The organism is Natronococcus occultus SP4, assembly GCF_000328685.1.
GTDB lineage: Archaea > Halobacteriota > Halobacteria > Halobacteriales > Natrialbaceae > Natronococcus > Natronococcus occultus.
On record NC_019974.1, the window covers coordinates 3,507,529 to 3,565,199 of the forward strand.

At 65.8% G+C, this 57,671-nt stretch carries 50 protein-coding genes and 1 pseudogene (1 of these 51 running past the window's edge); 34 read left to right on the forward strand and 17 right to left on the reverse strand.

Annotated elements, in window-relative coordinates:
• Positions 1-169 precede the first annotated feature (169 nt).
• The gene (locus NATOC_RS17090) at positions 170-1,354 is read left to right on the forward strand and encodes a sugar phosphate nucleotidyltransferase (protein WP_015322726.1); all 1,185 of its coding nucleotides are present in this window, start codon (positions 170-172) and stop codon (positions 1,352-1,354) included.
• A complete protein-coding gene (glmS, locus tag NATOC_RS17095; RefSeq protein ID WP_015322727.1) occupies positions 1,354-3,147 on the forward strand; it encodes a glutamine--fructose-6-phosphate transaminase (isomerizing) in 1,794 nt (597 codons plus the stop codon). The genes NATOC_RS17090 and glmS overlap by 1 nt, the downstream gene beginning before the upstream one ends.
• A 2-nt stretch (positions 3,148-3,149) precedes the next feature.
• Here the strand turns inward: glmS and NATOC_RS17100 are convergent, their stop codons facing one another.
• From NATOC_RS17100 to NATOC_RS17135, 8 genes are all read right to left on the reverse strand, one after another.
• Positions 3,150-5,105: an outer membrane protein assembly factor BamB family protein gene (locus NATOC_RS17100; RefSeq protein WP_157224650.1), complete on the reverse strand. Its 1,956-nt coding sequence runs from the start codon at positions 5,103-5,105 to the stop codon at positions 3,150-3,152.
• A gap of 266 nt (positions 5,106-5,371) precedes the next feature.
• Positions 5,372-6,127 carry a beta/alpha barrel domain-containing protein gene (locus NATOC_RS17105; RefSeq protein ID WP_015322729.1) on the reverse strand — a complete coding sequence of 252 codons (756 nt, stop codon included), beginning with the start codon at positions 6,125-6,127 and terminating at the stop codon, positions 5,372-5,374.
• Position 6,128: 1 nt separating this feature from the next.
• On the reverse strand, positions 6,129-7,121 hold the full coding sequence (gene cofD / locus NATOC_RS17110; protein WP_015322730.1) for a 2-phospho-L-lactate transferase: 993 nt from the start codon (positions 7,119-7,121) through the stop codon (positions 6,129-6,131).
• A 276-nt stretch (positions 7,122-7,397) separates the two neighbouring features.
• Positions 7,398-8,240 carry an alpha/beta fold hydrolase gene (locus NATOC_RS17115; protein ID WP_015322731.1) on the reverse strand — a complete coding sequence of 281 codons (843 nt, stop codon included), beginning with the start codon at positions 8,238-8,240 and terminating at the stop codon, positions 7,398-7,400.
• Positions 8,241-8,569: 329 nt separating this feature from the next.
• Positions 8,570-9,028, reverse strand: a complete 459-nt coding sequence (locus NATOC_RS17120; RefSeq protein WP_157224651.1) for an ester cyclase — start codon at positions 9,026-9,028, stop codon at positions 8,570-8,572.
• Positions 9,029-9,290: 262 nt separating this feature from the next.
• Entirely contained in the window at positions 9,291-10,091 is an 801-nt protein-coding gene (locus NATOC_RS17125; protein WP_015322733.1) for an aldo/keto reductase, read from the reverse strand.
• A gap of 132 nt (positions 10,092-10,223) precedes the next feature.
• Positions 10,224-10,736 carry a DsrE family protein gene (locus NATOC_RS17130; RefSeq protein WP_015322734.1) on the reverse strand — a complete coding sequence of 171 codons (513 nt, stop codon included), beginning with the start codon at positions 10,734-10,736 and terminating at the stop codon, positions 10,224-10,226.
• A gap of 150 nt (positions 10,737-10,886) precedes the next feature.
• Positions 10,887-12,449 carry a hypothetical protein gene (locus tag NATOC_RS17135; RefSeq protein WP_015322735.1) on the reverse strand — a complete coding sequence of 521 codons (1,563 nt, stop codon included), beginning with the start codon at positions 12,447-12,449 and terminating at the stop codon, positions 10,887-10,889.
• Between the two features lie 104 nt (positions 12,450-12,553).
• On the opposite strand from NATOC_RS17135, the gene ligA reads away from it, so the two are divergent.
• Positions 12,554-14,347: an ATP-dependent DNA ligase LigA gene (gene ligA / locus NATOC_RS17140; RefSeq protein ID WP_015322736.1), complete on the forward strand. Its 1,794-nt coding sequence runs from the start codon at positions 12,554-12,556 to the stop codon at positions 14,345-14,347.
• Between the two features lie 477 nt (positions 14,348-14,824).
• Positions 14,825-15,931 (forward strand): asparaginase, encoded by a 1,107-nt coding sequence (locus NATOC_RS17145; RefSeq protein ID WP_217255550.1) that lies wholly within the window; start codon positions 14,825-14,827, stop codon positions 15,929-15,931.
• Positions 15,932-16,105: 174 nt separating this feature from the next.
• Here the strand turns inward: NATOC_RS17145 and NATOC_RS17150 are convergent, their stop codons facing one another.
• Entirely contained in the window at positions 16,106-16,774 is a 669-nt protein-coding gene (locus NATOC_RS17150; RefSeq protein ID WP_015322738.1) for an FAD-dependent oxidoreductase, read from the reverse strand.
• Between the two features lie 131 nt (positions 16,775-16,905).
• Here NATOC_RS17150 and NATOC_RS17155 point away from each other — a divergent pair, with 131 nt between their 5' ends.
• From NATOC_RS17155 to NATOC_RS17175, 5 genes are all read left to right on the forward strand, one after another.
• A complete protein-coding gene (locus tag NATOC_RS17155) occupies positions 16,906-18,663 on the forward strand; it encodes a 2-oxoacid:acceptor oxidoreductase subunit alpha (RefSeq protein ID WP_015322739.1) in 1,758 nt (585 codons plus the stop codon).
• Positions 18,660-19,526 carry a 2-oxoacid:ferredoxin oxidoreductase subunit beta gene (locus tag NATOC_RS17160; RefSeq protein ID WP_015322740.1) on the forward strand — a complete coding sequence of 289 codons (867 nt, stop codon included), beginning with the start codon at positions 18,660-18,662 and terminating at the stop codon, positions 19,524-19,526. The genes NATOC_RS17155 and NATOC_RS17160 overlap by 4 nt, the downstream gene beginning before the upstream one ends.
• A 119-nt stretch (positions 19,527-19,645) precedes the next feature.
• The gene (locus tag NATOC_RS17165) at positions 19,646-20,476 is read left to right on the forward strand and encodes a universal stress protein (protein ID WP_015322741.1); all 831 of its coding nucleotides are present in this window, start codon (positions 19,646-19,648) and stop codon (positions 20,474-20,476) included.
• Between the two features lie 304 nt (positions 20,477-20,780).
• Positions 20,781-25,250, forward strand: a complete 4,470-nt coding sequence (locus NATOC_RS17170; RefSeq protein WP_015322742.1) for a hypothetical protein — start codon at positions 20,781-20,783, stop codon at positions 25,248-25,250.
• Positions 25,251-25,342: 92 nt separating this feature from the next.
• Positions 25,343-27,025, forward strand: a complete 1,683-nt coding sequence (locus tag NATOC_RS17175) for an acyl-CoA mutase large subunit family protein (protein ID WP_015322743.1) — start codon at positions 25,343-25,345, stop codon at positions 27,023-27,025.
• A 27-nt stretch (positions 27,026-27,052) separates the two neighbouring features.
• On the opposite strand, the gene NATOC_RS17180 is transcribed toward NATOC_RS17175, so the two are convergent.
• The gene (locus NATOC_RS17180; protein ID WP_015322744.1) at positions 27,053-27,496 is read right to left on the reverse strand and encodes an NUDIX hydrolase; all 444 of its coding nucleotides are present in this window, start codon (positions 27,494-27,496) and stop codon (positions 27,053-27,055) included.
• A 218-nt stretch (positions 27,497-27,714) separates the two neighbouring features.
• Here NATOC_RS17180 and NATOC_RS17185 point away from each other — a divergent pair, with 218 nt between their 5' ends.
• Genes NATOC_RS17185 through mce form a run of 3 tightly spaced genes read left to right on the forward strand, consistent with a single transcriptional unit; the run spans position 27,715 to position 31,698 of the window.
• On the forward strand, positions 27,715-28,542 hold the full coding sequence (locus NATOC_RS17185; RefSeq protein WP_015322745.1) for an aldo/keto reductase: 828 nt from the start codon (positions 27,715-27,717) through the stop codon (positions 28,540-28,542).
• Between the two features lie 44 nt (positions 28,543-28,586).
• Positions 28,587-31,280, forward strand: coding sequence for a PAS domain S-box protein (locus tag NATOC_RS17190; protein WP_015322746.1), 2,694 nt, complete (start codon positions 28,587-28,589; stop codon positions 31,278-31,280).
• A 34-nt stretch (positions 31,281-31,314) separates the two neighbouring features.
• Positions 31,315-31,698, forward strand: coding sequence for a methylmalonyl-CoA epimerase (mce, locus tag NATOC_RS17195; RefSeq protein ID WP_015322747.1), 384 nt, complete (start codon positions 31,315-31,317; stop codon positions 31,696-31,698).
• Between the two features lie 2 nt (positions 31,699-31,700).
• Here the strand turns inward: mce and NATOC_RS17200 are convergent, their stop codons facing one another.
• Both NATOC_RS17200 and NATOC_RS17205 read right to left on the reverse strand, forming a co-directional pair.
• Positions 31,701-32,129 (reverse strand): hypothetical protein, encoded by a 429-nt coding sequence (locus NATOC_RS17200; protein WP_015322748.1) that lies wholly within the window; start codon positions 32,127-32,129, stop codon positions 31,701-31,703.
• 55 nt (positions 32,130-32,184) lie between these two features.
• Positions 32,185-32,388 (reverse strand): hypothetical protein, encoded by a 204-nt coding sequence (locus NATOC_RS17205; RefSeq protein WP_015322749.1) that lies wholly within the window; start codon positions 32,386-32,388, stop codon positions 32,185-32,187.
• 179 nt (positions 32,389-32,567) lie between these two features.
• Here NATOC_RS17205 and NATOC_RS17210 point away from each other — a divergent pair.
• Positions 32,568-34,767 (forward strand): annotated as a pseudogene (locus NATOC_RS17210) (glycoside hydrolase family 32 protein).
• A 100-nt stretch (positions 34,768-34,867) separates the two neighbouring features.
• Here the strand turns inward: NATOC_RS17210 and NATOC_RS17215 are convergent.
• Both NATOC_RS17215 and NATOC_RS17220 read right to left on the reverse strand, forming a co-directional pair.
• Positions 34,868-36,232: a glycoside hydrolase family 68 protein gene (locus NATOC_RS17215; RefSeq protein WP_015322751.1), complete on the reverse strand. Its 1,365-nt coding sequence runs from the start codon at positions 36,230-36,232 to the stop codon at positions 34,868-34,870.
• Between the two features lie 60 nt (positions 36,233-36,292).
• Positions 36,293-37,450 (reverse strand): SPFH domain-containing protein, encoded by a 1,158-nt coding sequence (locus NATOC_RS17220; protein ID WP_015322752.1) that lies wholly within the window; start codon positions 37,448-37,450, stop codon positions 36,293-36,295.
• A gap of 233 nt (positions 37,451-37,683) precedes the next feature.
• On the opposite strand from NATOC_RS17220, the gene NATOC_RS17225 reads away from it, so the two are divergent.
• On the forward strand, positions 37,684-38,103 hold the full coding sequence (locus tag NATOC_RS17225) for a universal stress protein (protein WP_015322753.1): 420 nt from the start codon (positions 37,684-37,686) through the stop codon (positions 38,101-38,103).
• Between the two features lie 63 nt (positions 38,104-38,166).
• Here the strand turns inward: NATOC_RS17225 and NATOC_RS17230 are convergent, their stop codons facing one another.
• Positions 38,167-39,504, reverse strand: a complete 1,338-nt coding sequence (locus NATOC_RS17230; RefSeq protein WP_015322754.1) for an MFS transporter — start codon at positions 39,502-39,504, stop codon at positions 38,167-38,169.
• Positions 39,505-39,704: 200 nt separating this feature from the next.
• Here NATOC_RS17230 and hisC point away from each other — a divergent pair, with 200 nt between their 5' ends.
• The 10 genes from hisC (at position 39,705) to NATOC_RS17285 (ending at position 47,104) form a co-directional block, all read left to right on the forward strand.
• Positions 39,705-40,829, forward strand: a complete 1,125-nt coding sequence (gene hisC, locus NATOC_RS17235) for a histidinol-phosphate transaminase (RefSeq protein ID WP_015322755.1) — start codon at positions 39,705-39,707, stop codon at positions 40,827-40,829.
• The gene (locus NATOC_RS17240; protein ID WP_015322756.1) at positions 40,826-41,362 is read left to right on the forward strand and encodes an adenylate kinase family protein; all 537 of its coding nucleotides are present in this window, start codon (positions 40,826-40,828) and stop codon (positions 41,360-41,362) included. Before hisC ends, NATOC_RS17240 begins: the two co-directional genes overlap by 4 nt.
• Positions 41,359-41,970: a CDP-alcohol phosphatidyltransferase family protein gene (locus NATOC_RS17245; protein WP_015322757.1), complete on the forward strand. Its 612-nt coding sequence runs from the start codon at positions 41,359-41,361 to the stop codon at positions 41,968-41,970. The genes NATOC_RS17240 and NATOC_RS17245 overlap by 4 nt, the downstream gene beginning before the upstream one ends.
• Positions 41,971-42,060: 90 nt before the next feature.
• The gene (locus NATOC_RS21320; RefSeq protein ID WP_015322758.1) at positions 42,061-42,603 is read left to right on the forward strand and encodes a multiprotein bridging factor aMBF1; all 543 of its coding nucleotides are present in this window, start codon (positions 42,061-42,063) and stop codon (positions 42,601-42,603) included.
• A 139-nt stretch (positions 42,604-42,742) separates the two neighbouring features.
• The gene (gene tpiA / locus NATOC_RS17260) at positions 42,743-43,387 is read left to right on the forward strand and encodes a triose-phosphate isomerase (RefSeq protein WP_015322759.1); all 645 of its coding nucleotides are present in this window, start codon (positions 42,743-42,745) and stop codon (positions 43,385-43,387) included.
• 40 nt (positions 43,388-43,427) lie between these two features.
• A complete protein-coding gene (locus NATOC_RS17265; protein WP_015322760.1) occupies positions 43,428-43,817 on the forward strand; it encodes a hypothetical protein in 390 nt (129 codons plus the stop codon).
• 63 nt (positions 43,818-43,880) lie between these two features.
• Entirely contained in the window at positions 43,881-44,303 is a 423-nt protein-coding gene (locus NATOC_RS17270) for a DUF3054 domain-containing protein (protein WP_015322761.1), read from the forward strand.
• A 354-nt stretch (positions 44,304-44,657) separates the two neighbouring features.
• Entirely contained in the window at positions 44,658-44,873 is a 216-nt protein-coding gene (locus NATOC_RS17275; RefSeq protein ID WP_015322762.1) for a hypothetical protein, read from the forward strand.
• Between the two features lie 43 nt (positions 44,874-44,916).
• On the forward strand, positions 44,917-45,915 hold the full coding sequence (locus NATOC_RS17280; protein ID WP_015322763.1) for an ornithine cyclodeaminase family protein: 999 nt from the start codon (positions 44,917-44,919) through the stop codon (positions 45,913-45,915).
• 172 nt (positions 45,916-46,087) lie between these two features.
• Positions 46,088-47,104 carry a DHH family phosphoesterase gene (locus NATOC_RS17285; protein ID WP_015322764.1) on the forward strand — a complete coding sequence of 339 codons (1,017 nt, stop codon included), beginning with the start codon at positions 46,088-46,090 and terminating at the stop codon, positions 47,102-47,104.
• A 4-nt stretch (positions 47,105-47,108) separates the two neighbouring features.
• Here the strand turns inward: NATOC_RS17285 and NATOC_RS17290 are convergent, their stop codons facing one another.
• A complete protein-coding gene (locus tag NATOC_RS17290) occupies positions 47,109-47,555 on the reverse strand; it encodes an Hsp20/alpha crystallin family protein (RefSeq protein ID WP_049888959.1) in 447 nt (148 codons plus the stop codon).
• A 138-nt stretch (positions 47,556-47,693) separates the two neighbouring features.
• On the opposite strand from NATOC_RS17290, the gene NATOC_RS17295 reads away from it, so the two are divergent.
• The 8 genes from NATOC_RS17295 (at position 47,694) to NATOC_RS17320 (ending at position 55,132) form a co-directional block, all read left to right on the forward strand.
• Positions 47,694-48,374, forward strand: coding sequence for a type 1 glutamine amidotransferase domain-containing protein (locus NATOC_RS17295; protein ID WP_015322766.1), 681 nt, complete (start codon positions 47,694-47,696; stop codon positions 48,372-48,374).
• A gap of 44 nt (positions 48,375-48,418) precedes the next feature.
• Positions 48,419-48,592, forward strand: coding sequence for a hypothetical protein (locus tag NATOC_RS22490; RefSeq protein ID WP_015322767.1), 174 nt, complete (start codon positions 48,419-48,421; stop codon positions 48,590-48,592).
• A 48-nt stretch (positions 48,593-48,640) separates the two neighbouring features.
• Positions 48,641-48,835 carry a hypothetical protein gene (locus NATOC_RS17300; protein ID WP_015322768.1) on the forward strand — a complete coding sequence of 65 codons (195 nt, stop codon included), beginning with the start codon at positions 48,641-48,643 and terminating at the stop codon, positions 48,833-48,835.
• A gap of 64 nt (positions 48,836-48,899) precedes the next feature.
• Positions 48,900-49,337, forward strand: coding sequence for an RNA-binding protein (locus tag NATOC_RS17305; RefSeq protein ID WP_015322769.1), 438 nt, complete (start codon positions 48,900-48,902; stop codon positions 49,335-49,337).
• 388 nt (positions 49,338-49,725) lie between these two features.
• Positions 49,726-51,066, forward strand: coding sequence for an RNA-guided endonuclease TnpB family protein (locus NATOC_RS21325; protein WP_083866614.1), 1,341 nt, complete (start codon positions 49,726-49,728; stop codon positions 51,064-51,066).
• A gap of 160 nt (positions 51,067-51,226) precedes the next feature.
• The gene (locus tag NATOC_RS21330; RefSeq protein ID WP_015322771.1) at positions 51,227-51,760 is read left to right on the forward strand and encodes a winged helix-turn-helix domain-containing protein; all 534 of its coding nucleotides are present in this window, start codon (positions 51,227-51,229) and stop codon (positions 51,758-51,760) included.
• Complete coding sequence (locus NATOC_RS21335; protein ID WP_015322772.1) at positions 51,757-52,308, forward strand: hypothetical protein; 552 nt, start codon at positions 51,757-51,759, stop codon at positions 52,306-52,308. The genes NATOC_RS21330 and NATOC_RS21335 overlap by 4 nt, the downstream gene beginning before the upstream one ends.
• 1,102 nt (positions 52,309-53,410) lie before the next feature.
• Positions 53,411-55,132, forward strand: a complete 1,722-nt coding sequence (locus NATOC_RS17320; protein ID WP_015322773.1) for a YcaO-like family protein — start codon at positions 53,411-53,413, stop codon at positions 55,130-55,132.
• On the opposite strand, the gene NATOC_RS17325 is transcribed toward NATOC_RS17320, so the two are convergent.
• Entirely contained in the window at positions 55,123-55,590 is a 468-nt protein-coding gene (locus tag NATOC_RS17325) for a hypothetical protein (protein ID WP_015322774.1), read from the reverse strand. The two genes, NATOC_RS17320 and NATOC_RS17325, sit on opposite strands and share 10 nt — an antisense overlap.
• Before the next feature lie 306 nt (positions 55,591-55,896).
• On the opposite strand from NATOC_RS17325, the gene NATOC_RS17330 reads away from it, so the two are divergent.
• Positions 55,897-56,397 carry a hypothetical protein gene (locus NATOC_RS17330; protein ID WP_049888960.1) on the forward strand — a complete coding sequence of 167 codons (501 nt, stop codon included), beginning with the start codon at positions 55,897-55,899 and terminating at the stop codon, positions 56,395-56,397.
• Positions 56,390-57,671, forward strand: the 5' portion of a protein-coding gene (locus tag NATOC_RS17335; RefSeq protein WP_015322776.1) for a sodium/proline symporter. The gene runs 317 nt beyond the window's last position; 1,282 of the gene's 1,599 nt are visible here — the first part of the coding sequence; the start codon lies at positions 56,390-56,392; its stop codon lies off the right edge, out of view. Before NATOC_RS17330 ends, NATOC_RS17335 begins: the two co-directional genes overlap by 8 nt.

Sequence of the window (57,671 nt, forward strand, 5' to 3'; positions counted from 1 at the left end):
GTTTGAACAGGACCCTAGTTTCGATCGTTGACACTCGAGATCTGTTGGTCCGAAAGAAACTATTTACACGGGCGTATCGACGAGGAGTAGAATTCGGCTGGTATATCGTCAATTAGAGTGATAAGACCGTCGACGACTACCAAGAGGCCCGTTCTTGAGGAAACGGACCATGTCCGAATACTCCGCGATCGTCTTGGCTGCCGGAGAGGGGACCCGCCTTCGACCGCTCACTCAGAACCGCCCCAAACCAATGCTCCCTGCGGCGACAAAACCGATCCTCGAACACGTCTTCGACCAACTCATTGATGCCGGAATCTCCAAATTCGTCGTCGTCGTCGGCTACCGTTGCGACCGCGTCCAGTCGTACTTCGGATCCACGTATCGGAACGTCCCAATCACCTACGTCACCCAGAAAAAACAACTTGGGACCGGCCACGCGGTGCTCGCGGCGGAATCAGAAGTGGATGATACCTGTCTGGTGATCAACGGGGACCAGATCGTCGACAGTCGAATCGTCGCCGACACCATAGCGCGGCACGATTCGGCCGCCGCTGCGACGATCGCGTTATTGCAGCGTCCGAACGTCGAACCCTACGGTGGTGTCCGCATCGGTGAGGACGATGTCGCGACGGAGATCGTCGAGAATCCGCGCGACGGGTACGGCTACTACCTCAATGCAGGCGTCTACATGCTTGAGCCTGCCGCATTCGATGCCGTTCGATCCGCGGAACCGTCGTTCGGCGAGCACCACCTCTTCGAAGGGCTGTCAAAGCTTATCGACTCGGGAGAGACCGTACGCGGGACCGTCTCCGAGGGACTATGGGTCGACGCGACGTATCCCTGGGATCTCCTCGACGTCTCGTTCGAACTGTTCGATAGGGGAGTCGTCACTAGTAGTCCCGTAATCAGCGGTCGCGAGACGACTGTTCACGACGAAGCGATAATACGCGATCCCATCATACTAGACCAAGACTGTGCGATCGGCCCGGACGCGGTCGTCGGCCCCTACGTCTGTCTCGGCGAAAACACAACGGTCGGCGCCAACGCCGTCCTCGAGCGAAGCGTCGTCGACGACGATACGACGATCGGTGCCAACGCGACCGTCGTCGACTGCGTCACCGGAACCGGCGTCGAGATCGGCCCGGGATCGACGATTCCGGGCGGTCCGGGCGACGTCCGCGTCGGCGACACCGTCTACGAGGACGAAGCCCTCGGCGCCGTGCTGGCCGACCGCGTCACCGACCGGGGCGGAGTCACGTACGTCCCGGGCGCGCTCGTCGGCCCGGAGACGGAGATCCAGAGCGGAGCGACGATCCGTGGGACGCTGGCGGGCGGCACGGAGGTGCGATCCTGATGTGTGGCATTATCGGCTACGCGGGCGCCCAGGCCGACCGTCCGGTCCTCGAGGTGCTCTCGAACGGGCTCTCGCGGCTCGAGTACCGTGGCTACGACTCGGCCGGAATCGCGGTCGCTCCGGAGATGTCGGTCTACAAGCGCAAGGGTGACCTCGACGTTCTCGAGGAGCAGCTTCCCGACGCGCCCGTCGGTGCTCTGGCCGGGATCGGACACACCCGCTGGAGCACCCACGGGCCGCCCTCCGACGAGAACGCCCACCCCCACACCGACTGCGAGGACGGCGTCGCGGTCGTCCACAACGGGATCATCGAGAACTACCGGGAGCTGCGCGACGACCTCGAAGCCGCGGGCCACGAGTTCGACAGCGAGACCGACACCGAGGTCGTTCCCCACCTGATCGAGGCGGCACTCGAGCAGGGCGCCGACGCCGATTCCGCGTTTCGCCAGGCGATCGGACGACTCGAGGGGAGCTACGCCGTGGCTGCGGTGTTTCGCGGCCGTGAGGAGGTGTACGCGACGCGACGCCAGTCCCCGCTCGTGCTCGGCGTCGACGACGGCTGTGCCCTGCTGGCCAGCGACGTGCCCGCCTTCCTCGAGTACACCGACGAGGTCGTCTACCTCGAGGACGGGCAGTTCGCGACGATCAGACCCAGCGGGATCGAGGTTCGGGACCAGCGGGGCGCGCTCGTCGACGTCTCGGTCGAGACCGTCGACTGGGACCCGGAAGACGCGGGCAAGAGCGGCTACGACCACTACATGCGCAAGGAGATCTACGAGCAGCCCCGCGCGCTCCGGGAGTGTCTCCGCGGCCGTCCCCAGCCGTTCGAGGAGGCGATCTCGATCGAGGAGCTCGAGGAGCTTCCGCGACCAACGGAGGTGCAGTTCGTCGCCTGTGGAACGTCGTACCACGCGTCGCTGTACGCCACCCGGCTGTTCCGTGAGCACGGCGTTCGCGCAACCGCTTTCCTCGCCAGCGAGTACGACATCGAGACCGTGCCGGTCGACGAGGGGACGCTGGTCGTCGGCGTCACCCAGAGCGGGGAGACCGCCGACACCCTGCGCGCGCTTCGGACGGCCAACGGCGTCGGCGCACGAACCCTCGCCGTAACGAACGTCGTCGGGAGTTCGGCCGCGCGGGAAACCGACCACACGATGTACATCCGGGCCGGTCCGGAGATCGGTGTCGCCGCGACCAAGACCTTCGTGAGCCAGCAGGTCGCGCTGGCAATGCTCTCGAGCGCGCTTACCGGCGACTGCTCCCGGGAGTTCGTGGAGTCGCTTCGGGCGTTACCCGATCAGATTCAGTCGATCCTCGACGGTTCCCGAGCGGAGGAGATCGCCGAGGAGTACGTTCACGCGGACGCGTACTTCTTCATCGGTCGCGGGTACGCCACGCCGGTCGCGCTCGAGGGCGCCCTGAAGATGAAAGAGATCACGTACAGACACGCCGAGGGGTTCGCCGCCGGCGAGCTGAAACACGGTCCGCTCGCGCTCGTCACCGAGCGGACGCCGGTGTTCGCGCTGGTCACCGGTGATTCGAACACCGAGCGGATGCTCGGTAACGTCAAAGAGGTCGAAGCCCGCGGGGCGCCGGTGGTCGCCGTCACCGACGATCCAGGTCTCATCGAAGCCCACGCCGAACACGTCCTCCGGGTCCCCGAAACCCACTGGCGGTTCTTCCCGATCCTGGCGAACGTCCAGCTCCAGCTGCTGGCTTACTGGGTCGCACACCGCCTCGGGCGGTCGATCGACAAACCCCGAAACCTCGCGAAAAGTGTCACCGTCGAGTAGTCCTACTCCGTGACGTCCTCGTCGACGCTCGCGCGGCGGCGCAGCCACTCGAGACCCAGCGCGCCGCTGACGACGCCGACGCCCGCCGTGAAGCCGGGCATCTCATCGGCCTCGTCGCTATCGGCCGTCCCGTCGTCCTCGTCGCCGTTCTGGTCCGCCGCGGAACTGTTCTCGTCGACGTCCCGGGCTCCGTCGTTCGAGTCCTCGGCCGTCGATCCGTCGTTGCCGGGATCGTCGGTTTCGTTGTCGCCGTCGTCGGTCGAGTTCGCCTCGCTCCCTGCTTCCTCGCCGGCGTAGCCGTCGTCCTCGCCGTCGGTTCCGGAGCTATCGTCGTCCCGATTCCCCTCGCTCGATCCGCCAGCGTCGGAGTCGTCCGTCGTTCCGTCCGACCCGTCGTTCGGGTCGTCGCCGGGGTCGGTCCCGTCTCCGGACTCGCTTCCCTCCTCGAGACCGTCGTCCTCGGCGTCGTCGCTCGAGCTCCCGTCCTCGGGGTCGCTTCCCGCCTCGTCGGGTTCGGAATCGGCCTCGTCGCTCCCTTCCGGCTCGCTCCCGGAGTCGTCGGTATCGTCCGTTTCGGAATTGCCGTCCGACTCGTCCTCGGAATCGGAGTCGTCGGACTCCTCTTCGGCATCGTCCTCCGGTTCGTTGTCGGCACCCTCGTCCTCGGACTCGCCGTCCTCCGAATCCTCGTCCCCATCGGTCGCCTCGCCGTCGCCCGCCCGGATCGCCACCAGCCGCTCGCCGTCCTCGTCTCCGCTCGCCGAGGCGTAGACCGTGTCCTCGCTCGCGGCGTACCACTCGGACAGGTCGCCGATGTCGAGGTCGGCGTGGGTGAACGTCCACTGCTCGGTCCCGTCCTCGAGGTCGAACCCGTACAGCGCGTCGACCGTTTCGTCGCCCGGGTAGTAGGGGACGATGACCGTCTCGCCGACGATTACGGGACGGCGCCAGGCGTCGGTTCCGCCGCCTTCGCTCCAGCTCTCGGGCTCTCCGGGGACTGCGCTCGAGAACTCGTGTCGGTCCGTCGTCACCCGCGTCTCGTCGGTCATCGCCGGCGGGAACCTGTAGCTGAGTCGTTCGCGCTCCGTCCCGGTTTCGGCGTCCAGCACGGGGTAGGTTTCCCCGTCGCCGATCGAGCCGGTGTACACCCGGTCCTCGGTCGCCATCACGTAGCCGTGGGGGTCCCACCGCCACTGCTCCCAGTAGGTCCAGCTGGTCTCGCCGGTCGCCGCGTCGAACGCGGCGAACCCCGCGGTGCCCTCGTGGCCGGTGCCCTCGCCGACGGCCGCATAGACGGTCCCGTCCGTGACCGCGACGGGCAGCGCCGCGAACCCGACGTCGGCGTCCTCGACGTCCGCGGCCGCGTCGGCGTCCGTCCGCTCGAGGACGACCTCCTCCCGTCGCCAGATCGTCTCCCCGTCGGCTGCGTCGATCGCGAGCAACTCGCCGTCCGCGACGAGGTAGACGGCGTCGTCGACGACGGTGGGAGCCGTCGACTCGCCGTCGAGGGACGTCGTCCACCGCGGGTCGCCGCTGGCGGCCGCGAGCGCCGTGAGCTGCCCGCCGCCGACGTAGACGGTGTCCCCGGCGACGGCCGGAACGCCGGCGGCGTCGATCCCGTCGGCGGTCCACCGCACCGAGCCGTCCGCGTCCTCGAGCGCGTGGAGCTCGCTCCCGGTCCGGAGGTAGACCGCGTCGCCGACGGCCGCGAGATCGCCCGTCCGGTCGTAGCTCCAGGCTATCGTCTCGGGTTCGGGAAACGCGCCGTCCGCGGGAACGAATCCCGTGTTGCCCGCGTTCCCGCGGGAGGACGACCATCCTTGCTCCGCTTCGGCGGTCGTTCCATCGACGGTCGCTGTCCCGGACTCAGCCCCTGCGGTTCCGACGGCGGTCAGCGCGGCCCCCGCCGCGAGCGCTACACCGGTCGAAAGTACGGATCGACGGCGCCAGTGTGCCATACTCACTCTCTCTTCGGCGTCGGGCATTGCTATCCGGTTGCTACCGGAGAATTTGTTCTATACACAACTGTTCTAAACAATTGTATCGTCGAATATTGACTCAATATACTGCCGATCGATACGAAGCCGTGATTCGGAGCTGTCGCGATCGTTCCGTCGTCTCTACGGGTAGTAACGATCCACTAACTTCTCGAAATAATCCCAGTACGGGCGCCCGGCGAGGGGACAGAATTCGTCGTGAGCTACGGCCTTCGAGCGTCCGCTGTCTACGACTCCGCCCTCCGGGGCGGTTCCAGCCGGCGCTCGACCGCCTCGAGGACGCGCCCGAGGACGTCGGGATCGTCGCTGGGACGGCCGACACTGACCGCGTCGGCGCCGTAGTCGGCGTACTCCCGGACGGTTTCGTCGTCGCGGACGCCGTTGTTCGCGATCACGCACAGCTCGGTCGCCGCGGCGACCTCGGCGATCACCGACTCGGTGTCCATCGCGTCGACGTGGACGAACGCCGCGCCCGCGTCCTCGAGTTCGGCCGCGAGAACGGGCAGGTCGACCCCCGGGACCTCCGCGCGGACTTTGACTCCGACGACTGCCCCTGTCTCGGCCGCGCGGGCGACGTACTCGCTGAGCCGTTCGCCGTCCCGCAACAGCGTCTCGCCGCAGCCGACGGCACAGAGCTCGTCCTGGCGACAGTGGGCGTTGACCTCGAGGACGGCGTTCCGGTCCCGACAGACTCGGGCCGCGTCGACGACCGGGCCGGGTGTTGCGCTGCGGACGTTGAACCCCGGACGGATCGGGACGTCCTCGAGTGCGGCCAGCTGCGCGTCGACGAACGCGAGCGGATCCTCGGGGAGGAACTCGGTCCGATCGCGGTCCCGGACCATCTCCCGGGCCGCAGCTCTCGACTCCGGGTCGAGGGCGATCCCGCCGAGGAACGCGGCGCCCGCGTAGTCGGCCCCGGCGCGGGCCCAGTCGGCGTCGGCCTCGCCGCTGAGACTCGCCAGCGCGAGCGGGGGTTCGAACATCTCAGCGCACCCGCCCGAGGGCGTCCGCGACCGCGCCGAGGACGCGCTCGGCGTCGGCCGGCTCGTCGATTCGGATGTCGGTTCGGACCGTCGGCGCCTCGAAGCTCGTCCCGTCGTCCTCGTCGAGCACGAACGCGTCGGCGAAGGGGTAGGCCCCGGGAAGCCCCGGTGTCCCGGGCTCGTAGCCGACCGCGTCCATCAGCTCCGCGGCGGGCCCCGAGAACGCCTCGTCGCCGAGGAAGGGTGAGACGGCGACGACGGTCGTCTCCGCGAGCGCGTCGGCGATCCCCGGTACCGCCAGCATCGGGCCGACGCTGGTGACGGGGTTCGAGGGGCCGACGACGACGGGGTCGGACAGGGCCTCGAGGACGCCGGGGGCGGGGGCGGCGCTCTCGGCGCCGCGGAACTCGACGTCCTCGACGGTCGGCTCGCCGCGCTCGGCGATCCAGTACTCCTGGAAGTGCATCGGGCCCTCGGGGGTGTGGACGATACTCGCGACAGGGTCGTCGCTCATCGGCAGGAGGTCGAACGCCAGATCGAAGGCGTCGGCGAGCGTTTCGGTCGCCTCGCTCAGCGAGTCGCCCCGATCGAGGAGGCTCGTCCTGGTGATGTGGACGGCCCGATCGCGGTCGCCGATCGTCATGAACTCCGCGACCCCCGAGAACCGACGCCAGTTCGCGAGCTCCCGGCCCGCAGTCTGTCGGTCGGCGGCGAGGTACTGCGGGCCCGTCGGCAGCCCCGCGGCGTCGGCGAGCGCGAACAGCTCGGCGTTGGTCTCGTGGGTGTCGTCCTCGATCCCCCACCACGTCTCGCGGTCGAGGACGTCCCCGCCCTGGAAGAGGACGGTGTCGACGTCTGGCGAGACGAACAGTCCCCCGAGCTCGATGTCGTCGCCGGTGTTGGCGACGACCGTCGTCTCCGCCGGCGAGAACGCGGCCTCGAGGCCGTCGAGCAGCTTCGGCGTCCCGGTCCCCCCGGAGAGAAACGTGACCATACACGGGAGTCTCGAGCGAGGACGCCAAATGCGTTGCGACCCCGCCGTGGTCAGAGGCGTGCAGATGCCATCGAACAGCTCACAGGTTCCCCTGCGAGAACGGTAATCACGGGCAGAACAGATAACGGAGTAGCAAGTGACCGCAATGGCAGCTGTCAAAAGTTGTGTGCTGAGCAGAGAGGATAGATTCAGCACAGCGAGGTTACGATCTTTATCGAATCGTCAGCTCGGTTTCGGTCCCCATCGAAGGACTGCCGGAGATGATGCAAGCGAACTTTACCGATCAGTCGATACCTGTTCGTCGGCGAGAAACTCACGGATCTGGTCGGCCAGCGGCTCCGGCGCGATCGTAGGGGCCAGATGGCCGACGTCGGCGATCTCGCGCACCTCGGCGCTGGGCACGTGCTCGGCCACGGAGGTCACACCGGCATGTAGTATGGGCCCTGATCGGGTTCCTTTCAAGAGGAGCACCGGCTCCGTGATCGTGGCGAGGCTCGATGGGTCGGTTGGGCGCTCTTCGGTCTGCTCGACCCCTTTGAGAAGCAGCGGGACGGACGGTGCCAATTTCTCGAACTCGTTCGATTCCGCCATGGCGGCCATTTCCTCGTCGGTTGCAACGCCCTCGAGGAACCCTCGGGCTGCATCGGACAGGTCACCTTCTGCAGCAACCGTGGCCATCCGTTCGAACAGTTCGCCGAACTCTGCGATCTCCTCCTCGTCGAGTGCCTCGTACATGAACGGCTCGTGGACGATTACGGAGTTGACCGCTGTGGCGTGCTGTGCCGCACCAAGGACCAGGATACCGCTGCCTGACTCTCCCACGAGAGTTACGGATTCACCGATGCTCTCGGCGAACGCAACGACGTCCTGTACGTGCCGCTCGGTCGATTGATCGGGGTGATCCTCGCTCGACCCGCGGCCTCGAAGGCTCATCGTGTAGCAGGTAAACTGCTCGTCCAGGAACGGCACGACGGGGTTCCATGTGGCTTCGTCGCCCAGCGGGCTGGGTACGAACACCAGCGCCGGTCCCTGTCCGTACACGTGGCCAACGATCTCGGTGCCGTCGTCGGAGGTAGCTCGGTGGATCTGCTCCTCGTTCGTCGGGGTTTCTGTACTCATTGGACTACCCTCTCTCCAAACTCGATCGCGATTTTCGTTCGTTCTGCGAATGTGCCGATTTCCGTTCTATCCCAGCTGTCTGGTAGTGTTGCTTGGGCCATAGGGTAGTCCACCCCGGTTCAACTATGTGGAAAAGTCACATGGCGGCAACGGGTGACTAATTTGCACAGGCTGAACGCCAAACGATGACCGATACACACTATGTGATCAGCAGAGGATGAACGCTCTACCCGGATGTTGTGAGAAGAAGCCTGCTGCAGACAGAGGGCGTATTCGTTTCTTGTCGTTCCCCAATTTGCTATCCTTGAAATAAGCGAAGACGGACAGCACTAGTCGGTCCGTGGTTCAATGAGGCCGAGCTGTTGCATCACCCCGAGATAGTCAGCCTGCCCGTACTCTTCGGTGATTTTGCCGTCTCGTACGGTGAATACTGTCGTGCCGGCATACTGTGCCTCCACACCGGAAGCCTCCGGGAGACTGCCTAGCGGAAGCTCCCAAGAGCGGCCGGTGTGCGTTCCACCTCCCTCCCAGAGGGCGACCACGCGGTCGTCCTCAGCGATCAGCCCGTCCGTAAGCTCAAACCCCCCTTCCGGGAACCGCTCCTTGTATCCACTAATGCGTTTCTTGACTTCTTCATGTCCTTGCACCTCACCCACCAGCGGGTAGTACCACCGGATGTCGTCTGCGGCGAGTTCGTCGACGATATCGGGGTTCAGCTCGCCCCAGTACTCGGACCACCAGCGTGAGACGATCTCTTTGTTCGTTTCATGTGTCGAGGGTTCTGCCATAGACTGGATCTCCCTCATTCCCTTTGTGATCTGCCAACATAGCGTCATCTGCTGAAAAACCTGCAGGCGGCGAACAGCGAGGACGGAGCGTTCGCCTACGTCATGTTCCTCGGCATTCCTGAGGGAGAGCCGGCGACGGAGTGGGTCGAGCCGGCGAATGCTGACGGCTCAACCTTCCTATTACCATTCTTACACCTGATAGAAGCACCAGCGTTAGGTTCGTGTGTACTAACCGGCTGACTCATCGAAATCGACAGCGTTGCTACCGGTTCCAGGCCGCCTCGTCGGGATCGACCAGCCGCTCGCTGCGATCGAGCGCGGCGATGCGCTCGCGCTCGTCGTCGGTCAGTTCGATCTCGCGGGCCGCGAAGTTCTCCCGGATGTGGTCGCCGGTTCCTTTCGGGATCGGCACGACCCCCTCGCGGTCGTACTGCCAGGCCAGCGCGATCTGTACGGGGGTCGCGTCGTGGGCCTCGGCGATCTCCCGCAGTGTGTCGATCTCCGCGACCTCGGACTTCGCGATGGGACAGTACGCCACCGTCGTCACGTCTCGCTCGCGCGCGAACGAGACGAGGTCGTCCTGCTGGAGCCGCGGGTGGAGCTCGACCTGGTTGGCGAGGACGGGCGCGTCGAGGACGTCGATCGCCGCCGCCAGCAGGTCGGTCGTGAAGTTGCTGACGCCGACGTGGTCGGTCCAGCCCCGATCGCGGACCTCGTCGAAGGCGGGAAGGGTGTCCTCGGGGTCGTAGGCGCCCGTCGGCCAGTGGACGTACAGCAGGTCGACCCGATCGACCCCCAGCCGATCGAGGCTCGCCGCGGTCGTCTCGATCACGTCCTCGTGGGCGAGGTTCTCGGGGTGGACCTTCGTCGCGAGGAAGACGTCCTCGCGGGGAACGTCGCTCTCTTCGAGCGCGCGGCCCACGGCCCGTTCGTTGTCGTACATCTGGGCGGTGTCGACGTGGCGGTAGCCGGCCTCGAGCGCGGCCAGGACGGCTTCGGTACAGGCCTCGCCCTCGTGGCCCGAGGTGCCGAGTCCGGGCTGTGGAATCTCCGTCGGTGCCATGGACTCGCTACGCCGACCCGCCACTCGGGGATGCGGAAAGCGGCAAGGCGAGAGTGGAGGCGCGACGAGGGGTCCCTGAGTCGGTGCCCCACCGAAATCAGTTCGACTGAGGACGGTCGATCGAACCGCGGCTCAGGGTACCTTGATGTAGCCGTACCCCTCCGCCTGGAGCTTCGCGATCTCGCCGACCGAGGCCGGGACGACCGTCACCGCCTCGAGGGGTTCGTCCTCGTCGATCCCGTACCCCTCGAGGGAGTTCGCACACCCCTTGAACGCGACGCCGTCCTCGGCGAGCGTGCGGATTCGATCGGCGTGGTCAGTCTCGTCCTCGACGTAGAGGGTGATTGCGGCGCCGTTAACGACGAACTCGACCGCGTCGGTGTCGGTCGTCTCGTCGGCCAGCAGGTTCTCCAGGTTGTTCAGCGCCCGGTCGTGATCGGCCTCGTCGCCGCTGGTCAGGTGCAGGATCGTTCGGATCGTCGTCGCTTCGTTTTCGGTATCGCCCTCGTCTTCGGTGTCGTCCTCGTCGCTTTCCTCCGCGGTCGGTTCGGCGTCGTCCCCGCTCGTCCGTCCGACCGCGTAGCCACCGGCCGTTCCGGCCGCGACCACCGATCCGGTTCCCGCGAGGTAGCGTCGTCGGTTCATACGCGTGGGTACATGCGCAGTGATAAAAACATTGTAGAAGAGAGTCACCGTGTGCGATACGTCCGCCGACCGCTCGAGAGCGTCCTCGTCGTGAGAACGCTCCCGCTGTGAACCGAACGGGAGCGGCCGGCGGTTAGAAGGGGGCGCCCGTCACTGGTCGACGCTCCAGTCGGCGAAGCTCCCCTCGAGCAGGGTCTCGGACTGGTTTTCGACGTAGGCCTGCTGCATCGCCTCGATCGCCTCGCCGAGACCGGCGCCGCTCTCGAGTTCGTCCCGGACCCGCTCGCGTTTCCAGTCCGCCGGCGTGGTGTTCTGGCGGACCCGTCGCCGGAGCGGATAGAGGTACTTCGCGGCCTCCTCCTCGGTGAGCCCGCGGTTCGTGAGTCCGTCCTCGGCGTGGGCCAGCAGGTCCTCGTAGAGCTCGAGTCGGTCGGTCGTCTCCCGCCCGTCGTTGGTGATCCAGGTCAGTTCGGCGTCGAACCCCTCCCGCATCGCGGCGTAGAAGTTCTCCCGGGCGACCTCCCAGTCGAGTTCGACGATCGGGTGCTCGAGACGGGTCAGGCTCTCGAGCAGGCCGGCAAACGCCGCGAGAAACGAGATCGAGTCCCGGACGGTCGGCTGGGCGGCGACAGGTCGGAACTCGATGCGGGCGTTGGCGGCCGAGCGGGTCGGCCCGCCGAAGACGGGGCGAATCCAGCGCCAGTAGGTGCCGTGCTTGCGCCGAAAGTGCGAGAAGCTGTCGTCGAAGCGCTCGCCGGCCTCGACGGGCATCGGAACGATGGTGTCGTCGGCGGCGATGCGGTCGATCGCCTCGTCGACGCTCTCTAAGTCCTTCGGGAACCGGACCTTCCCCTCGCCCGTCGAGGGGTCGTTCAGCACCGTCTCGAAGACGCTGATTCGGTGTTCCATCCAGCCGTCAGCGAGGACGTCCTCGGCCGTTGTGTCCTCGTCGTACAGATCGGGCGGGAAGAACGGCGAGTTGACTCCCAGCGCGAGCAGCGGGCCGGCGATCCGCAGTGCGTAGTTGAAGTAGATCGGCAGATCGGAGGCGTGGGCGACCTGGTAGTGGGGCTGGATCGAGGTGATCAGGCTCTCGGGCATGACCGTGTCGGCCTGCAGGGAGACGTGTGGCGCCTCGATTCGCATCCCCGCGGTGTCAGCCCCGCTGGTGTTTGCCATCGTGTGATAGCGCGGGGAGGCGCTCATGTTCGTCGCGATCCGGATCGTTCGCTCGGTGCCGTCCTCGGCCGGGACGGTCCGTTCGATGCTGTCGGTGAGGTAGGTCCGGGCGTCCTCGCCCTCTGGCGGAATCGTCCACAGCGAGTCGCTGACGAGGCGCATCCCCTCCGACTGGGTGACCCGAAGCGCCGTCTGCAGCCGCGCCTTGATCTCTGCCTCCTGGGCGACCAGCCCGTACGTGCTCAGCGGCTGTGGGCTGGTCGTCATCTCGGCGTTGTGCAGCCCCAGCTCCTTCTCGAACCCGATCAACTCGAGCAGCCGCCGGGGAACCCGACGGAGCGTGCAGTCGTCGGACTTGACCGCGTAGAACTCGTACTCGAAGCCGACGATCGCCTGCGGGTTGTCGAAGACGCCGTCCTCGACGGCCCCCTTGATCACCTCGGCGTCGTCCTCGGCCCGCTCGCGAAACTCGTCGGCGTCGACGGACAGCACGTCCGCGACCCGCGCCGCGAGCTCCGTCTCTTCTGATGACATACACCCGTGTCCGCGCCCGACTGTCTTGAAAGCACGCCATCGAGTCGGCGCCACACGGTCGGTCTCCGAACCGTTTTACACCCGGCGACGGCTACACACCGCCGATGGAGTTCGCCACGTTCGCCGACCGCGCCGCCGCGATCGAAGCCGAGCCCGCGGACCTCGAGATCGTCGCCCACGTCGCGACCCTGCTCGAGGACGCTGCCGACGGGGACGGCTCGCGGACAGTCGAGATCGTCGCCCGCTACGTTCAGGGACGGATCTTCCCCGCATGGACCTCGAGAACGCTCGACGTCGGCCCCAGCGCCTGCTACGAGGCGATCGCCCGCGCGGCGGGGACGAACGTCTCCCCCGACGACGTCGAGGAGCGACTCGCCGAGCGCGGCGAGATCGGCGACGTGGCCGCGAGCTACGACTTCGGCGGCCAGCGGGGGCTGGGCGCGTTCGGCGGTGGCGGCGACGCGGCCGGTGGCGAGGACCGCACCGTCCTGGCGGTCGACGAGACCTTACGCGAGCTCGCGGCCGCCGAGGGGGCCGGCAGCCAGGATCGCAAGGTCGACCTGCTCTTCGGCCTGTTCAACCGGTGTTCGAGCGACGAGGCCCGGTACCTCGCGCGGCTCGTCCTCGCGGAGATGCGCATCGGCGTCGGCGAGGGGACGGTCAGGGACGCGATCGGCGAGGCGTTCGACGTCCCCGTCGAGGACGTCGAGCGCGCCCTGCAGGTGTCGAACGACTACGGCGAGGTCGCCCGGGTCGCCCGCGAGGACGGCCGCGAGGGGCTCGACGCGATGACTCTCGCGGTCGGCCGCCCGATCCAGGCGATGCTCGCCCAGACCGGCACCGTCACGGGGGCGCTCGAGGACTGGGACGTGGCGGGCGTGGAGCGGAAGTACGACGGGGCTCGCGTCCAGCTGCACCACGATCCGATCGGCGTGGCGGTCGAGGACGCGGACGCGACCGCTGTCGGCGAGTCGACCGCCGAGACTCGGGTCTTCTCGCGAAACATGGAGGACGTTACCGACGCGCTCCCCGAGATCGTCGAGTTCGCCGACGACCGCCTCGAGGAGCCCGTCATCCTCGACGGCGAGGTCGTCGCGATCGCCGACGACGGCGAGCCACTGCCGTTCCAGGAAGTTCTCAAGCGGTTCCGTCGCAAACACGACGTTGCGAAGGCCCGCGAGGACGTCGCGGTGCGGCCCGTCTTCTTCGACTGTCTGCACGCCGACGGCGAGGACCTGCTCGAGGAGCCGTTGGCGACCCGCCACGACCGCCTCGAGCGGGTCCTGCGCGAGGACCCCGAGCAGGAGCCCGCCCAGATCGAGGGGCTGTCCCTGCTGTGGCGCACCGACGACCCCGACGAGATCGAGCGGATCGACGCCGAGGCCCTCGAGGCGGGCCACGAGGGGATCATGCTCAAGGCCCCCGACTCGACGTACTCGCCGGGCCGGCGCGGGAAGCACTGGCGCAAGCGAAAGCCCGACGTCGAGACGCTGGACTGCGTCGTCACGGGCGCGGAGTGGGGCGAGGGACGGCGGGCGACGTTTCTGGGGACGTTCGAGCTGTCGGTGCGAGCGGGCGACAGTGAGAAACGACGTTCCGCTGGCTCTGCGGTGGAACCGCAGAACCTCGAGACGGTCGGCAAGGTCGCGACCGGAATCACGGACGAGAAGCTCGCCGAGCTGACCGAGCTGCTCGAGCCCCACGTCGCCAGCGAGGACGGCAAGCGCGTCGAGCTCGAGCCCGCGGTTGTCTTCGAGGTCGGCTACGAGGAGATCCAGTCCTCGCCGACGTACTCGTCGGGGTATGCCCTCCGATTCCCGCGGTTCGTCGGCGTGCGCTCGGACAAGGATCCCGACGACGCCGACACCGTAGCGCGACTCGAGCGGCTTCGGGAGTAGGGCCGTCGAATGTCGTCTCCGGTTTCGGGTCCACCCAAACGGGTGGACCGACTGGCAGCGAATACGGTATGTTCTCTCCAGTCTCTCGCGAGCACCAGGGATCACCGTCGCCCCTCATCAGATTCGCTCACTCGCGGCTCGTCTCGCCCGGTGTTCAACGAGCGTCAACTTGACGTAGTCAATTCAACAGATGTGGATTTGCTAACACCGGCCCAGATGATAATTGAGTTCGAATTCGTTCATCCAGTATACTAGGAGACTTACATTCATAACAATATCTCCTCTCGTCCCATACGTACGAACATATCTAATCACCTGATAGGGAACAGTTATCAGCTGATGGCAGCCATACAGAATCGCCTCTGAAAGAGGTTGATTGTAATTATGGAAAAGCGATTACGTGGGGAGGATGGTAGTATAATGCCGAATAGGCGCACGTTCTTGCAGTTAACTGGTGCGGCAGCCGGCTCCGGGGTCGTGTTTGCGAGCAATGCGACAGCGAACGACGAGGTAGAGAGTGCAGAGCTTCCTGACTACGATGATCGTCCAGAAGTCAGAGTCGTTGGAACTGGTGGAACGATCGCAAGTACCCAAGCGGCAGCCGGGGATGGCGGTTACTCCCTCGAAGAGCAGGCAGAAGCGATCGTCAACGCTGTCCCCGTACTTGACGAGTTCGCTGAGATTACTTTCGATCAGCCCGTACAAAAACCAAGCCCGTTTCTCAACGCTGAGGACTTCGTCGAGATTACGAAGGCGATCATGGACGCCGCGCGAGAGGGTGTCGACGGTATACTTGTCACTCATGGGACGGACGCAATCGAGGAGAACGCGTTCTTTCAGGACCTCGTTCTCGATCTCGATATCCCGGTTGTGTTCGTTGGAGCGATGCGTCCGGCGGATGCGATAAGCGCTGATGGGCCGGCAAACCTCCTCTCAGCCGTTCGTCTCTGCACTCGTGAAGAGTTCCACTTAACGGACGAACCGAGCGGGGTCTATATGGTCATGAACGACACAATCCACGCAGCTCGTGATGTCCGGAAATCGCACACATCGGTGGTCGATACGTTCGAATCCGGACCTGCTGGCCCGATCGGAATCCTCACAGATAGCGAGATCGTCCTCTATCGCGAGCCGGGGAGCTATACAGCGAACCTCACCTGTGAGAACCTCGACAAGATACCGGATAAAACCGTTCCAATTGCAGACACTGGTGCCGGGTATGAGCCGTTCATCTTCGAGCAGGCAACCGCAGGTGAGTACGATGTGGACGGGATCGTTTTGCACACCACTGGCAATGGAGGGGTACAACCGCCAATCACGGAGGCACGGGACAAAGCACTCGATGCGGGTATCCCGGTCACTGCGAGTACTCGCGTCTACTGGGGCCCGATGAGTTCAGGTCCTACCCCCGACGACGAAGAGGGATCGCTCGTCACGATGGAAGACATACCAGCGTGGAACGCGCGGCTACTGATGATGGTCGCTTTGACGGCCGCCGAAGACGAGCCTGCTATCGAGGCGGTCCGCAAAGCGGTGTACGAGAGCAAGTACGCGAACGAAACCGTCAGCCCGTCGGCTCTGTAATACGCGGTTCGACGCTCGATCCCGGCGGGCTCACCGCAGCGTGCGCCACCGCGAGCAGACGGCGATGACCCCGTCGGTGGCGTTCCGTTCTCGGATCCTCGTTTAGCTGGTCTGGCAGTGCAAGCCCCGAGCTATCAGCACACGTGAGTTGCGCCGAAACCGACGGCGGGGGACCTACCCGAAGTTCTCGATCAGCGCCTCGTCGGAGTCGCCGCCGGCCTCGTCGATCGTCTCGGCGACGAACGTGACGAAGTCGTGGAAGCCGAAGGCGTAGAGCTGGCCGTCCTCGAGATGGTCCTCGACCGCCTCGCGCAGCCGCTCGTCGTCGTCCTCGTCGACGAGGACGACGATCTGGCCTTCCTCCTCGAGGGAGTCGAGGCGATCGACGTGGGCGGGCGCGTCGTCCCGGTAGACGACAACCGCGTCGTGGCCAGCGTCGTGGGCCGCCTCGGCGATCGAGACCGCAGGCCCGACGCCGGGACCGCCCGCGACGGCGACGATATCGCGGTCGCGCTCGTAGGTGATCTCGCCGAACGGCCCCTCGACGTGGACGGTCGCACCCGGCTCGAGGTCGGCGAGCCACGGCGAGAGGTCACCCTCGGGGTCGACGCCGACGGTGAGTTCGAACGTCTCGTCGGCCGACGCCGAGGAGAGCGTGTAGTGGCGCGCGACGACTGCGTCCTCGTCGTGGTCGTCGCGCTGATCGTCGGCGCCCGGAACCGCACGGAGCAACACGAACTGTCCCGGCAACGGATCGAAGTCCTCGGGAGTCTCGAGTTCGATCGCGACGGTCTCGGGGCCGACGTCACGCACGGCCGCAACGGCAACTGGCGTCCCTTTCATATACGTTCCCTTTAGCGGCACGGTGAAAAGCCGTTCCGTTCGGTCTGGCAACGAAGTACTCACGCTCGAGTAAGGCTATATGGGGGCTTTCAGAAGCCTTTTCATTTACTGGGAGCAAGGGTCTTCACAACATGGCAGAGGACCTCAACTGGGCGGTCGGGGGTGAGGCCGGTGACGGCATCGACTCCACGGGCAAGATCTTCGCTCAGGCGCTCTCGCGTGCCGGACGACACGTATTCACCTCGAAAGACTTCGCGTCTCGGATCCGCGGTGGCTACACGGCCTACAAGATTCGGACGTCCGTCGACGAGGTCCAGAGCGTCGTCGACCGCCTCGACATTCTCGTCGCGCTGACCCAGCGCACCATCGACGAGAACCTGGACGAGCTCCACGAGGGAAGCGCCATCATCTACGACGGCGAGCGCTCCTGGGACGCCGACATTCCCGAGGAGATCAAGGGGATCGACGTCCCGCTGAAGTCGCTGGCCGAGGACGCCGGTGGTGCGATCATGCGCAACATCGTCGCGCTCGGAGCGGCCTGCGAGATCACCGGGTTCGACGTCGAGTACTTGGACGAGTCCCTCGAGAAGCGCTTCGGCGGCAAGGGGACCCAGATCGTCGAAAACAACAAGGAGGCCGCCCGGATGGGCCAGGAGTATGTCCAGGAGAACTACGAGGTCGACGACCTCGGCTACGATCTCGAGACCACCGACAACGACTACGTCCTGCTCAACGGTAACGAGGCGATCGGTATGGGTGCGATCGCCGCCGGCTGCCGGTTCTACGCCGGCTACCCGATCACGCCCGCGACCTCGATCATGGAGTATCTGACGGGCCGGATCGAGGACTACGGCGGCCACGTCGTCCAGGCCGAGGACGAGCTCTCCGCGATCAACATGTCGCTGGGTGCCGCCCGCGCTGGCGCGCGGTCGATGACGGCGACCTCGGGTGCAGGGGTCGACCTCATGACCGAGACGTTCGGACTGGTCGCAACCAGCGAGACGCCGCTGGTCATCTGTGACGTCCAGCGTTCGGGTCCCTCGACGGGGATGCCGACCAAACAGGAGCAGGGCGACCTCAACATGGCCCTGTACGGTGGCCACGGCGAGGTACCGCGGTTCGTCGTCGCGCCGACCTCGATCACGGAGTGTTTCTGGAAGACCGTCGAGGCGTTCAACCTCGCCGAGAAGTACCAGACGCCCGTGTTCCTCGTCTCGGATCTGGCGATGTCGGTCACCGAGCAGACGTTCCCGCCCGAGGCGTTCGACATGGACGCCGTCGAGATCGACCGCGGCAAGCTCGTCGACGACGAAGACGTCGAGGAGTGGCTCGACAGCCAGGGTCGCTTCCGCGCCCACGCCGCGACCGAGGACGGCGTCAGCCCGCGTGCGATCCCCGGGACGACCGACGGCGCCCATATGAGTACGGGGCTCGAGCACGACGAGCTCGGCCGCCGTACCGAGGAGACCGACGTTCGCGTTCAGCAGGTCGACAAGCGAAACCGCAAGGTCGAGACCGCGAAAACCGAAGAGGAGTGGGAGTACCGGGAGTTCGGCAACGAGGACGCCGACAACCTCGTCATCACCTGGGGATCCAACGAGGGCGCGCTGATCGAAGCGCTTGACTACCTCGAGGACGACGGCGTCGACGTCCGCGTGATCTCGGTCCCCTACATCTTCCCGCGACCCGACCTCGCAGACGAGATCGAGGCCGCCGAGGAGACGATCGTCGTCGAGTGTAACGCGAACGGACAGTTCGCGGACGTCCTCGAACACGACGCGCTGACCCGTCTGAAACGCATCAACAAGTACACCGGTGTCCGCTTCAAGGCGGACGAACTCGCCGAAGAGATTACGACCAAACTCGCCGAGGAGGTTCCAGCACAATGAGCTCCGACGTCAGATTCACCGACTTCAAGTCCGACAAGCAGCCGACCTGGTGTCCCGGATGCGGCGACTTCGGGACGATGAACGGCATGATGAAAGCGCTGGCCGAGACCGGCAACGACCCCGACAATACGTTCGTCGTCGCCGGGATCGGTTGTTCCGGCAAGATCGGGACCTACATGCACAGCTACGCCCTCCACGGGGTTCACGGCCGTGCACTCCCCGTTGGACAGGGGGTCAAGATGTCCCGACCCGACATCGAAGTGATGGTCGCTGGCGGCGACGGCGACGGCTACTCGATCGGTGCCGGCCACTTCGTTCACGCCGTTCGTCGAAACGTCGACATGACCTACGTCGTCATGGACAACCGCATCTACGGCCTGACGAAAGGGCAGGCCTCGCCGACCTCGCGGTCCGACTTCGAGACCTCGACGACGCCCGAGGGTCCCAAACAGCCCCCGGTCAACCCGCTCGCGCTGGCGCTTGCCTCCGGGGCGTCGTTTATCGCCCAGTCCTTTGCCTCCGACGCCCTGCGCCACCAGGAGATCGTCCAGAAGGCGATCGAGCACGACGGCTTCGGCTTCGTCAACGTCTTCAGTCCCTGTGTCACGTTCAACGACGTCGACACCTACGACTACTTCCGGGACTCGCTGGTCGATCTCCAGGAGGACGAAGACCACGACCCGAACGACTACCAGGCCGCAAAGGAGGTCATCCTCGACGGCGAAAAGGAGTACCAGGGCGTGATGTACCAGGACGAGAACTCCATCCCGTACAACGAACAACACGGCGTCACCGAGGACATGTCGGAGATTCCCGAGGGTGCGCCCGAAGACGCGATGGATCTCGTCCGCGAGTTCTACTGACGCGTCGCTGTCGACCGTTTTTTCGTCGATCGGCCTCGCAGCCGACGGCACGTCGTTCCGACGGAGGGGAGTGAGAACTGACCCCACAGTTGATGTGATTCGGGGTTGGAGATCGTCCGATGGAGGGAGACGTACTTCTCGCGACGGACGGCAGCGACCTCGCGGCGGCGGCCGCCGAGCACGGCCTCGCGGTTGCCGACCGGTTCGGGGCGGCGGTTCGTGTCGTCTCGGTTGCCGACGAGAATCTCGGCGAACCCGATCGTGCGCGCCACCGCGAGTTCGTCGATCGGATCGAACGTGACGCCCACGAGGACGGACTCTCGACGACCACGAGCGTTCGCTCGGGCCAGCCGAGCCGCGAACTGCTCGCGGACGCCGACGAGCACGACGTCGGACTGATCGTTATGGCTACCCACGGCAGAACCGGACTGCGACGCTGGCTGCTTGGCAGCGTCGCGATCGCGGTCGTCCGCGAGGCACACTGCCCCGTGCTGACCGTCAACCCGACCGCCGCAGACGCGGCGTCCGCGAGCGAAATCGAGGACGTCCTGATCGCGACCGACGGCCGACCGGGGGTGGAGGCGGCCGTCGACAGCGGTCTCGAGTTCGCCGCGGCCTACGGCGCTCGGGTCCACGCGGTGTCGGTCGTCGACGACGTCCACTCGCATACGAGCGTCGTCCTCGAGGCCCTCGAGGACGTCGCCGAGCGCTCGACGACGGCGGTCGCCGAGCGCGCGAGCGGGCGTGGCCTCGAGACTCAGCGGGCGATCGAACGGGGAACCCCACACCGGGAGATCGTCGACTACGCGACGGACCGCAGCGTCGATCTGGTGGTCGTCGGCACCGAGAGCCGAACGGGACTCGACCGCGTCGTCGCCGGGAGCGTCTCCCAGCGAGTGATCGGGACCGCTCCGGTTCCAGTGGTTTCCGTTCGGACCCTCGACCGGTAGCGACACCGGACGGCGTCGGGTGTCGTCGGCGTCGATATGGCCCGGGAAGGGTTACCGACAGCTCGACGCCCTAATACGGTCGATCGGTAGCTGCCGGAGAGCAGCTCTCGGCGAGCAGTGGCTGTTAGTAATTATATTAGTTATGTAGCGACTGTTACGACATCCTGAATGTTTATGTTCCTGCAGTAATATTGTATCTAAAACGACCGATAATACCTGAAATCAACATGCGGGAACGCAATTCACGGGAAGGACAGCGATACGAACCACTGCGAGCGGTTGACGGAAGCGAAACAGCGAAACGATGACAACACAAGTACACGATCGAACCAATGGGGACGGGACCGAGGGCTCCCACGAGGACGCACTCGATCTCGACGGTGACGACGAAGCACAACACGGCCAGACGAACCCGTCCGGAATCGAATTCGTCGCGCGCGAGACGCTCGATGGGGTCGAGTGTCGGATCTCGTCGAACAGCGAGGGACTGATCACGGCCTACCTGCTGACCGACGGCGGGACGGTGCTGGAACGCCAGACGATCGCCGGGCTCGATCCCGGCGAGACGTTTGCCTTCGAGAGCCGCCTCGAGGCCGGCGAAACGTACCGGATCCAGTGTGACGCTCACGGACGGAGCTACGTTCGGGGTCGGTCGGCGGTCGACTACCCCTTCGAGAACGATCGGTTCCGTGTCACGAACGGGCTGTACACCAGAGCCGGCGCGGAGTCGACCAGCTACCGCTACTGTATCGATCGGATCGGCCCGGTTCGAGAGACCGAACGCGAGGACGCGATCGATCTCGACAGCGACGAGGAGGGCCAATCCTGGGCGAGTCTGACCGACCGGTCCGGCGTTCGGATCCGGACCGCCGAGCCCGTCGACGGGCTCGTCTGTCGCCTCTCGGAGCTCTCGGAGGGGCTGATTACGGGGTATCTGACCACGGACTCGGGGGCCGTCCTCGAGCGACAGACGATCGCGACCCTCGAGGCCGGCGACACGGTCGCCTTCGAGACCGAACTCGCGGCCGACGAACACTACCGCGTCGTCTTCGACGCGCGCGGACGGAGCTACGTCCGCGGGCGAGCGTCCGTCGACTACCCCCTCGAGTCCGAGACGCTCGAGGTAACCGACGGGATCTACGGCGGCGACGAGCGTTCCGACAGCTACCGCTACTGTATCGACCAGATCTGGCCCGACGGCGCCGGCGCGGTCGTCCACACGAGCGAGAGCGACGCGAGCGACGACGAGGACGACGGGACCGATACGCTCGACCTCGGCAGCGACGAGGAGGGCCAGTCCTGGAGTTCGCTCGACGAGCCCTCCGGCGTTCGGTTCCGAACCGACGAGGACGTCCGCGACGTGACCTGTCGGCTCTCGGCCGAGACCGAGGGGGTCACGACGGCGGCGTTGACCGACGACGCCGGCGACGTCCTCGAGGAACGATCGATCGACGGCCTCGAGGCCGGCGAGACGTTCAGCTTCGAGACCGACCTCGCGGCCGACGATCATTACCGAATCCTCTGTGACGCCGACGGTGACAGCTACGTTCGCGGTCGAACCGGGATCGGCTACCCGGTCGCGAGCGACGTTCTCGAAGCGACCCACGGGATCTACAGCGGCGACTACGAGTCCGAGAGCTACCGCTACTGTGTCGATCGGATCACGGTCTCGGTCGCCGAGAGCGAACCCGGCGAGCCCGAAAACGAGGAGCAAGAGCCGGAGGAGTCCGAACCGACGACGAGCACGGTCGAGCTCGACAGCGACGAGGAAGGCCAGTCCTGGAGCTCGCTCGACGACCTCTCCGGAGTCCGATTTCGCGCACACGACGATCTCGAGCGGCTGACGTGTCGGATCTCCGGTGAGAGCGACGGCCTCGCGAGAGCCCAGCTCACCGACGACGACGGCGGCGTCCTCGCGGAGGTCTCGCTCGACGACCTCGAGGCCGGCGACGAGTTCACCCTGGAAGCCGACCTCGCGGCCGACGACCACTACTGGATCCTCTGTGACGCCGACGGCGACAGCTACGTTCGCGGGCGAGCGTCCGTCGACTACCCGTTCGAGGACGACCTGCTCGCGGTCACCGAGGGCATCTACGGTGGCTACCTCGAGTCCGACAGTTACCGCTACTGCGTCGATCGGATCACCGCCGAGCGAGCCGGCTCCGACTCGGAGTCGGGCACCGAGATCGAACGCGAGGAAAGCGAGCTAGATCTCGGCGGCGACCAGGAGGCTCAGTCCTGGAGTTCGCTCGACCGCCCGTCCGGGGTTCGACTCCGGGCCGAGGAAGACGTCGACGTCCTCGAGTGTCAGCTCTCGGGCGAGACCGAGGGTGTCACGACGGCGGTGTTAACCGACGACGACGAGGACGTCCTCGAAGAGCGTTCGATCGCCGATCTCGAGGCAGGCGACGCGTTCGCCTTCGAGACCGCCCTCGAGGCCGGCGAAACGTACCGCGTCCTCGTCGACGCCGACGGCGACAGCTACGTCCGTGGCCGATCCGAGGCCGACTACCCGATCGAAGACGACCTGCTCGCGGTCACCGACGGGATCTACGGCGGCAGCTACCGCTCCGAGAGCTACCGGTACTGTCTCGACCGGGTCGCCGCCGAGCGGGAGTACGAGGTCTCCGTCGACGACGGCGAGGACGACGCCGACGAGACGCCCGACCACGAGGTCGCGACCCTCGAACTCGGCGACGACGAGGAGGGCCAGTCCTGGAGCTCGCTCGACGACCCCTCCGGCGTTCGGTTCCGGACCGAGGCGCCTGTCCACACCCTCGAGTGTCGCCTCTCCGCGGAGAGCGAGGGGCTCACGAGGGCTCGGCTCGCCGACGACGACGGCGACGTCCTTGCGGAGCGTTCAATCGCCGACCTGGCGGCCGGCGACGAGTTCGTCCTCGAGGCCGACCTGGCGGCCGGCGAGACCTACCGCGTCGTCTGTGACGCCGAGGGCGAGAGCTACGTCCGCGGGCGGACCGGGATCGAATACCCGGTCGCAAGCGACCTTCTCGAGGCGACCCACGGGATCTACAGCGTCGGCTACGAGTCCGACAGCTACCGCTACTGCGTCGATCGGATCACCGCCGAGAGCGGCGAGATGTCCGACGACGCGGACGACGCCGACGAACCCGAGCAGCCCGCACTGGAGCTCGGGGACGACGAGGAGGGCCAGTCCTGGAGCTCGCTCGACGATCGTTCCGGCGTTCGCCTGCTCGCGACCGAGTCGGCAGACGCCCTCGAGTGTCGCCTCTCCGGGGAAACGGAAGGCGTCACGAGAGCGTATCTGACCGACGACGACGGCGACGTCCTCGACGACCGATCGATCGCCGGTCTCGACGCCGGCGAGACGTTCGTCCTCAACGGAAGCCTCGAGGCCGACACGCACTACCGCGTGCTCTGTGACGCCGACGGCGAGAGCTTCGTTCGGGGTCGCACCGAGATCGAGTACCCGATCGCGAGCGACGTCCTCGAGGCGACCCACGGGATCTACGGCGGCGACCTCGAGTCCGACAGTTACCGGTACTGTGTCGACCGGATCGAGCCGACCGAGCCGGTCGAAAGCGAGCCCGAGCCAGTATCCGCTCCGACGCCCACCGAGTCGACCCACGGGCTCGTGGCGGAGGTGATGACTCCGCCCGACGACGTGACGACCGTCGACGTCGTCGCCGAGTCCTCGATCGACGAGAACGGCGACCTGGCGGCGGAGATCCTCTCGTATATCGGCTCGCAGAGCGAGGTCAACCACGAGTTCGTCCTCCCGATGGGAAGCTACACGTGGAACACCGAGTTCGTCGTCTTCGATCCGATCGAGTACCTCGAGATCAGAGGCAAGCCGCGGGCGACCCTCGAGATCCGCGATCACGGTGTCGACATCGCGTTCCTGCTCGGACAGTGGGCGACCAACAACCCGCCGAAACACGTCGCGCTTCGGAACCTCGACGTCGATATCGACGACCAGGCCGAACGCGACGCCGGGCTGATCAGCGCCCACGTCGGCCGCTGTCTGATCGACAACGTCGAACTCGTCGGCGAGCGCTGGCGGCACGGCCCTCACGGCGGTGACCGCTACACCTGTATGATCAACACCCGAGATCCCAACGCACTGTCGTTGATCCGCAACTTCGGGCTCCCCGACGGCGAGATCGCCGACTCGAGTCAGCCGTCGGTCGGCCACTCGATCGGCTGCAGTGCCGACCCGCCACACGAAGGGATCAACATCTGGGATCGGTGTTACGTCGAGGATTACGTCGACAACGGTCTCTACGTGCGAAACAGCGAGGGCGAGAACTTCGTTGATCACAGTATGGCGGTCAACTGCGGCAACGGGAACATCCGGATCGGTGCCGCCGACGAGGCCCGCGACTGTAAGATCCTGCTCGACGGCGGTTCCGATCAGACCTACCCCGGGGCCGGCCTCTGGCTAAACGGCGGCGAGGCGATCGCCGAGCGGATCGAGATCGACGGCTCCGACGCACAGAACGACATCGTCAGAGTCAACAGCGACGCCGACGGCGGCCACATCAAGGATCTCGACCTGTTCTGTGGTCCCAACGTGCAGGCGCCGGCGATCCGCTGTACGGAGACGAGCAGTACGAACAACCGCGGACTGACGATCGAGGACTTCGACGTCGAGGACATCACGACCGCCGCGGGCGGCAGCGTCCGCATCCGGCGTTCCGACGTCACGCTCACGAACGGGACGATCGACGCCTCCTACCGTCCGGCGCTGACCGGCTACGGTGATCCGGATCTCGAGGACGTCGACATGTCCTGAGCCAGGAACCGTATCGAATCGGTTCCGTCTCTCGTGTCGTCTCGGACGTGACTCGAAAAGGTTGAAGCCGACGCCGATCGTCGGTAACGATAATGTTCGATCCCGAGGAACTCGAGGAGATCCGCGAGAGCCGCGAGGAGTGGCACGAAGAGGAGGTCGAGCCGGTGCTCGACCGATTCGGCGAGCGCAAGGACCAGTTTACGACCGATACGGGCGGCCAGGAGGTCGATCGGCTCTACACGCCCGAGGACGTCGGCGACCTCGACTACCAGGAAGATCTGGGCAACCCCGGTGAGCCGCCGTACACACGCGGGGTGTACTCGACTGGCTACCGCGGTCGGCTGTGGACGATGCGCCAGTACGCCGGGTTCTCGACGCCGGAGGACACCAACGAGCGCTACCACTACCTGCTCGACCAGGGCCAGACCGGGCTCTCGATGGCCTTCGACCTGCCGACCCAGATGGGGTACGATTCGGACGACGCGATGGCCGCCGGCGAGGTCGGGAAGGCCGGCGTCGCGATCGACTCGCTTGCGGACATGGAGACCGTCTTCGACGGCATTCCGTTAGACGAGGTCTCGACCTCGATGACGATCAACGCGCCCGCGTCCGTCCTGTTGGCGATGTATATCGCGGTGGGCGACCAGCAGGGCGTCGACCGCGCGGAGCTTCGGGGGACGATCCAGAACGATCTCCTGAAGGAGTACATCGCGCGCAACACCTACATCTACCCGCCCGAGCCCTCGATGCGGATCATCACGGACATCTTCGAGTTCTGTGCCGAGGAGACGCCGAAGTTCAACACGATCTCGATCTCGGGCTACCATATCCGCGAGGCCGGCTCCACCGCGGCCCAGGAGCTCGCCTTCACCCTCGGCAACGGCATCCAGTACGTCGAGGCCGCCCTCGACGCCGGGCTCGACGTCGACGAGTTCGCCCCGCGGCTCTCCTTCTTTTTCAACGGGCACAACAACATCTTCGAGGAGGTCGCGAAGTTCCGGGCCGCACGACGGATGTGGCACGACATCATGGAGGAGCGGTTCGACGCCGACGATCCCAAATCGAAGCAGCTGAAGTTCCACACCCAGACCGCGGGCTCGATGCTGACCGCCCAGCAGATCGAGAACAACGTCGTCCGGGTCGCCTACCAGGCGCTCGCAGCCGTCCTGGGCGGCACCCAGAGTCTCCACACCAACGGGAAAGACGAGGCGCTTGCCCTGCCGACCGAGGAGTCGGTCCGGACGGCCCTGCGGACCCAGCAGATCCTCGCCCACGAGTCCGGCGCCGCCGACACGATCGACCCGCTGGCGGGCAGCTACTACGTCGAATCCCTGACCGACGAGGTCGAGGACGACGCCTACGAAATCCTCGAGGAGGTCGACGAGCGCGGCGGGATGCTCGAGGCCGTCGATCAGCAGTGGGTCCAGCGCCAGATCCAGGACACCGCCTTCGACCGCCAGAAGGAGATCGAGGAGAAAGAGCGCGTTATCGTCGGCGTCAACGAGTTCGAAGTCGACGAGGACCCGGAGATGGACGTCGAGGAGGTCACCGAGGAGGACGAACGGCGCCAGGTCGACCACCTCGAGTCGGTCCGCGAGGAGCGCGACGACGAGGACGTCGACGCCGCCCTCGAGGCGCTGCGGGACGCCGCACGCGGCGACCAGAACGTCATGCCGTACATCGTCGACGCGGTGAAGGCCTACGCGACGGTCGGCGAGATCTGTACCGTCTTCCGCGAGGAGTTCGGCGAGTACCAGCCCGGCAGCGCCGTGTAGCCCTCGGCCGCTTGGGGAACGAGCGAACTACGGCCGGGGCGCGACCGGTTCGAGCCGATCGACGTAGTCGTTGAGCGACAGGGCAAACTCGCGGGCCGTCGGGAGCTCCCGCCAGGCGTACTCGAACTCCATCCCGCGCTCTTCGCCTTCGCCGGTGACGACGTGGGTCCAGGCGTCGCGGTCCTCCTCGACGGAGACCTGAAAGAAGTGACGGCGGTAGAGCTTCGCGGGCGAGAGCCGACGCACCCAGACGTCGTCCGCCAGGCGTCTGACCGACTGCAGCTCGGTGAGCCCGCTCTCCTCCGCGACCTCCCGTCGGAGCGCTTCGAGCGGCGATTCTCCGGGTTCGATCGTCCCCTTCGGGACCTGGAGACCGTCGTGGCCGTCCGCTTCGAACGTGAGCAGCTCGCGATCGTTTCGGGTGATGTACGCACAGACTTTGGGAACGCACGGTACCTCGGTTCCAACCATAGCCAGTTACTTTACGACCGTCCATAAAACTCTTTCTAAGGTTGAAGCTAACCCACTATATATTCCTAAAGGACGACGGCTGATCTCGAAGACGGGTAGATTGACCCAGGACCGAAACCCCGACACCGTCGGTCGGCGCGCCGACGAGACGACGCCCCGGAGCCGACCCTGCGGACGAGCAGGGAGGACTGAAGCCCGTCGACGTCGAACGAACCGACGTGACCGACAGCCACACGATCGACGCCGGGAACGCGGCGATCCCGGCGCTCGGGTTCGGTACCGCGCGAATGACCGGCGACGACTGTCGCGAGGCGGTGACGTCCGCGCTGGAGGCCGGCTACCGCCACCTCGACACCGCCCAGCTGTACGACAACGAGGACGCCGTCGGCGACGCGCTCGCGGCGAGCGACGTCCCCCGCGAGGACGTCTTCGTCGTGACCAAACTCGACACCGACAACCTCGCCCGCGAGGACGTCCTCGCGTCGACCCGCCGGAGCCTCGATCGGCTGGGGCTCGGAACGGTCGATCTCCTCCTGATCCACGCGCCCCGCGACCGCGTCCCCCTCGAGGAGACGCTGGACGCGATGAACGAGCTCCAGAGCGAGGGCGCCGTCGAGCACATCGGCGTCAGCAACTTCTCGGTCGAGCAACTCGAGCGCGCCCGGGAGCTGTCGGCGACGCCGATCGTCGCCAACCAGGTGAAGTACCACCCCTACCACCGCCAGGACGAGCTCCTGTCCTACTGCGCCGACAACGACGTCTGTCTGACGGCCTACAGCCCGCTCGCCGAGGGGGCCGTCGTCGGCGACGACCGTCTCGCGGAGATCGGCGAGCGCTACGGCAAGTCGGCGTCCCAGGTCGCGCTCCGGTGGCTGCTCCAGCAGCCGGCCGTGGCGGCGATTCCGAAGGCCGCGAGCCCCGAGCACGTCGCGGCGAACGCCGAGATTTTCGACTTCGAACTCTCGACCGCGGAGCGGCGACGGGTGTTCGAGCTGACCGATCCGCGTCTCACCGCCCGGATCGCGTCGAAGCTCGGACTGGACTGACCGACGGGCAAGCACTTATCCGGCTTACCCGTCACTGAACGGCTATGAGCGACGGTGTGGGGGCACCCGACGACGGGGTTCGAGACGACGCGGCCGAGAGACGATCGCTCGAGCAGTACCGGACGCTAACGAACGCGATCGACGACGGCATCTACCGGCTCGACACCAACGGTCGGATCGCCGCCGTCAACGACGCCGTCCTCGAGCAGACCGGGTACGCCCGGGAGGAACTGCTCGGCGAACAGCTCGTGGCGCTCGTCGACGAGGACGACCTCGCCCGCTTCGATCGGGCGCTTCGCGGGCGACTCGAAACGGGCGACGCTCCCGAGACGACACTCGAGCTCGCGATCGAGACCGCCGACGGCGGTCGACTCCTCTGTGAGGTTCGGTTCAACGTCCTCGAGGCCGACGGCGAGTTCGAGGGTGTCGTCGCCGTCGCCCGGGAGGTCGACGGAGCTCCCGAACGGGGTCGTTCGGACACAGTCTGGGAAGCCGACGAGTCCATCTCTTCGGTCATCGACGAGGCCGACGTCGGCGTGTTCGTCCTCGACGAGACGTTCGACGTCGTCTGGGCCGACGAGACCGTCGAAACCTACTTCGGCGTGGATCGCGACGAGCTCATCGGCCGGAACAAACGAACCGTCATCGAGGAGACGATTCGCAATCGTCTCGCCGATCCCGAGGGGTTCGCGGAGACCGTGCTTGCGACCTACGACGACAATACGTCCGTCGAGCAGTTCGAGTGTCGCATCACGGACGGCCCCGACGGGAAGGAGCGCTGGCTCGAGCACCGGAGCAAGCCGATCGAGTCCGGACGGTACGCCGGCGGTCGCGTCGAGCTGTACTACGACGTCACCGACCGGAAGCGATCCGAGCGTGCCCGGCGCGAGAGCGAGCTGCGCTTCGAGTCACTGGTCGACGCCGTCGACGAGTACGCCATCTTCGTCCTCGATCCCGAAGGACGGGTCCAGAGCTGGAACCGGGGCGCGAAACGGATCAAGGGGTACGACGTGTCGGAGATCGTCGGCGAGCACTTCTCGACGTTCTACACCGACGACGACCGGGCCGACGGCGTCCCGGAGCGAAACCTCGAGCGGGCCAGAACCGAGGGCAGCGTCGAGAACGAGGGGTGGCGCGTCCGCGCCGACGGGTCGCGGTTCTGGGCGAACGTGACGATCACGCCGATCAGGGAGGACGGCGAGCTCCAGGGGTACGCGAAAGTCACCCGCGACATGACCGAACGCCGGGAGCGCGAACAGCAGCTCCAACGCGAGCGAGACCTGACCGAACGGATTCTCGAGACGAGCCCGGTCGGGATCGCAGTCGTCAACCCCGACGGGTCGACCAGCCGGGCCAACGAGCGGATGGCGACCCTGCTCGGCGTCCCGCCGGACGAGTCCTCGGAGTACGCCGCGGGCCAGCGGGAGATGTACGACGCCGAGGGGCGACTGCTACCGATCGAGGATCGACCGGCGGGCCGGGTCTTCGAGACCGGCGAGCCCGTCTACGACCGAGAGATCCGTCTGGATCGGCCCGGAAGAACGCGGACGTGGCTGTCGATAAACGCCACGCCGATCGGTACCGACGAGGAGGTTCCCGAGCAGGTCGTCGTCACCGCGACGGATATCACCGATCTGAAAGAGCTGGCCGAGCGGCGCAAACGGGAACTCGAGGAACGAGAGAAGGAGCTGGCGGCCGTCAAGCTCGCGACGAGCCTGCTCGAGACCGGCGACAGACCGGTCGAGGAGCTGCTCGAGGAGTTCGTCTCGAAGCTCCCCCGGTCGTTCCGGTATCCGGACCGAACCGCAGCCCACGTCTCCGTCGGCGAGCACGAGGCAGCCACCGACGCCTACGGCACCTTCGAACGCCAGATCACCGCCCACGCCAGTACGGACAGCGGGACGTCGATCCGGATCGACGTCGGCTTCGTGGAGCCGCCGCCGGAAAGCGAGTCCGACCCGTTCATCGACGAGGAACGGGAACTGATCGATACGCTCGCGACCCTGATGACGTTTCACTTCGAGCGCCGGGAGTACATCGACGAACTCCGGGCCGAAACCAGGCGACTGGAGCAGTTCGCGTACGCGGCCTCCCACGACCTGCAGGAGCCGTTGCGGATGGTCTCGAGCTACCTCCAGCTCATCGATCAACGCTACGGGGACGAGTTCGACGCCGACGGCCGGGAGTTCCTCGAGTTCGCTCTCGAGGGCGCCGAACGAATGCGCAACATGATCGACGGCCTGCTCGCCTACGCCCGGGTCAAGACCCGCGGGGGGCCGCTCGGACCCGTCGATCTCGACGCCGTCCTCGAAGGCGCCCGCTCGAATCTCGAGATGCGAATCGAGGAGAGCGGCGCCGACGTCGAGGCGGAGTCGCTCCCGACCGTCGAGGGCGACGAACACCAGCTGCGGCAGGTGTTCCAGAACCTGCTTGAGAACGCGATCGAGTACAGCGACGACACCCCGCGAATCCGCGTCTCGGCCGAGCGGCGCGGACCGGAGTGGGTCGTCTCGGTTCGCGACGAGGGGATCGGGATCGAGCCGGAGGACCGCGAGCAGATCTTCGAGATGTTCCAGCGGCTCCACAGCCGCGCCGACCACGGGGGAACGGGGATCGGGCTCGCGCTCTGTGAGCGGATCGTCGAGCGCCACGGCGGCGAGATCTGGGTCGACTCCGAACCCGGCGAGGGGTCGACGTTCTCGTTTACGCTGCCAGTCAGGGGATCGCCGGAAGGGTAACACTCTCCGTCCGGCGGCCCGAACCGCTCGCCCGATGCATATCGATCACGCAGGGATCGCGACCGACGACGCCGCCGAGCTGGCGGCGCTGTACGAGGTGCTGTTCGACCTCGAGATCGCCCACGAGGAGGAGTTCGACGGAATGTCCGTCGTCTTCCTCGACTGCGGGAACGGCTACCTCGAGCTGCTCGAGCCCCTCGAGGACGGGACGATCGCCCGCTACCTCGAGGACGACGGCCCCGGAGTCCACCACCTCGCGCTCGCGACCGACGACATCGACGCCGCCCTCGAGACCGCCCGCGAACACGACGTCGCGCTCGTCGACGAGGAGCCACGGCCCGGCGCGTGGGGCCACTCGGTCGCTTTTCTCCACCCCAAGGATACGGGCGGGATCCTGATCGAGTTCGTCGAACACTGAGCTCAGTCGGTCTCCCGTTCGCTCGCGGGCGCCCGAACCGTCTCCTCGGCACGGACGTGGACGATCTCGACCCGTTCGTTCTCGCGCCGATCGACGGGGAGCTCCAGTCGGTACTCGACGACGCCGAGACACTGGACGCAGACCCCGTCCAGGGAGCCGACCCGGATCGCGACCTCGAGGACGTCGCGGTCGTCGGGACGAGAAACCGACTCGAGCGCGATCTCGTGGCAGGGAGTCGGCGTTCGGATCAGCCCCTCGATCACGACTCCGTCATCGGGACACCGAACCGTCGCCCCGTTGCGCTCGTCGCCGGCACAGCGCCCGCCGCGACGCTCGAGCGACGGCTCTCGATCGTCGTCCTCGCGGCCGATGACCCCGCTACCCGCAGCGATTCCGCTCGCGACGCCGTGTAGTATGGTTCGTCGTCGCATACCAAACCGTCCACGTCGCGGTAGAAACGTCTTCGCCGCGGGTGCGGCCGCGCTCCTACCGGAGCCGGTGGATCACGCGCAGCAGGATCGAGGTCGCGGTCCCGATCCCGGGGATCCGCGTCGACAGCGCTGCGGCCGCGAGCAACAGCAGGCCGCTCTTGGGTCGGCCGCGGGCGAACGCCAGTCCCGCGTCGATCACCGTCGAGACGATACTGAGCTTGTTCGCCGACGAATCGGCGAAACCGCCGTTAGTGGACATCGTCCTCGATAGAGGCGAGCCGCGAGGAAATACTCCCCCCTTGCCCGTCCAAGCGAACCCCACCCCGGTGGCCGGGTCGATGACGCTGACGACGCCGACGTCGATCGACGCGTTCGGCGCCGACCCGCCCCGTTGCACGTCGGCAGTCCTATTACCGTCCGACGACGCGTTGGGAACGGATGAGCGAACTAGCCGCGCCCGTCGGATTTCTGGTCGACGGAGACCCCTCGCCGGAGCAACACGCTGCCCTCGAGTGGGCGGCGGCGGCCGGGATCGACGCCGAACCGATCCCGCTCGCCGACGTCGCCGCCGACGCCCGCCTCTCGGAGTACGACGTCCTCTGGTGGCACCGCGTTGCGCCCCTCGAGGACGGCGATCCCCTCGAGGACGTCCGCGGTCCCCTCGAAGCGTCCCTCGCGGACGGCCGTGGGCTCTTGCTCTCGCTGCGCGCGCTCGAGGCCGTCCCCGGGCTCGGGATCGACCCGGTCGGTCCCGACGTGTCGGTCGTCGAGGACGCAACGACGACGACCGGGCTGCTCTGGAAGTCACTGCGGGCCGACCACCCCGCCTTCGACGGCTTCGAGGAGCTCCGGGTTCCGACGCGAGCGCCGGAAGGCGATCAGCCCTGCGCGCGCTACGAGCGCGTCCTGCCCGAGCGGGGCGCCGTCCTCGCGAGCACGCTCCGCGCGGACCGCGAGGCCCCCGCCGAACCCGCCCTGGTCGGCTGGCGGGTCGGCGACGGCGACGTTGCCGGGCTCGGAACGGGGATCCGCTTCGACGGCCCCGCCCCGGAGGACGCCGCCCGCAATCGTGGCCGCATCCTCGAGAACCTGCTCGGGGGTCCTGGCCGCGGACGACGAGCGGCTCGTCGAGAACGAGCCCGGGAGCGTCGCCGAGCTGTCGGCGGCCCGCGAGCGGCTGGCCGACGATCACCACCGTCCGCGGTACCACGTCTCGCCGCCCGGCAACTGGCTCAACGACCCGAACGGGTTGATCGAGTGGAACGGAACCTACCACGTCTTCTACCAGTACAACCCCGCGGGGCCACACCACGGGACGATCCACTGGGGCCACGCCGTCAGCGACGATCTGGTGAGCTGGGAGGACCGCCCGATCGCGCTGACGCCCTCGCCGAACGGTCCCGACCGCGACGGCTGCTGGTCAGGCTGTGCGGTCGACGTCGACGGGACGCCGCAGATTCTCTACACGGGTGGTCGCGACGACGTGCAGCTCCCCTGCCTGGCGACCGCGGCCGACGACGAGCTGACGGGCTGGGAGAAGTCGCCCGAAAACCCGGTCATCAGGTCGGTTCCCGTCGAGCCGCCGCTTCGCTCGAGCGAGCACTGGCGCGCCGAGTTCCGCGACCACAACGTCTGGCAAGAGGACGGCGTCTGGCACCAGCTCATCGGCTCCGGGATCGAGGACGGCGGCGGGACCGCACTGCTGTATACAAGCGAGGACGACGACTTCACCGACTGGAGCTACGAGGGGCCGATCCTCTCGGGCGAGCCCGAGGAGGACGGCATGATCTGGGAGTGTCCGGAACTGCTGGATCTCGACGAGAAACGGCTGTTACACGTCTCGAACTACGAGGCGGTCCGGTACTACCTGGGCGAGTACGCGGATGGCTCCCTCGAGGTCGATCGGACGGGACTGCTCGATCACGGCGCCTTCTACGCGCCCCAGTCGCTGCGGGACGACGACAACGACCGGTGGCTCACCTGGGGGTGGATCAAACCCGACCGGAGCCCCGAAGCACAGTGGGACGCGGGCTGGTCGGGCTCGCTCTCGGTCCCGCGGCGGATCGACCTCGACGAAGCGGGGCGGCTCCGACAGCGCCCCGCCGCCGAGCTGACGGCGCTTCGCGGGGACCGGGCCTACGCGGGCTCACCGACCCTCGAGGACGAACACCGGGAGCTGCCGTTTACCGGACACTCGTTCGAGCTCCGGGCCGAGATTCGCCTCGAGGACGCCGCGGAGTGTGGCCTGGCGGTTCGGCGCTCGCCCGACGGCAAGGAAGAGACGCTGTTGCGGTACACCCGCGAGAGCGACCTCGTCGTCGACCGCGCGGCGTCGACGACCGACCCCCGCGCCTCGACCGACCCGGTCTCGATGCCCGTCACCCCGGTCGACGGGCCGCTCTCCCTTCGCCTGTTCGTCGACGGCTCCGTCCTCGAGGTCTTCGCGAACGAGCGCCACTGTCTGTCGACCCGGATCTTCCCGACACGCGAGGACACCGACGGCGTCTCGCTGTACGCCACCGACGGGCTGGCCGCCTTCGAGGACCTCGAGTGCTGGACGATGGGGTCGGCCTGGCCATCGGTAGATGACACAAATATAGCGAACGCCCACGACTTCAGTCGTGGGTCCAAGCGGTAGGCAGAATTCCACAAACCACGCACGTCACTCGGCTCGTGATTCCCCCGTTACTCCGACTCGCCGGCAACCACATCTCTGAACGAGGAAGCCGCGGCACCAACTACAGGTACCGAGACCCGTCCGCGTCGCTCTCCGCTCGGTACGACGACAGCAGGGCCGGGAGGTCCTCGTCCGGCAGCGGCAGGTAGCCGTGCTCCAGCGCGCCCAGCACGCGCGTCTCCGTGCCGCCGACGTCCAGCCGGACGGTCGGGGCGAGGGTTCCTCCGAACCGGCGCTGCTGTTCGTCGGCGGGGAGGTCGGCCACGTCGTCCAGCGAGAGTCCGCGCAGGTCGTAGTAGTTGAAGAAGCTGCTGACCAGCACCTCCTCGCGGTGAGGGTAGGCCAGCCAGGAGTAGGTCTGGAACGGCGCGCTCTCGGGGTTGGTCAGGACCAGCCCGGACTCGTTCAGCGGGACGTACTCACCCCGCAGCGAGTCCGCGACGAAGCCATACAGCGCGTCGTAGCCGTCGATTCCCTCGGCGAACGTGTGCTCGTGACTCGAGAGGAAAAGGTAGTACCGATCGTTCCGGACCACGAGGTGTGGACGCTCGAGCTCCTGGTTCGTGCCGACGCCCTCGAGGATCGGCGGCCGAAGCTCCCAGTCGGTCGGATCGCCCGACGGCGAGACGGCGATCCCGACGCTCCCGTTGAAATCGAGGTGTTCCGGATCGGTGCCGTACCGGTCGCTCGCCCGTTCGGGGTCGGGAACCGGCGTGTTGGCCTCGAACAGCAGGTAGGTCTCCCCGGTCCGGGGATCCTCGAAGAACCACGGATCTCGGAAGGTGTAGATCATCCCCCGAGACTGTTCCTCGCGTTCGTACTCGGTCCCGTCGGGCTCGAGCAGGATCTCGTGGTCGAACGGCCCCGAAACGTCGAGGCCGTCGCCGTCGGTCTCGACGGTTCCACCCGAGCCGACCGCGATCCGCTGGGTGTAGGTGAGCTCGTCCTCGCCGCGGGTTCCCGAGGCGGTGTAGTAGACGTACAGCTCCCCGTCGCCATCCCCGCGCTCGTCGTACAGCGCCGACCCCGCCCACTGGCGCGAGCCGAAGGGGCCGTGGGCTCCCGTTCGGTCGCTCCCGTCTCGCTCCCGGGCGTCCTCGAAGACGGGGCCGCCGCAGGTCCACTCGCGGCCGTCCCGGGAGTAGAAGTACCGGATCGTCGCCACGTCGTGGCGCGTCCCCGGCAGCAACTCGGCGGGCGCCGTTAGCGAGAGGATCACCCGGTAGCCGTCGATCTCGGCGATCGAGCCGTCCCGGTTGCGAAGGAGCCAGGTGTCCCAGACGTGCAGGTCGGAGTCGAGCTCCGAAGCGGGCGGGTAGACGACCGGCGCGAGCGTCTCCTCGCTTCGCCGGATCGCGGCCGCCTGCGAGCGCGTCCACCGCGAGATCGACCGCTGCTCGCGGTCGACGGTCGGTTCGTCGTGCATGTCGTAGCCGTCCGCGAGCGGAGCAGAAAAACGATGTGAAGCCCGGACGCGGTCGTCGGCTTAGTTCCCGTCGGCCGGCTCCTCGTTCCCGTCCGGCGTCTTGGACTCGTCTCGGGGGACGTCGATGCTGTCGGGCTGTTGTCCCATGTCCTCACCCTCCTGAATCGCCTTGGCTTCCTGTTCCATCGACTCGACGTCCATCTCGAGCTCCTCGTCGATCTCGCCGAGGATCTCGCTGATGTCGTCGAGACCGATCAGCTCGCGGGTCTCCTCGTCGAACTCGAGGCTCTCGAGCTGGCCGTCTTGCTGCTGGACGTCACTGCCCGAGAGGTGTTTGCCGTACCGGCCGACCATCGAGGTGAGCTCCTGGGGCATGACGAAGGTGGTCGACTCGCTCTGGCCGATCTCCTCTAAGGCGTCCATCCCCTTGTCGATGACCGCGCGCTCGCCCATCGACTCCGCGGAACGGGCCCTGAGGACGGTCGAGATCGCGTCACCCTGCGCTTCGAGGATCTGGCTCTGCTTTTCCCCCTGGGCGCGGATGATGTTGGACTGTTTGTCACCTTCTGCCTTCTCGACGGCACTGCGGCGTTCACCCTGTGCCTCGAGGATCATCGCCCGGCGTTTGCGTTCGGCGGATGTCTGCTGTTCCATCGCGCCCTTGACGTCCGGCGACGGCGTGACCTCTCGAACCTCGACGCTCTCCACTCGAATTCCCCACTCGTCGGTGGGTTCGTCCAGTTCCTGGCGGATCCGCTCGTTGATCATCTCCCGGCGACTAAGCGTGTCGTCGAGCTCCATGTCGCCCAGCACAGCGCGCAGGGTCGTCTGGGCGAGGTTCGAGACGGCCATCTTGTAGTCGTCGACCTCGAGGAACGCCCGTTTGGCGTCCATCACGCGGATGTAGACGACGGCGTCGGCGGTCACCGGGGAGTTGTCTCGGGTGATCGCCTCCTGGGTCGGCACGTCGATCGTCTGAGTCCGCATGTCGAAGGTGTAGACCCGCGAGACGAACGGCGGGACGATGTTCAACCCCGGCTGGAGCAGCTTGCGGTACTCGCCGAAGATCGTCAGCGCACCCCGGTTGTAGGCGTCGACGATCTCGACCATCTGCCAGACCGTTATCGCGACGACCACCAGAACGAGTACTCCGAGATACAGCATCGGGTCGATTCCCGGGTCCTCGAACTGCAGGAGTGTCGCCACCAGCGCGTTCATAGTCGCACCAGGGCCTCCGACCGAATAACTCTTCGTTCAGGAATATGTGAACGAGTGTCATTCACCGGACGGAGTTGCCGGTATCACTCCGATTTCTATCGGTCCGACTCGCGATCCGCCGAGCGCTATCACTGGCAGCATCCGAGGACACAACGTTCGATGTGATCCGTGGTCGACCAGTCCCTTGGGAGGCAGGCACAACCCTTTCCCGAGCCGATAGCTTGCTTCGCTCCATGAACGAACGGCTGCTGGTCCCGATCAACGACTCGGATCCCGCACGGGCCGCACTCGAGGACGCAACCGAGCTGTTCGATCCCGGGGAGATCGTCCTGTTGCACGTCCTGGAGATGGACGAGCTCACCCACGGCGCGGCCGGCGCCGCGGCGGGGAGTCTTCGGGACGAACGCGAGGAGGAGGCCGAGGAGCTGTTCGAAGACGCCCGACAGCGGATCGGCGACGAGGTCTCCGTCGAGACGATCCTCAAGACCGGACAGCCGTCGACGGTGATCGTCGAGGCCGCCGACTCGGGCGACATCGACCACATCGTCATGGGGAGCCACGGGCGGTCGGGGATCTCGGGGCTCCTGGTCGGCAGCGTCGCGAAGAACGTAATCGAGAGCTCGCCGGTTTCAGTGACGATCTCGCGTCCGTAGGGATCGACGCCGACCCCTGATCGCTCGTTTTTTGCCGTTCGTCGGAAACCGACGCGGGTCGGCTCAGTGCATCGCGGACTCGTCGATCTCCTCGGCAGGTTCGGGACCGTAGAACTTCAGCAGGACCGAGACGGCGACACAGATCGCGCTCAGTCCCGCGATGACGACGAACCCGCGAGCGTAGCCGATCTCGCCGTAGACGTCCACGAACACGCCGAGGATCGGGAGGACGAGGAGCGTCCCGGCGCCGCCGATCCCGCCGATCCAGCCCGAGGCGCCACCGACGGCGTCGGGGACGTACTTCGGGACAAGTTCGAACACCGCCGCGTTCGCGACACCCATCCCGGTACCCAGTATCATCATCCCGACGAAAGCAGGGATCACGGCCTGGGAGACGGTGGCGATGGCGGCGCCGACCACCATTACGGCGAAGCTGACGGCGGCGACGTTCTCGCCGCCGAACCGGTCGCTCAGGCTGCCGCCGGGAATTCTGACCAGCGAACCGTAGACGACGAAGACGCCCGCGAACAGCCCCGCCATCGCGAGGCTCATCCCGTGAAAGAGGTTCCAGTAGGTCGGGTACCACGTCGTCAGCGCGGTGAAACCACCCCCGTAGGAGACGGTGTAGAGGAAGACGAGGACCCAGGTCCAGTAGTTCGTCGAGGACTCCTTCAGGGAGTCCCACGTCCCGCCACCCGGGAAGACCTCCTGACCCAGGTCCTCGGCGACGCTCTGTGCTCGGTCGCTGTCGAGCCCTTTGTCGAGGAGCTGGAAGTAGTACGGGTTCGCGCCGTAGGCAAAGTACAGCGCGGTCGCGGCGAGCATGAAGACGAGCCAGCTCGAGTACGCCAGCGCCAGTCCCGCGACGCCGATGAGAAAGGGGATAACGGAGTTGACGATCCCCGGACCGATGTTACCGGCACCGCCGAAGACGCCCATCGCGAACCCCTGTTTGTCCTCGGGGAACCAGTAGGAGGTCTGTGCGATCCCGACCGAGAACGTCGCGCTACCGGCGCCCGCCAGGATCCCGAATACGAGCAGCGGGACGTAGAGATGGGAGCCGAAGTTGTCGGGATAGAACAGGAACAGTGTTCCGACTAGGCCGACGAACCCGACGAGCGTCGTTCCCATGAGGATGAGAATGGGCTTTCGCGCGCCGATGTCGTCGACCCAGGCGCCAAACGGCACCCGGAGCAACACCTTGCTGATGTGGGGCGAGGAGAGCAATAGTCCCAGAAGCGCCCCCGAGATACCGAGCGCCTCCTGAAACGTCGGCCCCGCAACGCCGTAGAAGGCGATTGTCGTGAGACCGGCGAAAAACGACAGCGTCGCCATCACTAACCCACGTCTGGGGCTACCCGAGAGATCGTACTCCGACCTGTGATCTACGTCCTGGCCCATACGCACGAGAATTGTCTCTTATCAAATAATTTCCTGCCTTCGCCATAAGGCCCACTTAGTGGGGGAAGAAGCTCTAAAATACGGCCTTCTGTACGAGGGTGCACAAAAATATCTGAAGGAGTAACAGTTTGAGTTGGACTGGGTGGCGGCGACGAGAGCAGGTGAGCACCCTTAAGAGCCGCCGGAAACAGGGTTCGCGTATGCAACCGCGCGACCTGTCCGACCACGTCGCTTACGAGGCGGGTCGAGGCATCGAGGAGGTCGCCCGCGAACTCGGGCGCGACCCCTCGGAGTTCATCAAGCTCGCCTCGAACGAGAACCCTCACGGCCCCTCCCCCGCGGCCGCCGACGCGATCCGGGAGGCCGCCGGGAGCGTGAGTTCCTACCCCAAATCCACCCACACCGACCTCACCGACGCGGTCGCCGACCGCTGGGCCGTCGACCCCGCGCAGGTCTGGCTCGCCAACGGCGGCGACGGTGCGATCGACTACCTCTCCCGGGCGATCCTCGAGCCCGGCGAGGACGTCCTGGTCCCCTCGCCGGGCTTTGCCTACTACGGGATGAGCGCACGCTTTCACCACGGCGGAGTTCGGGAGTACGTCCTCGATCGCGAGGCCGACTTCGCCCAGACCCCCGAGACGGTGCTGTCGGCCTACGACGGCGAGCGGATCGTCTACCTCACGAGTCCGCACAACCCCTCGGGGTCGACGATCGAGCTCGCGGCCGTCGAACGGATCGCCGACGAGACCGACGAGGACACCCTCGTCGTCGTCGACGAGGCCTACGGCGAGTTCGCCGACGTCGACAGCGCCGTGGCCCTGCTCGAGGGCCGGGACGGGTTCGACGCACGCGACGATGTCGCCGTCCTGCGGACGTTCTCGAAGGCCTACGGTCTCGCGGGCGTCCGCCTGGGCTATGCGATCGTCCCCGCGGAGTGGGCCGACGCCTACGCCCGCGTGAACACCCCCTTCGCCGCCAGCGAGATCGCCTGTCGGGCGGGGCTGGCCGCGATCGATGACGACGAGCACGTCGAGCGAACCGTCGCGACGGCCCGGAGCTCCCGAGCGTACATGCGCGAACACCTCGACGCCCGGGTCTGGCCCAGCGAGGGGAACTTCGTGCTCGCGGCGGTCGGCGACGCGACGACCGTCGCCGAGGAGCTCCAGCAGCGGGGCGTCATCGTTCGGGACTGCTCGAGTTTCGGCCTGCCGGGCTGTATCCGGATCACCTGCGGTACCGAAGCAGAGACCGAACGCGCCGTCGAGGCGGTAAACGCCGTCCTCGCGGGTCGTTCGACCGAGCGAGAGGAGGTGACCGACGCGTGAGAGTCGCCGTCACGGGCACCCCGGGAACCGGGAAGACGACGGCGACGGAGCGACTCGAGGCGACGCTCGAGGACGCGAACGACGGCGACGAGCCCGAGGTCGTCCACCTCAACGAGATCCTCGAGGACGAGGAGCTCTACACCGAGGTCGACGCCGACCGCGAGAGCAAGATCGCGGACCTCGACGCGCTCTCGGAGTGGCTTGCGGACCGCGAGGACGTCGTCGTCGAGTCCCACCTCGCACACCACTTCGACGCCGACCGCGTGGCGGTGCTTCGCTGCGAGCCCGCCCAGCTCGAAGAGCGGCTGCTCGATCGCGGCGAGAGCGAGGCCAAGGCCCGTGAGAACGCCGAGAGCGAGGCTCTGGACGTCGTGCTGGCCGAGGCCGTCGAGGCCCACGGCCTCGAGTCGGTCTACGAGATCGACACGACCGACCGCGATCCCGAGGCGGTCGCCGAGGAGCTCGCGGCCGTCCTCGCGGGCGATCGGGAGCCAAGCGCCGGCGAGGTCGACTTCGTGGGGTATCTCGAATGACGCTCGATCAGCTCCGCCCGTACGTCACGGGCGTCCTCGATCCGTTCGTCGAGGGGTTCGATCGGCTGGGGATGACTCCTAACGGCGTCAGTCTGCTGGCGTTCGGGATGGCCGTACTGGCGGCGCTCGCCTTTCTGCTGGGGGGGCGAGCTTCCCCGATTTGGTTCGTCGCGGCCGCAATACTGGTCTTTCTGAACGGCTGGCTCGACGTCATCGACGGGGCCCTGGCCCGCGAACAGAACGTCGCCTCCGCGGGCGGAGACCTGCTCGATCACGTTATTGACCGCTACGCCGACATCGTCATCATCGCCGGGCTCGCGGCCGGCATCGAGAGCTACTTCCTGGGCTTTCTGGCTGTAACCGGGGTAGTGATGACCTCCTATCTCGGTACCCAGGCCCAGGCCGTCGGCCTCGATCGGGTCTACGGCGGGCTCATCGGGCGCGCGGACCGGCTGGTGATCATCGGCCTCGTCGGCTTTCTGGCCTACCCGTTCTCGGGGACGTACGGTGGGCTGACGCTGATCGGCTGGCTGCTGGTCTTTCTGGCAGTCGTCGGCCACGTCACCGCGCTCCAGCGGTTCTACTACGCCTGGATCGCACTCGATTGATCGTCCGGACCCCCGGCAAACGCCGCGACCGCCGCGTTACCGCCCGACTTCGCCGCATGGTTTATGACGCCCCGCGATATAGGTTCGAGCATGGTTCAATGCGAGATGTGTGGCACCGAGACGTCGTCTCCGAAGACGATCAAGGTGGAGGGTGCGAAGTTAGACGTGTGTTCGAGCTGTACCGAGTTCGGGACGGAGGTGAAACAGCCGAGTAGCTCGAGTTCGTCGACGAAGTACTCGACCGATTCGGGCTCCTCGGGGTCGGGTTCCGGCAGCGCTGCGAGCGGTGGCTCGACGTCCTCGAGTTCGAGCGCGGGCGGCTCGCGCCGGCAGGACATGTTCGACGACATGGACGAGCTGGCGACCGACTACGACGATCTCGTGCGTAACGCCCGCGAGGACGCGGGGCTGAGCCAGTCCGAGCTGGCGAACGAACTCAACGAGAAGGCGAGTCTCATCCGGAAGATCGAACGGGGTGATACCCTCCCCAGCGACCAGGTGCAGTCGAAACTCGAGAGCTTCCTCGGGGTCGATCTGAGCGCCGAGGGCGGGTCCGCCGAGGACTCGGAGTGGTCTGGCGGGTCGGCGACGGGCAGCTACACGCTCGGCGACGTCGTCAAGCGCAAGGACTGAGGCGATCCGCTGTACCGGGTTCCCGGAGCGACCGTAGGACGGCTCGCGGTCGTCGGAACTGACGTCCGGGAGTTCGTCCGAGCAGGCTTCACGCCCCCGACTCGCAAGCTATTTCTTTCCCGGGACGGGCGTCTCTCGTATGTTCGTTCTCGTCAACCTCAAGACCTACCCGTGCGATCCGATCGAGGTCGCGGAGGCCGTTCGCGACGTCGACGACCGGACCGACGCCCGCCTGGCGGTCGCCCCGCAGGCCGCCCACCTCGAGCGCGTCGCCGAGACGGGGGTCGAGACCTGGGCCCAGCACGTCGATCCGATCGAGCACGGCAGTAACACCGGACAGACGCTCGCGGAGTCGGTCGCCGACGCGGGCGCCGACGGAACGCTGATCAACCACTCCGAACAGCGGCTGAAGCTCGCCGACATCGACGGCTCGGTACGCGCGGCCGAGCGGGCCGGTCTGGAGACGGTCGTCTGTGCGAACAACCCGGCCCAGATCGGCGCCGCCGCGGCGCTGGGTCCCGACGCCGTCGCGGTCGAGCCGCCCGAGCTCATCGGTACCGGGACGCCCGTCAGCCAGGCCGACCCCGACGTCGTCGAGGACGCGGTCGACGCCGCCGCTGGCGTCGACGCGGACGTCTCGGTCCTCTGTGGTGCGGGCATCAGCACCGGCGAGGACGTCGTCGCCGCGGGTGATCTCGGCGCGGAGGGCGTGTTGCTGGCAAGCGGGGTCGCGAAGGCCGACGATCCGACCGCCGCGCTCGAGGACCTGGTCGACCCGCTCTGAGCGGGAACCGTTTTTCCCGGTGCCGACCGAACTCGCGGACATGAGTTCGGACCACGCCGTCGAAACCGCACTCGAGAACCGACTGATGAGCAACGGCATCTACGTCACCGACGTCTCCTGGCCCGACGGCGGATCCGACGAACCCGTCGACGGCGCGGCGATCGACCTCGAGTACGAGACCGTCGCCGAGGCGTCGTTCGTGACGACCGACGAGGTAAGCGCCGTCGTCCGCATGTTGCTCGCGGTCGCCGAGGAGCGCGGGTGGACCCCGGGACGCCTCGAGGCCACCTCGCTGTCGACCGACGGCGACCGCAGAGGACACTGGCACGTCGAAGGCGAGTGGTTCGCCGGCCTCGGCGTGGAGCTCACGGAAACGGAGTTCTCCCAGCGGGTCCTCGCGACGGTCAGTCGACCGCCCGAGGCCGAGTAGCGTCACCGCCGCCCACGGGGGCGAACCGGGACACCGATATGGACGCGGTCGCGAGAGTCGAGTATGGACACACCAGCCCGCTCGCCTGCGTCCGGGATCGGTCGGGACGTCCTCGCGCTCGGGGCGGTCGATATCGCCATACTCGCCGTGATCATCGTCGTTGGCCAGCTGAGCCACGGCGTCGAACCGCTCGCGGAGCCGCTGGTCGCCCTCGAGACGGTCGTCCCCTTCGCCGTCGGCTGGCTCGTGATGGCGCCGCTGGCGGGGCTTTACGCTCCCGGGGTCGCGACGTCGCTCACCCGTACCGTCCGCGTGACGACGGTGGCGTGGGTCGCGGCGGCAAACGTCGGGATGATCCTGCGGGCGTCAGCGCTGTTCGACGGCGGCGCAGCCTGGCCGTTCCCGCTCGTGATGACCGGGTTCGGACTCCTCGTGCTCGTCGGCTGGCGCGGCGCCTACGCGGCGTACGCAGACACGCGACGGTAGCGCTCACGGGATCACTGTCACCCGCGACTCGCGCGGATTCCTCTCGATTTCGATAGTATGTTCTCGCCGATACGTACGAGCTAAAATATAATGATTGTTAGTGTTCGGTATGCGTTCGGATCGTCGGCTACAGAAACACTCTCTCGGCCGATTCAGCGGAATCACAACTCACGTTCCACCGAATCGACCCGGAGAGCGACTACTCATCTCCCTGATTACGCGCTATCCTAATTCACACAACCAATCTATAAGTTATACGTATTTGCTCCCCCAGATACGAGTTAGAAACCGGTTCACTATCAGCTAATTATGGGAAACACTTATATCGTCATTCCGCATAGTATAGTATAGATTATGACTGGATATTACGACATTGTTCTGGGCCTCATTCCGGTCGCACTGCTCGGTATCACCGCCGCGCTGACGTTCGTCGGCCTGTCGATGACGGCAGCGATACCGGCCGGCGCCTTCGCCGCGATGGTGCTCATCGGCCACGCAATGTTCGTCAACGCCCCGGTCGATTCGACCGAGGACGTCCAGTCGACCCATCAGCCGGTCAACGCGGACTGATCTAGCCGGTATCCCTTTCTCCCTTCCGGCCGTCGTCTCGTTCGTGACCGACACCCTGTTTCTGACCAGCGACGACGTCGCCGGGCTCGCAACGCCCGCCGAGTACGTCGACGCCGTCCGCGAGGGGTATCAACAGCGTGGGACGGGTGCTCCGGCCGAGCCCCGCTCGAAACTCGTCCGCGAGGAGCCCTCCGGGATGCTCACGGGGTACGCCGCGATCCTCCCAGATAGCGGAGTAATGGGCGCCTACACCTACACCGCCGGGTTCGGCGCCGAGGACGCCTGGTTCGTGCTGTCGCTGTTCGACGCCGACAGCGGCGAGCCCCTGGCACTGTTCGACGGGGCGAGCCTGAACCCGTTCAAAACCGGCGCGACGGGTGCTGTCGGCGTCGACGCCCTGGCCCGCGAGGACGCGACGACGCTTGCGGTGATCGGCAGCGGCGCCCAGGCCCGGGGCCAGCTGCGCGCGACCGCGACCGTCCGCGACCTGACCGAGGTTCGAGTCTACTCGCCGACCGTCGAGAACCGCGAGGCGTTCGCGGCCGACTTCGACGCCGAGCTCGCTGCCGACGTCCGGGCGGTCGGCTCGAGCACCGACGCCGTCGCCGGCGCGGATATCGTGATCACGGCGACGCGGGCGAGCGAACCGGTGTTCGACGGCGACGTCCTCGAGCCCGGCACCCACGTGACGGCGATGGGCCAGTACGGCACCGACGGCCGCGAGCTGGACACGACGACGATCGAACGAGCGACGTACGTGCCCGACCTCCGCGAGCGGGCGACTCACGACGCCGGAGCCTTCCTCGCGGCGCTGGAGGACGGCGCCGTCGGCGAGGACCACGTCCACGCCGATCTCGGCGAGGTCGTCGCCGGGATCGAACCGGGGCGGACGAGCGCCGAGGAGCTCACCGTCTTCGACAGCGGCGGCACCGGGGTCGAGACCGTCGCCGCTGCCGGACTGCTCTACGAACGGGCCCGGGAGGCGGGGCTCGGCACCGAGATCTCGTTCGCACCGGCGAGCGAGGCGCTCACCGGGGACTGATCGTCGTCGCCATCGGCGTTCCGGAGCCGTCGGATAGTGGGGGGTTACGAGCTCGTCACCGACGGCAATCGCAGGCTACGCCGTCGCTTCGCCTCGCCAACGTTTAATTTCTGGTGTAATTCCTGCGAAACCGTAGGGGCGTTCAAACGTCTCGGCTCCCTACGACCGACCTATGCCCAGTGCGGCCGAGCTCGTCGCGATCCTCGAGTGTCGCGACTCGCTGGCGATCGCCTGTCACGACAACCCCGATCCCGACTGTCTGGCTAGCGCGCTTGCGCTCGAGACGATCGCCGACGAGGCCGGTATCGAGGACGTGACCATCGCCTACGGCGGCGAGATCTCCCACCAGCAAAACCGCGCGTTCGTCTCCTTGCTCGAGCTCTCGCTGCGAGCGCTCGCGGAGACCGACGTCGGGGACTACGACGCAGTCGCGTTCGTCGACCACTCCCAGCCTGGCGCCAACACCGAGCTCCCGGCGACGGTTCGACCCGAGATCGTGGTCGATCACCATCCCGGCGACCCCGTCGAAGGCGAGTTCGTCGACGTCCGCGTCGACTACGGTGCGACCGCGACGATCTTCGTCGAGTACCTCGAGGAGCTCGGAATCGAGCCGACCTCGCGGCTGGCGTCGGCGCTGCTCTTTGCCCTCCACCGCGAGCGGCTCGACTTCGTCCGCAACCCGACCGCCCGTGAGTACGAGACGGCGCTGGCGATCTACCCGCGGGCCGACCTCGAACTTCTCGACCAGCTGTACGGCAGCGCCTTCTCCGCGCCGACGCTGGACGCGATCGGGCGGGCGATCGCGACCCGCCAGCAACGGGGGTCCTCGATGGTCGCGACCGTCGGGCGAACCACCGAAACCGACGCCTTACCCCAGGCCGCGGACTACTTGCTCAACCTGGAGGGGGTGGACACGGTGTTGGTCTACGGCGTCGTCGACGACGCGATCCGGCTGAGTGCCCGCTCGATCGATCCCGCGATCCACATCGGCGAGGCCGTAAGCGACGGGTTCGACGAGCTTGGCTCCGCGGGCGGCCACCACGACATGGCCGGCGGCCGGATCGAGCTGGCGGCGATCGCCGAGGACGTCGACCCCGACGCCAGGGACCTGCTGACGGTCGTCGGCAGTCGGCTGCCCAAGCGGTTTTTCGCGGTCCTCGAACCCGAAACCGACGCAGACGACGCGTGAGTCCTCACTCGATGTCGATCGCGTGGGAGCTCCCGCCGGGTTCGAGCTTTGGGAGCCGGATCGTTAACACGCCGTTGTTGACCGTCGCCTCGATCCCGTCGGCGTCGACGGGTTCGGGGAGGGTCACCTGCCGGCTGAACGACTCGAGCTCGCGCTCGCGCCGGAGGTAGTCCTCGCGCTCGTCGGTCGTCTCGCTCCCGCGCTCGCCGCTGAGAAACAGGGTGTCGCCGGAGAGCCGACTCTCGAGGTCGTCGGGCTCGTACCCCGGGACGTCGACAGTGACGACGAACTCGTCGTCGTGGTCGGCCAGATCCAGGCTCGTCCCGCCAGCGGCGACCGCGAACCGGCTGCCGTTCTCGGTCTCCCACGTCCGTGGCGCCTCCTCGAACTGGCGGTTCAGTCGGTCGAATAGCTCCTCGAGGCGGTCGAAGGGGTTTCGTCGGCTGGCCATAGCAGTCAGCCCTTCACCGACGTCCTCGAAAAAGCCATCCACGGCCGTCGGGACTGTCAGCGACGCGAACGTGTCGGCTCGCGAACGCAGCAGCATCCAGGCCGACCGTTTTTCCGTTCGCCGACGCTACCGTCGGGTATGACGAACGCGCTGTTTGTCGTCAGTGAGGAAGGCTACTGGGGCGAGGAATGTGTCGAGCCCCTCGAAACGCTCTCCGATGCGGGCGTCGAGATCACCGTTGCGACGCCGTCGGGCGGCCCGCCGAAGCTCGACGAGACGTCGGCCGACCCCGACGAAGTCGGCGAGGAGACCGCCGAACACGTCCGGGAGGTCCACGAGAGCGACGAGCGACTGAACGACCCGATTCCGGTCGCGCGGGCCGACGGCGAGACCTACGACGCCGTCGTCTTCCCGGGCGGTCACGGCACCGAGTGGGACGTCAACCAGGACAGCGACGCCCGGCGACTGCTTCGGGAGGCCGTCGAGGGCGAGGACGGGAAAGCGCTCGTGGTCTGTCACGCCGTCGGGATGCTCGGGTTCGCCCGCGACAGCCAGGGAGCGTTCATCGTCAACGGCCGTGAGGTCACCGGCTTCCCCAACGAGTGGGAGGAAGAGATCGTCGACGAGAACGACGTGATGCCCGACGGGCGCAAACTTCCCTACTGGGTCGCCGACGAGGTCGAGGTCGCGGGTGGCGAGTTCGAGCCCGAACTCGACCAGGACACGAGCGTCACCGTCGACGGCGACCTGCTTACGGCGCGGGGCCCCGAGTCCTCGAGCGCCGCCGCGGATCGGCTCCTCGAGGAGCTCGACCTGTAGGTCGGAACCGGGCCAGTTATCCCTCCGGGTTGCCGAGTCCAGATGTGACCGCCGACCCGTCCCCGCCCGAGCGAACGGTCGATCTACAGAGCCGGAGCTACCGGATAACCGTCGACGACGGCCGGGAGTCGTTTTTCGCGCTGAGCATCGAAGACGCCGCCAACGACGACGCGTGGCTGATGTCCGACACCGTCTACGCCCTCGAGTCGATGCGCTAGCCCGCCCGGAATCAGTCCCTTTTTATTTCGCGCCGGGGAACGTCGACTATGAGCTTCGAGGAAGACGACCGCGTCGTTTTGCACGACGAGCACAGCGAGTTCGACGGCGAGACCGGGACCGTTACCCAGACGATGGAGTCGATGTTCGGCGACGTCACCTACACCATCAGCTTCGAGGACGGCCAGGAGACCGGCGTCCCCGAGGACGCCCTCGAGGAAGCCGACGACGCCGACGAGGAGTAATCGGAGCCGAAGCCGTCGAGGTCGCCGACACCACCGAGACACCGCACCGGTACTGCACCAGTAGATGCCACAGATTCCGCTTCACTACGTCGACCTGCGGGCGTTCTGTTACGCCACCGAGGACGAGAAACGCGTCGAGCAAGCGCTCCGAACCTTCCTCCCCGAGGAGTTCGAGATCGACCGCGCCGAGAGCGAGGGCCACTACGGCGACCGCATCCTGGTGCTCTCGGCCCGCGTCGAGAACGCCGACGATGTGCGCTACGTCCTCTCGCGGCTCGCCGACCTCGAGACCCTCGATACCCTGCTCGACGAGCTCGACGATCGGGTCACCGAGAACACCGAGCTCTTCTTGCGGCTCGACAAGCAGGCCGCCTTCGGCGAGACGGTCCGCCTCGGCGAGGGGATCACGTTCCGCGCGAAGGTCGAGGCCTACCCCGCCAAGAAGGAGAAGGCCGTCGAGAACGCCGAGGACGTCCTCGAGCGCCTGCGCGACGAGGAGTGACATCCTTCTACGACCGAAGTCGTGGGCTTCCGCTATATTTGTGTCTTTTTAAGCGTAACTATCATCGAGATTGACAGACGGTACGTACAGGTCAAGTAGGTAACGGCAAGGCAGTCAGCCTCTCCAATGATTGTCAGACGAGCGTACTGAACTCGTGGGTGGACGGGCAGGCGAGCGTCCGTGAGTGGTTTTCACATGGCCTTTCAAATAATCAGAGACCGAATCAAGCCTTTACCGAAAATACCCGCTGAAGAGGAGCAGAACTAGGAGATTTTTAAAATGAATAGTTCTATAAAGAAAATAGCGCGAGTACCACGGGCCACCGCGCCCGTGGGTGAAGCGCGTCAAAACACGAGCTTTTAACAGGTAGCTAACCATACCAAATCCAGTGCAGTCGTCCAAACTCACTCAAACGCTGTCGTTCGGACTAGACATTGATACGGGGAGTGACGACGACCTGCAAACGGGCTGTATTGAGGCCCGCCGCATCCGCAACGAAGCCAATCGACTCGACCGAGCCGGTTGGAATTGGAGCGATATTACATCGACTGTCGTTGATAACGCCGATCACGTCAACAATACTACCCAACTTATCGTTGACAAGGCACTCGGTGAAATCGAAGCCTATCACGACAACAAAGATGACGGGTGGGGGCGACCCTACCCATACATCGACGAGTCGTACCCGATAGTGATGAATCACGGTGAAGGCTACCGTCTGTTCCCCCAAGACGACAGGACGGTTCGATTCCGCATCACCGCCACAAGAGGCACGCACGTCAAAGGTGAACTTCATGGCAGTCCAGATTATTTCGACCGATTGCGAACTGCCTTCACTGATGAGGAGCGGCGGGTTGGGACTGCTGAAGTCGTTCACAAACACAATGAGTGGCGGCTCCACGTCACCGTCACACACGAGACTCATCAAGTCGCCAGCAAGCACGGTGCAGACACGATTGTTGGTGTGGATGTGAACGAGGACTGTATTGCAGTTGCTGCAATGAGTCGAAGCGGTTCGGTGAAAGACTCCGTGGTGTTCGAGTATCCGTCGGTGAAAGAGCAGCGTCACGCGTTTTTCACCAAGCGCAAGCGGATGCAGAAAGCTAACCAGACCGCGTTCGAGACGGGCGTGCAGACTGAAGAACGTGACTACGTTCACGATTGCCTGCACAAAGTCTCGCGGAACGTTGTCGAATGGATCTCGCAGTTTTTGGCTCCGGTAGTCGTCTTTGAAGACCTCAAAGAGATGCGAGAGTCCATCGATTACGGGGCGCGGATGAACCGACGTCTGCACTCGCTCCCGTTCGCTGCACTCCAAGAGATGGTATCGTACAAAGCTGCGTGGGACGGGATTCCTTCCGACGAGGTTGATCCTGAGTACACGAGTCAGCGATGCCCAAGAACGGAGTGCCAGCACACAGACCGTTCGAATCGCCACAAGAAGCGATTCAAGTGTCAACAGTGTGGGTTCCAGGATCATTCCGATAGAAAGGCGGCGGTGTGTGTCGTACAGAACTGGTTAGAGCGAGAAACTGGAAATGTGCCATCTCTCGAAACCCTTCCACGGGTTTGGAAGGTGAGACGGATGGCATCGGGGGCTGGTGGAGGCCCCGGCTCTCACGGAGCAACTTTCGCTTCGGGTGTTTACCGACACGGAACGTCGGCGCAAGACTCTTCGAGTCAAGCGCGAGAGGAATTAAAGACCGTTGCGTCAGCAGTGCAGGACTAAACACGGACGCCCCGCGCCACCGTGCGCGGGGTACTTCACGTAACACCGACGCCTCTAGAACTCTACTCGACAGAGGACAGTTGCAATCAGTTAGAAGAGCCGAATCAGTGCTCGCAGCTAGCGGAAGCGTTATTACGAATTATCCATAACTCATAATACGATGTCTCAGTCAACGACGCCTGGCGGGACGCTCCCCCTCGAGCACCTTCGAACACTTGTTGATCTCCTCGAGAACCCAACGCTTGCCCGCATCTACACTCATGTGCTAGAAAACGACGGGGCTACCGTCGAAAATCTGATTACGGATCTTGATCTCCCACAAGGAACCGCCTACGATTATGTCGGAAAGCTCGAGGAGGCCGGACTGATAACAAAAACACGTGAACAGCGGCCATATGAATTCACAGCCGAGCCACTTTCAATTACGCTCACAACAGATGGTGAAGCACGCACGATCACCGCAGAACTCGTCGATGCAGTCGGCCGCCGCGAGATAGTCGAGGATATCGATGTCTATCTTGATCGTCATGGAATCGATGGCCTTGCAACCGCGCTTGAGTATGCTCATGAGTATGTCGACGGCACGGTCAACCATCGCATCATGGCGCGTGAACTCGATCTCTCTCCACTTGAAGCCGAGATAATTTTACAGGCACTTGAACCAGTCGTTCTCCGACACCGAAGCAGCGAATGAGAACGAAGTACATCGCAGATACAGGCGTCTTTGTCCGATGCGGTGGACCAACTGCTGAAAAATATCAGCAACTTCGTCGCGCCGTCCGACAGGCAGATGTCTCACTGCTGATCCCCAAGCGTGTATATCTTGAATTAGGCGGAGAACCCGACGATGAACCCTACCCATCAAGTACCATTCCTTGGCAGGAGGGGATCGAGGAAGGCTGGATTGTAGTGGCTGACGAACTCAAGTATTCGAATCCTCTTGTCTCAGGCATAATGGATGCCACTCGCCGATATATTGCAAACGACACAGACCGATCGGAGGACCATATCGAAAAAGCAGACACTGCTCTCGTTGGGCTTGCAGCACAACTTCTTGAGACTGGCAACGCTGAGCAAATCGTACTCTTGACAACAGACAAACCCGCGGGACGAGCAGCGGAAACCCTGCTTCCGGAATATGGGTTTGCCGATCAACTACAGTATCAATACGTGAGCGAAGAATACCTGGAGCAGGTGACCGCAACTGAGTTTTCACATTACTGTTGCTCATCTTCCCAGTAGCGATGACAGGCGTTTGGATGCGTCTCCCGCATGGTTGAGGAGCATCAGAGAAAAACGCGGATTGACCGTCGACGCCGACGACCCGCTGGGAACACTCATCAGTTTCTTGACTGTTTGTGGGCAAGGACATTCACCGACTCCGCCCCAAGCTCGAACGAGCGCTCGAGACGCCAGCAGCGCTCGCTGCGGACGCTCCCGAATTCGCGGTCCACTTTTAGTCAACCGGACGGCCTACGCATCGGCTGCAACGTGAATCCTGCAGTCCAAGAACCTCCGACCGACTCGAGAAGCCGTTTCGTTGCTCTATGCACTGACTCGCTTACCGTACGCCGCTGCTCGATCGCTCCAACAACTCGCCGGCGAAGACGACCGCCGGGAGCTTCGACCGGACTAAGCAGCTGTTCTCCGATCTCTCACCGCCGGTTGGCAAAATAGTACAGACTCTGCTCACAGCTGAAAGGCGTCTCTCACAGTATGAGCTCGCAGATAAAGCGGATGTCTCGCCACTGGCAGTCCGGAACTACCGCGATCGACTCGAGGCGCTCGATCCCATCCGTGTCGGCGAAAACGGATATCGGCTGACGTTGTCGTTTCAGACTACCACTGAACGTCGCAATCCCGTTGCTCCGCCAGTTGAGGATGTTGACTTTCACCAAGAGAAGCGTACGAATACAGTCCTGAATTACTTATCAACTCTCGTCTGGGAAGGAAAAAATAGACTTGCGAGCGTGAGTACCAGTCCACCCCAGAGTAATACATAGTGATTATTTGTAACAATAGCAGTGGTGAAGTTCGTACTAACTATCCAAAACCCACCTACTATCGAAAAGTGTAACCCAACAAGACTGAGGTACATCCCATTCATGTCAGACTTAATTTACATTAGATAGAACTTCTTTGTGCTTTAGAACTATCTCTTTGACAGGAATTGTGGTGTTCCGTTCGCATCTGTAGGTAACGAACCATCCGATTCAGGTTCGTGACCTGTACTGAATAAAGAAAGTATTTGAATCCGTACTGATGACCGTGTCTCCGATCCGACCTGACGTCGTCCCGCGGTCGCTCCGGAAAGGACTTACAGCAGACCGTACGACGGTCCGGTATGCACGTTTCCGTCGTCGGAGAGGACCCCGTCCGCGACGCCGTCGAGACCGCGCTCGCAGACGTCGACGTCTCGGTTCGCTCGGCCGCACCGACCGACCTCGAGGACGCCCGGTTCGCCGTCGTCAGCGACGTCGCCGGCGCGGCGACGTTCGATCGGGCCAACGAGGCCGCCCTCTCCGGCGATACCCCCTGGATCGCCGTCGAGATCGGCGGTGTCGGCGGTCGTCCGATCGCCGACCTCGACGCCGCGGTCTCGGGGTTCGCCCCCGGTACCGGCTGTTTCGACTGCCTACGGACTCGCGTCGACTCCCACCTCGAGTCGGCCGCCGACGAGCCCCGCGCCGACTCGAGCGCGGCTCGCTTTGCGGGTGCGCTCGCGGGACGGGAGTGCGTGCGGGTGCTGTCGGGCGAGGAACGGTCGGTGATTGGCCACGTCCTCGAGGTTCCCCACCGCCGACGGCGATTTCTGCCGATCCCGGGCTGTCCCTGCGGCGGCGAGCGCGACCGAAGCCTCGACCGGGATGACGACGCTTTCGACCTCGACCACGCCGTCGAGCACGTCGAGCAGGCGATCGACGACCGGGTGGGGATCGTCGAGACGATCGGCGAGGTCGAGTCGTTCCCCGCACCCTACTACCTCGCGACGACGGCCGACACGAGCGGGTACAGCGACGCCAGCGCGGCCAACCAGGCTGCGGGCGTCGATCCCGACTGGAACGCGGCGCTGATGAAGGCCGTCGGCGAGGGGCTCGAGCGTTACTGTGCGGGCGTCTATCGCGAGGACGACTTCGTCCGCGCGAGCGAGGACGTCCTCGAGCGGGCGGTCTCGCCGACCGAGCTCGTCCGTCCCGACGACGCGCCAGCGTCCGATCCGAGCGACGACCATCGGTGGGTCGAAGGCGAGACGCTCCGGACCGGCGAACCGATTCATCTGCCGGCCGCGGCCGTTCAGTTCCCCCAGCCCGGCGACGCCCTCGTGCCCGCGATCACGACGGGGCTCGGACTTGGCTCCTCGACGGTCGACGCCCTGCTGTCGGGACTGACCGAAGTCCTCGAGCGGGACGCGACGATGCTGGCCTGGTACTCGACGTTCGAGCCGCTGGGGCTCGACGTCGACAGCGAGACGTTCGCGGCCCTCGAGCGCCGTGCAGCGAGCGAGGGGCTCGATGTGACGGCGATGCTCGTCACCCAGGACGTCGACGTCCCGGTCGTCGCGGCCGCGGTCCACCGCGAGGACGGTGCCTGGCCCGCGTTCGCGGCCGGCTCCGCGGCGGGACTGGACGCGACCGAGGCGGCGACGGCGGCGCTGGCGGAGGCGCTACAGAACTGGATGGAGCTGCGGGGGCTCGGTCCTGACGAGGCAGAATCGGCCTCGGCGGCGATCGGAGAGTACGCCTCGTTCCCCGAGCCCGCCCGGGAGTTCATCGACGTCGAACAAACCGTCCCCGCGGCAAGCGTCGGTCCAGAGCCGGCCCCGACCGGACGCGATGCCCTCGAGGACGTCCTCGAGCGGGCGAGCGACGCCGAACTGGAGCCCCACGCGGCGCGGCTGACGACCCGCGACGTCGCGGGGCTTGGCTTCGAGGCGGTGCGGGTCGTCGTCCCCGGCGCCCAGCCGCTTTTTACCCGAGAGCCTTTCTTCGGCGAGCGCGCTCGGGAGGTGCCGGCCGAGCTCGGGTTCGAGCCCGAACTCGAGGGGCCGTTCCACCCCTACCCCTGAGCTGCGTTGTCGGCCTCGTCGTACTCCTCTTCGACCTCCGCCTCGGTTTCTTCGGCTTCGTCTTCGTCCTCGATGATCTCGAGTTCGATCTCGTCCTCGTAGAGGCTGATCAACACGAGGTTCGTTTCGTCGGTGATCTCCCCCATCTCGACCAGGTCCTCGATCTCGTCGTCGCCGTGGCGGGTGATACGAAACTGCTGGTCCTCGCCCTCGATGTGGGGTGGCGCGACGCGTTCGTCGGGCGTGATCGTGTAGCTCTCCTCGTAGGTCTCGCGGCCGCCGTCCCGAGCGACGGCGTCGAGACTGATATTGTACGGACGATCTCCCTCGTTGGTGATCTCGATGGGGACCGGGCTCTGGAGGCTGCCGGTGAAGTGATCCTCGACCGCGTCGACACAGCCCGCGAGGCTCGCGACGGCGACGACGCCCGCGGACCGGAGTACCGTACGGCGGTTCACGCTCGGCCCTCGGGGCCGAGCGACCGTCAGTATTACCCTTCCAGTCGGGGCTGGCACCTGTGGCCTGCCAACCGCTCTCCGGACCGATATCCGGCGATGCGGAACGACGGGCCGCGCGGCCTTGACATGTTAACGGTTACCTTCACGGCTAGCTACTGTGTGTAATAGGACGATGATTCATGACAAACAGCCACGAGTCGGCCGCGTACGGCCGTCCTCGAGAACGACCCGCAGGGGAGGCGGGTCGAACGGTCGGGCGGGGTACTGGTGGCGGGACCGACACGGACCGAAAGCGGTGAGCGATCGATGACCCGAAACACGACGATGGCGACGATCGGTGTCCTCTCGGTGCTTGCGCTCGTGACGGCGGCGCTGGGGCTGTACCGCGTGTTCTCGTTTATCGGTGCGGCGACCATCTTGGCGGTGTTTGCGGTCGCGACGATCGAACGCAACGGGACCGAACTCGATCTCGCACCCTACACCGGACTGATCGGCATCCTCGGCGCGTTCTTCGTCGCTGGCTTGGCCGGGATCTGGCTGACCTGGGAGCCCGGCGTCACCGACTACAGCTACGTGCTGGGCGTGCCGATGTCGACGCTGATCTACTTCGGGTTCATCTGGCTGTTGCCCCTGACCTGTGCGATCTACTACTCGCTGCTGTTCGATCGGGTCGCAAGCGAAGAGATCGTCGAGGGCATCCTCGAGGACGCCCGCGAGGCCCAGCGGCGTGAGTCGCTCCCGCTGGCGTCCGAACAGCCCGAGAACACCCTCGAGGCGACCGACGGAGGTGAGCGGACCGATGAGTAGCGTCCTCGGAGCCGCCGGAACCGTCCTCCAGCAGGACGGGATCCCCGTCGCGGACGATCCGATCATCCTCGGCTTCGGCGCGGCGTACCTGCTGATCGTCCTCCTGATCGGCATCTGGGGCTGGATGCGAACCGATTCGACCAGCGACTTCCTGATTACGGGCAAGAGTATCGGCACCTGGGTCCTCGCGCTGACGGCGTTCTCGGTGATCCAGTCCGGGTTCGGTTTCATCGGCGGTCCCGAACTTGTCTACGAGTTCGGGACGACCGCGCTGTGGATCTTCTTTACCGCGCCGCTTGGCTTCCTGCTGACGTGGGTCGTCCTGGCAAAGCGGATGCGCCTGATCGCCGACATCCGGAACGTGTTGACCCTGCCCGACGCGATGTACGTCCGCTACGAGAGCGATTGGGTTCGCGGGCTCAGCGGCGTCGCCGTCGCACTCGGCGTCGTCGCCTACCTGGCGGTCAATCTGGCGGCGCTGCAGTTCGTCATGCGGGCGATCTTCGGCATCCCCGTGCTGTGGGGCCTGTTCGGGGGCGCGCTAATCCTGCTGCTGTACTGTATGCTCGGCGGGATGATCGCGGGCGTCTGGACGGACTTCCTGCAGGCGATCACGATGGTCGTCGGCGCCGTGTTCGTCTTCGCGTACGCGATCTCGTTCGGGGGCGGGATGGAGAACATCTCCCAGAACCTGGCGAGCACGGATCCGAACCTCATCTCGCCGTTCGGCGCGATGGGCGGGGCCACGACCGCCGTCCTCGTCGGGATCGCCTGGTGGGTGCTGTTCTCGGTCGGCGCGGCCGGCCAACCCCACCTGATCACGAAGTTCTACATGAGCCGCAACCTCACGATCCTCAAGTGGGGTGCCCCGATCGCGGCGATCTCCTACGCGATCTCGAGCCTGATCGCGTTCTCGGCCGGGCTGTCGATGCGTGCGATGGTCGAGGCCGGCCAGCGCGAGGCGACGTTCTCGGCCTCTGAGGTCGGACCGGTCTTCGTCCTCGATCACACCGGAAGCATCATCGCCGGGCTGATCCTCGCGGCGCTTTTGGCGGCGATCATGTCTACCAGTGACTCGTTTCTCAACATCGGCGCGGCCGCGATCTCGCGGGACATTCCGCGAGCGCTCGGCAGGCCGATCACCGACCCGAAGACCGAGCTCCGGGTCACGCAGGGCGCGCTGGCGGGACTGACGGTGCTGTCGACGATCGTCGTCTTCTACTCCGACGCGCTGGTCGGCATCCTCGGGGCGATCAGCTGGGGCTTCTTTGCCG

Bases quoted from the DNA above. Each gene is read 5' to 3' on its own strand.
- NATOC_RS17230 (WP_015322754.1), bottom strand. From the start codon at position 39,504: ATGGGCCAGGACGTAGATCACAGGTCGGAGTACGATCTCTCGGGTAGC.
- NATOC_RS17125 (WP_015322733.1), bottom strand. From the start codon at position 10,091: ATGGCACCGACGGAGATTCCACAGCCCGGACTCGGCACCTCGGGCCAC.
- NATOC_RS17150 (WP_015322738.1), bottom strand. From the start codon at position 16,774: ATGAAAGGGACGCCAGTTGCCGTTGCGGCCGTGCGTGACGTCGGCCCC.
- mce (WP_015322747.1), top strand. From the start codon at position 31,315: ATGCATATCGATCACGCAGGGATCGCGACCGACGACGCCGCCGAGCTG.
- ligA (WP_015322736.1), top strand. From the start codon at position 12,554: ATGGAGTTCGCCACGTTCGCCGACCGCGCCGCCGCGATCGAAGCCGAG.
- NATOC_RS21330 (WP_015322771.1), top strand. From the start codon at position 51,227: ATGTCTCAGTCAACGACGCCTGGCGGGACGCTCCCCCTCGAGCACCTT.
- NATOC_RS17205 (WP_015322749.1), bottom strand. From the start codon at position 32,388: ATGTCCACTAACGGCGGTTTCGCCGATTCGTCGGCGAACAAGCTCAGT.
- NATOC_RS17120 (WP_157224651.1), bottom strand. From the start codon at position 9,028: ATGGCAGAACCCTCGACACATGAAACGAACAAAGAGATCGTCTCACGC.
- NATOC_RS17115 (WP_015322731.1), bottom strand. From the start codon at position 8,240: ATGAGTACAGAAACCCCGACGAACGAGGAGCAGATCCACCGAGCTACC.
- NATOC_RS17270 (WP_015322761.1), top strand. From the start codon at position 43,881: ATGGACACACCAGCCCGCTCGCCTGCGTCCGGGATCGGTCGGGACGTC.
- NATOC_RS17220 (WP_015322752.1), bottom strand. From the start codon at position 37,450: ATGAACGCGCTGGTGGCGACACTCCTGCAGTTCGAGGACCCGGGAATC.
- NATOC_RS17330 (WP_049888960.1), top strand. From the start codon at position 55,897: ATGACCCGAAACACGACGATGGCGACGATCGGTGTCCTCTCGGTGCTT.
- NATOC_RS17245 (WP_015322757.1), top strand. From the start codon at position 41,359: ATGACGCTCGATCAGCTCCGCCCGTACGTCACGGGCGTCCTCGATCCG.
- NATOC_RS17100 (WP_157224650.1), bottom strand. From the start codon at position 5,105: ATGGCACACTGGCGCCGTCGATCCGTACTTTCGACCGGTGTAGCGCTC.
- NATOC_RS17225 (WP_015322753.1), top strand. From the start codon at position 37,684: ATGAACGAACGGCTGCTGGTCCCGATCAACGACTCGGATCCCGCACGG.
- NATOC_RS17090 (WP_015322726.1), top strand. From the start codon at position 170: ATGTCCGAATACTCCGCGATCGTCTTGGCTGCCGGAGAGGGGACCCGC.
- NATOC_RS17170 (WP_015322742.1), top strand. From the start codon at position 20,781: ATGACAACACAAGTACACGATCGAACCAATGGGGACGGGACCGAGGGC.
- NATOC_RS17165 (WP_015322741.1), top strand. From the start codon at position 19,646: ATGGAGGGAGACGTACTTCTCGCGACGGACGGCAGCGACCTCGCGGCG.
- NATOC_RS17190 (WP_015322746.1), top strand. From the start codon at position 28,587: ATGAGCGACGGTGTGGGGGCACCCGACGACGGGGTTCGAGACGACGCG.
- NATOC_RS21320 (WP_015322758.1), top strand. From the start codon at position 42,061: ATGGTTCAATGCGAGATGTGTGGCACCGAGACGTCGTCTCCGAAGACG.
- NATOC_RS17305 (WP_015322769.1), top strand. From the start codon at position 48,900: ATGCCACAGATTCCGCTTCACTACGTCGACCTGCGGGCGTTCTGTTAC.
- NATOC_RS17285 (WP_015322764.1), top strand. From the start codon at position 46,088: ATGCCCAGTGCGGCCGAGCTCGTCGCGATCCTCGAGTGTCGCGACTCG.
- NATOC_RS17180 (WP_015322744.1), bottom strand. From the start codon at position 27,496: ATGGTTGGAACCGAGGTACCGTGCGTTCCCAAAGTCTGTGCGTACATC.
- hisC (WP_015322755.1), top strand. From the start codon at position 39,705: ATGCAACCGCGCGACCTGTCCGACCACGTCGCTTACGAGGCGGGTCGA.
- NATOC_RS17160 (WP_015322740.1), top strand. From the start codon at position 18,660: ATGAGCTCCGACGTCAGATTCACCGACTTCAAGTCCGACAAGCAGCCG.
- NATOC_RS17300 (WP_015322768.1), top strand. From the start codon at position 48,641: ATGAGCTTCGAGGAAGACGACCGCGTCGTTTTGCACGACGAGCACAGC.
- NATOC_RS17275 (WP_015322762.1), top strand. From the start codon at position 44,658: ATGACTGGATATTACGACATTGTTCTGGGCCTCATTCCGGTCGCACTG.
- NATOC_RS17290 (WP_049888959.1), bottom strand. From the start codon at position 47,555: ATGGCCAGCCGACGAAACCCCTTCGACCGCCTCGAGGAGCTATTCGAC.
- NATOC_RS17295 (WP_015322766.1), top strand. From the start codon at position 47,694: ATGACGAACGCGCTGTTTGTCGTCAGTGAGGAAGGCTACTGGGGCGAG.
- NATOC_RS17200 (WP_015322748.1), bottom strand. From the start codon at position 32,129: ATGCGACGACGAACCATACTACACGGCGTCGCGAGCGGAATCGCTGCG.
- NATOC_RS17175 (WP_015322743.1), top strand. From the start codon at position 25,343: ATGTTCGATCCCGAGGAACTCGAGGAGATCCGCGAGAGCCGCGAGGAG.
- NATOC_RS17105 (WP_015322729.1), bottom strand. From the start codon at position 6,127: ATGTTCGAACCCCCGCTCGCGCTGGCGAGTCTCAGCGGCGAGGCCGAC.
- NATOC_RS17155 (WP_015322739.1), top strand. From the start codon at position 16,906: ATGGCAGAGGACCTCAACTGGGCGGTCGGGGGTGAGGCCGGTGACGGC.
- NATOC_RS17135 (WP_015322735.1), bottom strand. From the start codon at position 12,449: ATGTCATCAGAAGAGACGGAGCTCGCGGCGCGGGTCGCGGACGTGCTG.
- NATOC_RS17130 (WP_015322734.1), bottom strand. From the start codon at position 10,736: ATGAACCGACGACGCTACCTCGCGGGAACCGGATCGGTGGTCGCGGCC.
- NATOC_RS17265 (WP_015322760.1), top strand. From the start codon at position 43,428: ATGAGTTCGGACCACGCCGTCGAAACCGCACTCGAGAACCGACTGATG.
- glmS (WP_015322727.1), top strand. From the start codon at position 1,354: ATGTGTGGCATTATCGGCTACGCGGGCGCCCAGGCCGACCGTCCGGTC.
- tpiA (WP_015322759.1), top strand. From the start codon at position 42,743: ATGTTCGTTCTCGTCAACCTCAAGACCTACCCGTGCGATCCGATCGAG.
- cofD (WP_015322730.1), bottom strand. From the start codon at position 7,121: ATGGTCACGTTTCTCTCCGGGGGGACCGGGACGCCGAAGCTGCTCGAC.
- NATOC_RS21335 (WP_015322772.1), top strand. From the start codon at position 51,757: ATGAGAACGAAGTACATCGCAGATACAGGCGTCTTTGTCCGATGCGGT.
- NATOC_RS17320 (WP_015322773.1), top strand. From the start codon at position 53,411: ATGCACGTTTCCGTCGTCGGAGAGGACCCCGTCCGCGACGCCGTCGAG.
- NATOC_RS17215 (WP_015322751.1), bottom strand. From the start codon at position 36,232: ATGCACGACGAACCGACCGTCGACCGCGAGCAGCGGTCGATCTCGCGG.